At 44.9% G+C, this 57671-nt stretch carries 47 protein-coding genes (2 of these 47 cut by a window edge); 20 read left to right on the forward strand and 27 right to left on the reverse strand.

Annotated features, from left to right (window positions below; translation table 11 throughout):
• On the forward strand, positions 1–465 hold the 3' end of the coding sequence (gene thrC / locus AC6H3C_RS10335) for a threonine synthase (RefSeq protein ID WP_497520691.1). It extends 837 nt beyond the left edge of the window; 465 of the gene's 1302 nt are visible here — the last part of the coding sequence; its start codon lies beyond the left edge, outside the window; the stop codon is at positions 463–465.
• 12 nt (positions 466–477) lie between these two features.
• Here the strand turns inward: thrC and AC6H3C_RS10340 are convergent, their stop codons facing one another.
• The 3 genes from AC6H3C_RS10340 to AC6H3C_RS10350 all read right to left on the reverse strand — a co-directional run bounded on the left by AC6H3C_RS10340 (position 478) and on the right by AC6H3C_RS10350 (position 5096).
• Complete coding sequence (locus AC6H3C_RS10340) at positions 478–1377, reverse strand: SMP-30/gluconolactonase/LRE family protein (protein ID WP_497520692.1); 900 nt, start codon at positions 1375–1377, stop codon at positions 478–480.
• 66 nt (positions 1378–1443) lie between these two features.
• Positions 1444–3519 carry a TonB-dependent receptor gene (locus AC6H3C_RS10345; RefSeq protein WP_497520693.1) on the reverse strand — a complete coding sequence of 692 codons (2076 nt, stop codon included), beginning with the start codon at positions 3517–3519 and terminating at the stop codon, positions 1444–1446.
• 149 nt (positions 3520–3668) lie between these two features.
• Complete coding sequence (locus tag AC6H3C_RS10350; protein WP_497520694.1) at positions 3669–5096, reverse strand: RapZ C-terminal domain-containing protein; 1428 nt, start codon at positions 5094–5096, stop codon at positions 3669–3671.
• A gap of 620 nt (positions 5097–5716) precedes the next feature.
• Here AC6H3C_RS10350 and AC6H3C_RS10355 point away from each other — a divergent pair.
• A complete protein-coding gene (locus AC6H3C_RS10355) occupies positions 5717–6964 on the forward strand; it encodes an IS4 family transposase (protein ID WP_497517007.1) in 1248 nt (415 codons plus the stop codon).
• A gap of 65 nt (positions 6965–7029) precedes the next feature.
• Here the strand turns inward: AC6H3C_RS10355 and AC6H3C_RS10360 are convergent, their stop codons facing one another.
• On the reverse strand, positions 7030–8031 hold the full coding sequence (locus AC6H3C_RS10360) for a hypothetical protein (protein WP_497520695.1): 1002 nt from the start codon (positions 8029–8031) through the stop codon (positions 7030–7032).
• Positions 8015–8995 (reverse strand): hypothetical protein, encoded by a 981-nt coding sequence (locus tag AC6H3C_RS10365; protein WP_497520696.1) that lies wholly within the window; start codon positions 8993–8995, stop codon positions 8015–8017. The genes AC6H3C_RS10360 and AC6H3C_RS10365 overlap by 17 nt, the downstream gene beginning before the upstream one ends.
• Positions 8996–9320: 325 nt before the next feature.
• Here AC6H3C_RS10365 and AC6H3C_RS10370 point away from each other — a divergent pair, with 325 nt between their 5' ends.
• Positions 9321–10718, forward strand: coding sequence for an IS1380 family transposase (locus AC6H3C_RS10370; RefSeq protein ID WP_497515887.1), 1398 nt, complete (start codon positions 9321–9323; stop codon positions 10716–10718).
• A 678-nt stretch (positions 10719–11396) separates the two neighbouring features.
• Here AC6H3C_RS10370 and AC6H3C_RS10375 read toward each other — a convergent pair.
• The 7 genes from AC6H3C_RS10375 to AC6H3C_RS10405 form a co-directional block, all read right to left on the reverse strand.
• Positions 11397–11771, reverse strand: coding sequence for an HU family DNA-binding protein (locus AC6H3C_RS10375; protein WP_497520697.1), 375 nt, complete (start codon positions 11769–11771; stop codon positions 11397–11399).
• A gap of 538 nt (positions 11772–12309) precedes the next feature.
• Positions 12310–14787, reverse strand: coding sequence for a helix-turn-helix domain-containing protein (locus AC6H3C_RS10380; RefSeq protein ID WP_497520698.1), 2478 nt, complete (start codon positions 14785–14787; stop codon positions 12310–12312).
• A 35-nt stretch (positions 14788–14822) separates the two neighbouring features.
• A complete protein-coding gene (locus AC6H3C_RS10385; RefSeq protein ID WP_497520699.1) occupies positions 14823–15437 on the reverse strand; it encodes a copper homeostasis protein CutC in 615 nt (204 codons plus the stop codon).
• Between the two features lie 107 nt (positions 15438–15544).
• Positions 15545–16432, reverse strand: a complete 888-nt coding sequence (gene fabD / locus AC6H3C_RS10390) for an ACP S-malonyltransferase (protein WP_497520700.1) — start codon at positions 16430–16432, stop codon at positions 15545–15547.
• 122 nt (positions 16433–16554) lie between these two features.
• Positions 16555–17718: a glycosyltransferase family 4 protein gene (locus tag AC6H3C_RS10395; protein WP_497520701.1), complete on the reverse strand. Its 1164-nt coding sequence runs from the start codon at positions 17716–17718 to the stop codon at positions 16555–16557.
• A gap of 255 nt (positions 17719–17973) precedes the next feature.
• A complete protein-coding gene (locus AC6H3C_RS10400; protein WP_497520702.1) occupies positions 17974–19590 on the reverse strand; it encodes an ABC-F family ATP-binding cassette domain-containing protein in 1617 nt (538 codons plus the stop codon).
• 136 nt (positions 19591–19726) lie between these two features.
• Positions 19727–20362: a hypothetical protein gene (locus AC6H3C_RS10405; RefSeq protein WP_497520703.1), complete on the reverse strand. Its 636-nt coding sequence runs from the start codon at positions 20360–20362 to the stop codon at positions 19727–19729.
• 146 nt (positions 20363–20508) lie between these two features.
• Here AC6H3C_RS10405 and AC6H3C_RS10410 point away from each other — a divergent pair, with 146 nt between their 5' ends.
• From AC6H3C_RS10410 to AC6H3C_RS10425, 4 genes are all read left to right on the forward strand, one after another.
• On the forward strand, positions 20509–20907 hold the full coding sequence (locus AC6H3C_RS10410) for a DUF6769 family protein (protein WP_497520704.1): 399 nt from the start codon (positions 20509–20511) through the stop codon (positions 20905–20907).
• A 76-nt stretch (positions 20908–20983) separates the two neighbouring features.
• The gene (locus AC6H3C_RS10415) at positions 20984–22510 is read left to right on the forward strand and encodes an efflux RND transporter periplasmic adaptor subunit (RefSeq protein WP_497520705.1); all 1527 of its coding nucleotides are present in this window, start codon (positions 20984–20986) and stop codon (positions 22508–22510) included.
• Positions 22500–25637: an efflux RND transporter permease subunit gene (locus tag AC6H3C_RS10420; protein WP_497520706.1), complete on the forward strand. Its 3138-nt coding sequence runs from the start codon at positions 22500–22502 to the stop codon at positions 25635–25637. The genes AC6H3C_RS10415 and AC6H3C_RS10420 overlap by 11 nt, the downstream gene beginning before the upstream one ends.
• Positions 25621–26796 (forward strand): TolC family protein, encoded by a 1176-nt coding sequence (locus AC6H3C_RS10425; RefSeq protein WP_497520707.1) that lies wholly within the window; start codon positions 25621–25623, stop codon positions 26794–26796. The genes AC6H3C_RS10420 and AC6H3C_RS10425 overlap by 17 nt, the downstream gene beginning before the upstream one ends.
• A 77-nt stretch (positions 26797–26873) precedes the next feature.
• Here AC6H3C_RS10425 and AC6H3C_RS10430 read toward each other — a convergent pair whose 3' ends face one another.
• On the reverse strand, positions 26874–27539 hold the full coding sequence (locus tag AC6H3C_RS10430; RefSeq protein WP_497520708.1) for a hypothetical protein: 666 nt from the start codon (positions 27537–27539) through the stop codon (positions 26874–26876).
• 259 nt (positions 27540–27798) lie between these two features.
• Between AC6H3C_RS10430 and AC6H3C_RS10435 the strand changes: the two genes are divergently transcribed.
• Complete coding sequence (locus AC6H3C_RS10435; RefSeq protein WP_497520709.1) at positions 27799–29457, forward strand: ArnT family glycosyltransferase; 1659 nt, start codon at positions 27799–27801, stop codon at positions 29455–29457.
• A gap of 63 nt (positions 29458–29520) precedes the next feature.
• On the opposite strand, the gene AC6H3C_RS10440 is transcribed toward AC6H3C_RS10435, so the two are convergent.
• From AC6H3C_RS10440 to AC6H3C_RS10475, 8 genes are all read right to left on the reverse strand, one after another.
• Positions 29521–30453, reverse strand: a complete 933-nt coding sequence (locus AC6H3C_RS10440; protein WP_497520710.1) for a magnesium transporter CorA family protein — start codon at positions 30451–30453, stop codon at positions 29521–29523.
• A 312-nt stretch (positions 30454–30765) separates the two neighbouring features.
• Positions 30766–31794: a glycoside hydrolase family 43 protein gene (locus tag AC6H3C_RS10445; protein ID WP_497520711.1), complete on the reverse strand. Its 1029-nt coding sequence runs from the start codon at positions 31792–31794 to the stop codon at positions 30766–30768.
• 146 nt (positions 31795–31940) lie between these two features.
• Positions 31941–34415 carry an AsmA family protein gene (locus AC6H3C_RS10450; RefSeq protein WP_497520712.1) on the reverse strand — a complete coding sequence of 825 codons (2475 nt, stop codon included), beginning with the start codon at positions 34413–34415 and terminating at the stop codon, positions 31941–31943.
• On the reverse strand, positions 34412–35668 hold the full coding sequence (locus AC6H3C_RS10455) for a competence/damage-inducible protein A (protein WP_497520713.1): 1257 nt from the start codon (positions 35666–35668) through the stop codon (positions 34412–34414). The genes AC6H3C_RS10450 and AC6H3C_RS10455 overlap by 4 nt, the downstream gene beginning before the upstream one ends.
• Positions 35669–35950: 282 nt before the next feature.
• Entirely contained in the window at positions 35951–37267 is a 1317-nt protein-coding gene (locus tag AC6H3C_RS10460; protein ID WP_497520714.1) for an alpha-L-fucosidase, read from the reverse strand.
• Positions 37268–37407: 140 nt separating this feature from the next.
• Positions 37408–37941: an RsmD family RNA methyltransferase gene (locus AC6H3C_RS10465; protein WP_497520715.1), complete on the reverse strand. Its 534-nt coding sequence runs from the start codon at positions 37939–37941 to the stop codon at positions 37408–37410.
• Positions 37932–38759 (reverse strand): DUF3822 family protein, encoded by an 828-nt coding sequence (locus AC6H3C_RS10470; protein WP_497520716.1) that lies wholly within the window; start codon positions 38757–38759, stop codon positions 37932–37934. Before AC6H3C_RS10470 ends, AC6H3C_RS10465 begins: the two co-directional genes overlap by 10 nt.
• A gap of 8 nt (positions 38760–38767) precedes the next feature.
• A complete protein-coding gene (locus AC6H3C_RS10475; RefSeq protein ID WP_497520717.1) occupies positions 38768–39400 on the reverse strand; it encodes a hypothetical protein in 633 nt (210 codons plus the stop codon).
• A 90-nt stretch (positions 39401–39490) separates the two neighbouring features.
• Here AC6H3C_RS10475 and AC6H3C_RS10480 point away from each other — a divergent pair, with 90 nt between their 5' ends.
• Positions 39491–40915 carry an ATP-dependent DNA helicase gene (locus AC6H3C_RS10480; protein ID WP_497520718.1) on the forward strand — a complete coding sequence of 475 codons (1425 nt, stop codon included), beginning with the start codon at positions 39491–39493 and terminating at the stop codon, positions 40913–40915.
• 2 nt (positions 40916–40917) lie between these two features.
• Here the strand turns inward: AC6H3C_RS10480 and AC6H3C_RS10485 are convergent, their stop codons facing one another.
• The 3 genes from AC6H3C_RS10485 to rpsA are packed head-to-tail and all read right to left on the reverse strand — an operon-like array spanning position 40918 to position 44119.
• Entirely contained in the window at positions 40918–41841 is a 924-nt protein-coding gene (locus AC6H3C_RS10485; protein WP_497520719.1) for a ribonuclease Z, read from the reverse strand.
• 14 nt (positions 41842–41855) lie between these two features.
• Entirely contained in the window at positions 41856–42209 is a 354-nt protein-coding gene (locus tag AC6H3C_RS10490) for an STAS domain-containing protein (RefSeq protein WP_497520720.1), read from the reverse strand.
• A gap of 44 nt (positions 42210–42253) precedes the next feature.
• On the reverse strand, positions 42254–44119 hold the full coding sequence (gene rpsA, locus AC6H3C_RS10495) for a 30S ribosomal protein S1 (RefSeq protein WP_497520721.1): 1866 nt from the start codon (positions 44117–44119) through the stop codon (positions 42254–42256).
• Between the two features lie 172 nt (positions 44120–44291).
• On the opposite strand from rpsA, the gene AC6H3C_RS10500 reads away from it, so the two are divergent.
• From AC6H3C_RS10500 to AC6H3C_RS10525, 6 genes are all read left to right on the forward strand, one after another.
• Entirely contained in the window at positions 44292–45233 is a 942-nt protein-coding gene (locus AC6H3C_RS10500) for a UDP-glucuronic acid decarboxylase family protein (RefSeq protein WP_497520722.1), read from the forward strand.
• Positions 45234–45317: 84 nt separating this feature from the next.
• Complete coding sequence (rfbA, locus tag AC6H3C_RS10505; RefSeq protein ID WP_497520723.1) at positions 45318–46199, forward strand: glucose-1-phosphate thymidylyltransferase RfbA; 882 nt, start codon at positions 45318–45320, stop codon at positions 46197–46199.
• 14 nt (positions 46200–46213) lie between these two features.
• A complete protein-coding gene (gene rfbC, locus AC6H3C_RS10510) occupies positions 46214–46762 on the forward strand; it encodes a dTDP-4-dehydrorhamnose 3,5-epimerase (protein ID WP_497520724.1) in 549 nt (182 codons plus the stop codon).
• A 5-nt stretch (positions 46763–46767) separates the two neighbouring features.
• Positions 46768–47640, forward strand: coding sequence for a dTDP-4-dehydrorhamnose reductase (gene rfbD / locus AC6H3C_RS10515; RefSeq protein WP_497520725.1), 873 nt, complete (start codon positions 46768–46770; stop codon positions 47638–47640).
• Between the two features lie 42 nt (positions 47641–47682).
• Positions 47683–49437: a phospho-sugar mutase gene (locus AC6H3C_RS10520; RefSeq protein WP_497520726.1), complete on the forward strand. Its 1755-nt coding sequence runs from the start codon at positions 47683–47685 to the stop codon at positions 49435–49437.
• 31 nt (positions 49438–49468) lie between these two features.
• Entirely contained in the window at positions 49469–50221 is a 753-nt protein-coding gene (locus AC6H3C_RS10525) for a 3-keto-disaccharide hydrolase (RefSeq protein WP_497520727.1), read from the forward strand.
• Positions 50222–50369: 148 nt separating this feature from the next.
• Here AC6H3C_RS10525 and AC6H3C_RS10530 read toward each other — a convergent pair whose 3' ends face one another.
• Positions 50370–52244 carry a S9 family peptidase gene (locus AC6H3C_RS10530; RefSeq protein WP_497520728.1) on the reverse strand — a complete coding sequence of 625 codons (1875 nt, stop codon included), beginning with the start codon at positions 52242–52244 and terminating at the stop codon, positions 50370–50372.
• A gap of 249 nt (positions 52245–52493) precedes the next feature.
• Here AC6H3C_RS10530 and AC6H3C_RS10535 point away from each other — a divergent pair, with 249 nt between their 5' ends.
• The 4 genes from AC6H3C_RS10535 to floA are packed head-to-tail and all read left to right on the forward strand — an operon-like array spanning position 52494 to position 55564.
• On the forward strand, positions 52494–53825 hold the full coding sequence (locus AC6H3C_RS10535; protein WP_497520729.1) for a tetratricopeptide repeat protein: 1332 nt from the start codon (positions 52494–52496) through the stop codon (positions 53823–53825).
• Positions 53822–54103, forward strand: a complete 282-nt coding sequence (locus AC6H3C_RS10540) for an ATP-dependent Clp protease adaptor ClpS (protein ID WP_497520730.1) — start codon at positions 53822–53824, stop codon at positions 54101–54103. Before AC6H3C_RS10535 ends, AC6H3C_RS10540 begins: the two co-directional genes overlap by 4 nt.
• 10 nt (positions 54104–54113) lie before the next feature.
• Positions 54114–54587, forward strand: a complete 474-nt coding sequence (locus tag AC6H3C_RS10545) for an NfeD family protein (RefSeq protein WP_497520731.1) — start codon at positions 54114–54116, stop codon at positions 54585–54587.
• Positions 54587–55564, forward strand: coding sequence for a flotillin-like protein FloA (gene floA, locus AC6H3C_RS10550; protein WP_497520732.1), 978 nt, complete (start codon positions 54587–54589; stop codon positions 55562–55564). Before AC6H3C_RS10545 ends, floA begins: the two co-directional genes overlap by 1 nt.
• 294 nt (positions 55565–55858) lie before the next feature.
• Here floA and AC6H3C_RS10555 read toward each other — a convergent pair whose 3' ends face one another.
• A complete protein-coding gene (locus tag AC6H3C_RS10555; RefSeq protein WP_497520733.1) occupies positions 55859–56269 on the reverse strand; it encodes a hypothetical protein in 411 nt (136 codons plus the stop codon).
• A 238-nt stretch (positions 56270–56507) separates the two neighbouring features.
• Entirely contained in the window at positions 56508–57095 is a 588-nt protein-coding gene (locus tag AC6H3C_RS10560; RefSeq protein ID WP_497520734.1) for a DNA-3-methyladenine glycosylase I, read from the reverse strand.
• A gap of 126 nt (positions 57096–57221) precedes the next feature.
• On the opposite strand from AC6H3C_RS10560, the gene AC6H3C_RS10565 reads away from it, so the two are divergent.
• Positions 57222–57671, forward strand: the start of a protein-coding gene (locus AC6H3C_RS10565) for a tetratricopeptide repeat protein (RefSeq protein WP_497520735.1). 1479 nt of this gene lie beyond the right edge of the window; the window shows 450 of its 1929 coding nt (coding positions 1–450); its start codon is at positions 57222–57224; the stop codon falls past the right edge of the window.

Here is a 57671-nt window from a genome sequence, read left to right on the forward strand (position 1 = left end):
GATATTGTGTACCAGTACCTGCAAAGCGGGAAATACGAGCCGCGTGCATCGGTGGCAACAATCGCCAACGCGATGGACGTGGGCGACCCGAGTAACTTTGCCCGTATTCTTGATCTGTACGGACATTCGCACGAAGCAATCGGGGCAGAGATGAAAGGTTTCCGTTATTCAGACGCCCAAATCCGCGAAGTGGTAAAAAAAGTCTATGACAACTATGCGTACCTGACCGACCCGCACGGGGCTACCGGTTACAAAGCGCTCGAAGACGATTTGCAGGAAGGCGAAACAGGGGTATTCCTCGAAACAGCCCACCCGGCCAAATTTACCGAAACGGTGGAGCAGATTATTGGCAAAGGCAAGGTGCCGCTTCCCGAAAAACTGGCTGAATTTATGAAAGGTGAAAAGCTGTCGGTGCCGATGAGTAAAGAATTCAACGACTTTAAAGCTTTCTTGCTGAAGCAGTAAACCGGGCTTTTCCTATTTCCGGTTTTCAACCCCTTCTGCCTTCATCCTGATTTTATAGACGGAGGTCCGGGCGGTTATAAACAGTGTTTTCCGGTCTTTTCCACCGAAACACAAGTTGGCCGGCCTTTCCGGTATCCCGATTTCGCCGACCTTCTTTCCGTCAGGCGAGAAGATGGAAACGGCGTTGTTGGTCAGGTAAACATGGCCCTGGTTATCGATGGTCATGCCATCGGAGCCTTCGGGGGCAAAGAGCGTTTTGCCAGTCAGGCTGCCATCGGGTTCGATCCGGTATTTCCAGGTTTTTCCGTCGTTAATATCGGCTACATAAAGGGTTTCACCGTCGGGTGTGCCGATGATGCCGTTGGGCATGACAAAATCATCGATCAGCCGGATTATTTCTCCATTTGGTTTCACACAGTAAACAGCCCGGCAATCCTGTTCCTGCTGGCGCCCTTCGGGCCACCAGGGCCGGTGGTAATAGCTGTCGGTGATATAAATCATTCCGTTCGGGTGAATCCACAGATCGTTTGGCCCGTTCAGCAACTTCTGGTCATACTGATCGGCCAAAACTGTTTTTTCGCCGTTCAGTCCAATGCGAAGCAGACGGTTGCGGTAGTCGGCACAAGCAACCAGGTGGCCTTCGGCATCAAAGTAAAGCCCGTTTGCCCGTTCGCCGTCAACATCAAACAGGCGGATTCCGTCCTTCTCATTCCAGATAAAGATTTTGTTATTGGGCTGATCGGTAAAATAAATTTCACCATCGCGGGTCACGGCTGGACCTTCGGTAAAGGCAAATCCTGATTGGACGAGCGCCGGTTCGTTTCCTGTTTCCACCAGGTCGGAAAGCGTTTGGGCGACGGCCTGAATATTCAGGGATATAAAGATCAATAGGACGCAGGTTATGTTTTGCATGTGGTTTATTTCTTAACAGGTTCGATTTTCTGTGTATAAAATTCATCATTTTTTTCAGAAAAGAAATTAAAACGAATAACTTAAGCCGATACGGGCGCTGAAGTTCCGGGGCAGGCCGGGATAATAATAACGCGGCAACTGGCTTCCGAAAGCGGATGCGTTTATCAGCACCATCGAGGCATAACGGGTATCGGTCAGGTTGTAAATGGCCCCCGAAAGATCCAGTTCAAGCTGTTTCCATTGTTTTTTATAACTGCCGGTGAGGTGGAGTAGTTGGTAATCATCAGAATAAACACTGGCATCGTCGCGCAGAGGCATGGCGCCAACATAATTGTATTGCAGACTGATTTGCAGATTTTTTTTAAAGCTGCTTCCGGCAGTCAGGTTTAACTGGTGGCGCGGCGTACCGGTTAAATCGTTGCCCGAATAATCGGCATCATCATCAACAAAATCGACAAAATAGTGCGGTGTAAAGCTGCCGTTTATGCTGAGCTGATGACTGGTATGGCGGGTTTGCAGGAAACGGTAGCTCATGGCATATTCGAGTCCCGGGTGCACCGTTTTTCCGGCATTGATACCCATGAACGCATCTTCGGCGGTACGCCTTGCCAACAACAGGTTTCTCAACTGCATATAATATACCGAAATATCATAAAACAAACCGTTCAGGAATATGCCCCGGCTTCCCAGCTCGTAATTCCAGCCCGATTCGGGTTTAATGCCGGTATTGCGTTGCCCGTCGGGCATCAGGGTTTCTTCGAGGCCGGGAGGCGAAAATCCGTGGCTAAGGGTACCGTAAAGAGCCGATTGCGGACGGAGGGCATAGTTGAAAGCCAGGCGTGGTGACACGACCGGATCAAAGCGGTGACGGGCCGATTGGTCGCCGTCACTTAAAAACCGGTCTTCGTATCGGTACGAGGTGTGGTTGAGGTTTATTCCGGCCACCAGCTTCAATTTTGCAGAGAAGGCATATTCGGCCTGCGAAAACAGGTTGAAGTACCGGCGTTTTTCCCGGTTTCCGGAAAGCAGGTTTCCCCGTTCGCGGCCTTCATTGGCATAGGTCGACCAGTTGTAGCGCTCAAAAAAGCTTTCATTTCCGAAACTAAGTTTTAACTCCTGGTCCGAAAGACGCATTTTTTTTTCGACGACCCAACGGCCGCCAACATAGTTGTTGTTTTCACCGAGGGTATTGAAAGGCCTCAGCTCGTCGTTTTCGCGGGTATGGGCAAACAGGCTGAAACGGGTGGTCAGCTCATTGTTCCAGTCCGATTGTACCGAGAGCCCGGCCATGAGTTTGCGGTAATCTTCGTAGCCGCGTATGGCGGCCCAGTTGGCAGCAGCCTGTGTGGGCGAGTGCCTGAACACGTCCCGGTCGACCGAACTGGGAATATAGGCCATCAGGTCGGTATAAGCGGCGATCAGGCTGAAGGCATGTTGGCCGGCTGCGAGTTTACCGATGTAGCTGAAGTTGGTCCGGTCGGTTTGATTATTCTCGCGGTACCCGTCGCTGGCCAGCCGTTCGGCATATAGGGCCTGCTGAAAGTGTTTGTTAACCAGGCTGAGGTTGGCCCGGTAAAGTTGGGTGTTGAATGATGAAAAGGCGCTTTCGGCCAGCAGGGTATTCCGGTCGGCTTTGGGTGCGTGAAACAACAGCGTGCCACCGAGCCCCGAACCGTAGTAACCCGAAGCGGGCCCTTTGATAATCTCCAGGCCGGATATGAAATGCAGATCCAGATCTTCGATGGTGGTTTCGCCAACGCCGTTTGTCAGCGGGATATCTTCGAAATAGGCCCTCACTTTATTGGATGCGTAAGGCGAACGGCTGCCCATGCCGCGAATGCTGAGGCGGTTGGTGTTCAGGCTTCCGCTTTGCATGAATACCCCGGGCGCCAGGTTGATGACGGAGGCGATGCTTTGTCCGGGGTGCTGCCGGAGCTGACCGGCCGAGATAAACGAAACGGCTCCCGGCGTTTCCATCAACGGATGTTCGTAACGAAAGGCCTGCACGGTAATCTCGCCGAGCGGGATATGAAAAGGCGTTGGGATGCTGTCGGCTGCCGGCGTCTGGTTTTGTCCGGTACTTTGCACACCCGATGCCGCAATGAATAAACAGAGGAATATATAGCTGAATACTCGGTTCATCCGGTAACTTCCTGCTGATCCTTTACTTTTTTAGGCTTGCACACTTTATCTTCCTTATTTGCCTTTTGCCCGCACTTTTTGCAAAAATATCCCGGATTTTCAGGTTCTTTGTAGTCTTCTTTTTTACACGCTGTTTTACCCATTTCTTCTTAAAAGTCTTGTTCCCTGTGTGAAAGAACAACGTTTACCGGGAAATTGTTTTTCAGGTGCTCGCTCATTTTTTCTGCGGCATACACCGAGCGGTGCTGCCCGCCGGTACATCCGAAATTGATACTCAGGTGGGTGAATCCGCGCGACAGGTAGGTGCTAACCGACTGATCGGCCAGGGCAAAGGCATGCGTCAGAAAGTCGGCCATATCTGATTCTTTTTCAAGAAAGGCGATTACTTCCGGGTCTTTACCGGTAAGCTGCTTAAACTCGTCGTAACGCCCGGGATTATGAATGGCGCGACAGTCGAAAATAAAGCCGCCGCCATTTCCCGACGGATCGTCGGGCAGGCCTTTTTTATACGAAAAACTGCCGACGTGCACCGTCAACTTTGCTTTCTGCGCGCCAATCTTTCGCAAAAAGGCCGACTGGCTGACCGCTTCGAGCACCTTAAACAGTTCGGGCAAGCCGATCGGGATGTTGTTGTTGCGGAGCAGGTATCTCAGGTTTTCGAGGGCAAAGGGAATACTTTTCAGGAAATGTTCTTTTTTCTCGTAAAACCCGCGGAAACCATAAGCGCCCATCGCTTGCATGATGCGGATGAGCACATAACCGGTAAAATAGGCTTTAAACTCATCGCGGTCGAGGGTCTGGTATTTTTCGAGTTCGTCGAGATAAAAGCCGAGCAGCTCGTTGCGCACATCCTGCGGGATATCGGCTTTGGCGTCGTACAACAACGAAGCCAGATCGTATTGTAAAGCCCCTTTCCGGCCTCCTTGGTAATCGATAAAAGCCACTTTGTTGTCGCGCAGCATGATGTTTCGCGACTGGAAATCGCGGTACAGGAAGAAATCGCTTTCGGCCGCGAGCAAATAATCGCTGAAGTTTTGGAAATCGTCTTCCAGCGCCTGTTCGTCAAAAGAAATTTTGGCCAGCTTAAGAAAATAATACTTGAAATAGTTCAGGTCCCACATCATCGATTGCTTATCGAACGCGGCGCGGGGATAACAATAGTCATAATTGATGCTTTTCCCGGCAGTGATTTGTATTTTGGGGAGCTCGCGCAGTACCCGTTTGTACACGTGAATGATTTTTTCGGAAAAGCCTTCCAGCTCGCGGATGCGGCTCAGGTAATCGAACAAGGTGAGGTTGCCGAGATCTTCCTGGATGTAGCAGGTTTTTGCCTGGTTGACGGTGTAAATTTCGGGCACAGCAATTCCCCGGCTGAAAAAATGAGCTGAAAATTCAAGGAATGCCAGGTTCTCGCGCACATCTTCGTTATAGGCGCCAATGGCCTGGTGGTTTTGACTTTTAATCCGGCAGTATTCGCGGTACGAACCCGAGGGGGGCAACACTTCAAAAGCAGTCATTTCTTCCTGAAAATGACCTTCGTATAAGCGAATGAGTTCTTCTTTTATTGTTAAGTCCAAAGCTGTTTCTTTTAAGTTCGAAAACAAAGATAAAAGAATTGTTTGCAGTGGCCGATATGGCCGGCAGTTTTCGGCGGGAAATCACTTTTAACCTTATATGAGATGTTCCCGTTAATGACTGGCCGGAATGAACCACTTCACGAAAAGATGGTTACAGCAGTCCTGTAAAAAAGATCGTGCAGTCAATCGTTCAAACAAAAATTGTGAAACCTTATTTTTTCGAAAATCTTAGTAGCCAGGATATAACACAAAACCTTAACCTGATTTAGCTTATTCCGAACGTGAACAGGATCTATAAATAAGCACTGTTGTCCGACTAATTTATATTTTGTCCGGCAACTGCCGGACTGTCCCGTAGGCCGCTATACAATAGAGCAAATCATTTTTTGCGTTAGAAGAGCAAGGCATGGTTTGCAAAATCGTGTCAGTGGAGGTTTAGAATACGTGTATATTAGATACATACAATATTTTTCTACCTATTCCTCTTTCGTCGGTTACATCAAAAACAGAATAGATTTTTTTATAGTCGATCACTACTGAACGGGGAAAAAAATAAATAGGGGTTACTCCCCGAAGGTTTGGCCCCATGTTGTAAGTTTGTTTTGCGAAAAAACTTCAACATGAGCAAAAATACAGAAATAAATTTTGTCGGACAGCCGATTTTCAAACAAGTGATTAGTTTAATAGAGGGCATCAGTTTGACCAGTATAGTAAAGAAGCACAATGCTGATTATTACTATAAAGCTTTTAAGGCAAAGACACATTTGATCACGGTTCTCTTTGGCATCTTTAGCCGGTGCGACTCGATGACCGAGATATGTGAAGGGCTGCGGGCTTTGGGCGGAAAGCTGAACCATTTGGGGCTTGAAGAAGCGCCAGCCAAAAGTACCGCTTGCGATGGGATGCGCAACCGGGACAACAAGTTCTTTGAAGATGTTTATTTTAAATTGGTACACCATTATCAAAGTTTTTTGTCGGACAGCCGAACCTTTGGCCTCACCTTTAAAGAAGTCTTACTGATCGATTCGACCACGATCCGGTTATTCAGTGATATTCTGAAAGGAGTTGGACGCAATCCCAAGAACGATGGCAAAAAGAAAGGCGGGCTAAAGGTTCATATGCTCATTGATGCAGTACAATCGGTTGGACGGTTTATTAAAATAACCGAAGCCAAAGTACACGACAAAAACTTTTTGAAGGAACTGGAACTGATCTCGTACAGTATGGTTGTTTTCGACCGGGCCTATAACTATTACCATCAGTTTGCCTTGTGGACAAGTAAATCGGTCTTTTTTGTTACCCGGATCAAGAAAAATGCCCTTTATACGGTCATTGAAGTGTTGCAGGAACATCAAAAACAGAAAGGAAAAGCAATGGTACTTCGGGAGGAAATCATAGAAATTGAGTACTCTCCTGAAGATGAAAATGGCAAAAAACAAACAAAGCAGAAGAAAACCCTTCGCCTGAAAAAAGTATGCTATCAGGATGAAAAGAACCGGTATTATGAGTTTATCACCAATAGCATGGATAGTACGGCCGAAGAAATAGCGTTCTTATACAAAAAACGGTGGGGCATCGAGCTGCTGTTCAAAAAAATGAAACAGAACTTTCAGCTTCATTACTTTTACGGGGAAAACGAGAATGCCATTCGCACACAGGTTTGGTGCACCTTAATTGCACAATTGCTAATGACAGTGATTCAAAAGATGGCCCAAACAAAAAAAGCATTTTCAGTTGTGGCTTCGTTAGTTCGCATACATCTGATTAGTTTGCTTGATGTATTTGAATTGCTTCGAAGTACTAACCGAGAATACTTGAAACAAAGAGGGTCACCAATATCAAATATGCAAACCAGTCTTGCTTTTTAGCAGGGGGTGACTTTTGAAATAGAAATAATAACAATTGATTATCATGCAATTAAAGATCAAAAATCTCAAATCTGCATGTTAGTCGGATAATAGTGATAGTCGATATGCATTTTATAAGAATATAGGGGAATGTTATAATTAACTATTTCCCACTTATGATCGACTAATTTATAAAGCACTTGATTTTCCCGGAATTGTTGTTTCTCCCTTCCTTTTTTGTCAAGAGGTATTCTTTGACTTTTTAATAGATATAATTCTTTTGTGCCTTCGTCTGATAAAAGATTATATGAAACAAAACTATTTAAGGTGTCTTTGTAAAGCACATTATTTTGAATTACATCAACTGTATATTTATTTTCATCCGTGAATTTATAAAGTACATTTTCCAATATGTCATAAACATAGAGTTTTTTATTATTCTCGGTGAATGGGAAAAATGTATTAACGGTGCACTTTAAGGAAGGGGTTCTTTTTTTTACGATGTAATTTTCATTTACAGCAAATCCGATATTACTAATTCTGTTTAAACTGTCTTCATTTTTTCTTTTCTTCTGATTTCCATCTTGTTTTTCTTTTTCTATCAAAGTTAGTTTAAAGCTTTTTGTGGTTTGAAAAAGTTCTTTTCTCACGTAGGAATCAGTAATTGGAAAACATTCATTGAAAATCAAACGATCATTTTCTATAGAAAAAGATGCAACCCCCGGTTTATAATCTAAATTGCAAAGGTCAGATTTATAGAAAAAGATAGATTCGTAATAAAAGATTTCATTATTGTGCCAAAATTTAATATTAGCTGGTGCTGATTTAAAAAACAATGTATCAATTGCCAGGTTTTCATTATCTAATAAAACAAATAATGCACCATTACTTTTTGTTAAAAGCAGTACTTTATAGTTATTAAAAATCACAAAATCGTGAATGTCAAAATTTGCATTACCATAGATTAGAGTAAAGTTTTCTAATTGAAAGGGATTTTGAATTGTATCAAGTGCTGTGTGTTGGCTATTTGCTTTTACGTGAGTTATTAGCATAAAACAAAACACATAATATTTAAATTTGAATCTCATAAAAGTAAATTTTGTTGTCTTTGTGATGTAGTGTGTATAGATAGTTCCCAATTATTTTAATTTGAGTTGCCTTATTTGGTAAGAGAAAACTGCTTTTTAATTCCATATCTTCATTAAAAACATGGATTCTTTTTCTGAGTGTAGAAATGACAGATTCTTCATCAGGTGATTCAGGATCAACCGTTTCAAAATCCACTTCCCGCAAAATGAAAATCAAACTATCTTTATACACATCAGCGCTATATGCTTGATAAATTGCAGGATTGTTAATCATAGCCTTATTTATAAACTTTTTATCATCGCCCATCAATGGCAGAAAATCATTTTTCAGGATAAGTTCTTTGGTTTTATCCAATATGTAGTACTCACCAATCCAATCATAAATGAATATCAACCTGTTTTTTGTTTGAATTAAATGGTCGGTTAGTAAAAAATCTTCTATTTCCTTTTTGGGTTCAATCTCACATATCCTCGTTGGTAGTATCTGCTGTTCAAAATAATCTAAAACATTCATTGAAAAAAGGGGAGTATCTAATTCTAAATTAATTCCGGCAATGTAAATTTCCCCATTATTTAGAATTGGGTTACTAGTCATATCCATATTCTTAAAAACTATTTCATATTCTTTGCTATGCAGATTTATAATAATAAAATTCGGTATTCCATCTATAAATAATAAACTATCGTTGAAAACTTTTAAGTTCAAAATGTGACTTAATATATGTGAGAAATTATAAGTTTGAATTTGCCGATTAACAATATCCCTCATGACAATTTCTATCTTCTCTTTATTGAGAAAGAGTTGTCTGTTTTCAAAAATTTCAGGGAGCTTATCTATATGATAGTTATCAATTGTCAGACTATCAACTAAAACAATCATTTTATGTTCTGGCTGCTCTGTATTGTTGTTGCAACTATACAATAGATATATAACTAAGAATAACAACGCTTGAATTGTTCTCATAAATGTAAAATCATTAGTGAGGTGGCAGTTAAATCTGCCACTTCACTCGTAGATTAATTAAGACATATTTTAATTGTAAATCCCCCATGACATTCAGCCACTGCTTCTGCATCTTCTTGGGTATAAGCACCATCAGCCGCTAGTGCCCTTTTTAATGCAGAACATCCACAATTAATTGCTAAAGCGTCTGCTTTTTGAGGAACTGATGATATAAATACAAATAGTAACACTGAAATTATAGCCTGAATAATTCACAAAAACGAAGAAAAGCTCACGAAAATTAAAGATAAATTACTATCTTACAGCGTCTTACAACCGTATTTCCATGAGCTCTTCAGAAAATAAAATTACCGAAAAAACTCTGGACAAGCAAACAGACGTTGCAATTTGCCAGGGAAAACTCTTCGATTTACAACCAATTGACAATAAGCGTATTGAGGTAAGTTTTACTGCATCTGAGATTTCTTCAGATGGTGGTTTGCTGTTGGTCAAAGATATCGAGAGCCGGATTGGCATCATCAAGTCGCTGGTTACTTGTATTGAGGACACCCGGCATCAAAGCTATGTTGACCACTCTTTGGAAGAGATTGCTGCACAGCGGGTATATCAGATTGTTGCTGGATATGAAGATGCCAATGATTGCAATACCTTGCGCGATGACACGATCCTGAAAATGAGTGTTGGACGTTTGCCCATGACAGGGAATGCCTTGGCATCTCAATCAACTATGACCCGTTTTGAGAACACCCCAAGAGCCAGTGAACTGTACAACATCGCGTATGCCTTTGCCAATAAGTTTATTGAATCCTACCCTTCGGAACCTCCTGTGATTATTATCGATTGCGATGACACCAACATTGATACCCACGGGGGGCAGCAGTTAACCCTGTTCAATAACTATTACGGAGAGTATTGCTACATGCCCCTTCACATTTATGAAGGCTTGTCGGGAAAACTGATTACCACCATACTCAAACCAGGCAGGCGCAGCAAAAGTGCCAATGTTTTTGGGATACTCAAAAGGCTTGTTGCCCATTTGCGCAAATCGTGGAAAAATACGGTGATCATTGTTCGGGGCGACAGCCACTTTTGCAGCAAAGAGTTGATGGACTGGTGCGTTGGACAACCCAATATCCATTTTATAACTGGCTTGACCGGAAACAGCGTATTGAATTCGAGTGTTGAAACTCTTGTAAAGAGTTGCGAAAATGAATTTGCCAGATATGCCAAACCCATAAAGCGTTATCACTCATTTGGCTACAAAGCGGGTAGTTGGGAAAACCAGCAACGCGTGATTGTTAAAATCGAAGTGACAAGCAAAGGATCCAATATTCGTTTTATTGTAACCGACCTTTGGGAATACCGGACAAAGGCACTTTACGAACAAGGGTACTGCGGACGGGGCAGGATGGAACTCAATATCAAAGACCACAAAAACTACCTGCAATCAGGCCGGATGTCGTGCAATAGCTTTTATGCCAATCAGTTCAGGTTATTCTTGCATTCAGCCGCTTATGTGCTGATGCACTCGTTGCAGGAGAACATGCTAAAAACAAAGGGGTTGGCAGCTGTTACGATGAAGACATTACGTGAAAGGTTCATTAAAATTGCTGCCCAGGTTAGACAAATGAAGACAAAAATAAAAGTGGAATTTCCAGCTTCATGCCCGCAAGCCAAACTGCTTGAGAATTACTTCCTCGAAATCGGACAGTTGCGCCGTTAGCAACAACCCAACTATATTCAAAAATACATATTAATCAGGCACTTGCAAAGCACAAGATAAAATACCTATGTTCTGTGAAGAAAATACACACAATTTTTGGTCTAAAACTAAACAGGCCAACCTCTAAAATGACCAATCGAAAACAATCGCAGACAACAAATTTTCTTTTCAGCATATGGGTTATTAAATCCCACGGCTGAAAAAATCAAATATTCACCTTTTTAAAGTTTATGAATTATTCAGGATAGAAAGTAATTTTTTCATTTCATTTTATTTTAAAAAGTGATTATTATTGAAACTAAAATCTGTAAACTCTTTTTGTAGAGAGATATACTTATTTAATGTACCTTCACTCCCGAAAGGGGAGCTACCAGAACTGGAATTTTATTAGCACTAGATTTTCTTGTTTCATGGTAGTCTTTCCTATTTTTTTGCCCGTGATCGTTACAATAAACAAGTTTCGTCTTTCTCCGGTAAAGTTCCAGCACGTGTTACTGTATGTACCTGTTCTGGTTGCACAACAGGTGGTCGACTTGTAATTTGCGTTTGCAGTCCATTATGGTATCAGCAGCAGAATACGGATGACTATCCCCGCCTGTTTATTCGCTTTTTCGCTCCTTCGTCGCACAAATCGCTCACGTTCGGTAAAGCTCAAACAACGTTTGGATTTGCGCTCTCTTACTCGCTTTTTTCGAACTTAATGTGTTCAAGAGCTGCTTTGAATTCTATACTGGGGGTAAAGATGACTTTCACCCCCGAAATTTTGTTGGTATTAAACTGCTCGGGTGCCTCTACACCTTCGCTGGAGAAAGAGATTCGAAGCGTACCGAATTCGCCCAAATTGATGCTTTTACCCATGAGCAGGTACTTGGGCATGGTGTCGATGAGGTTTTCAATCGCATTCGAAACATCGCCCCTCGACAGCGAAGAGGCGCCTACGATGTCTTTGGCCAGGTCTGATTTGGTGATCTTACCTTCGTTTACAGGGCTGGCGTACCATTTTTTCTGGTCGCGGTTTAGCGGGTTTGCCCGCTCAATTAGTTTGTATTTCATTGGTTAATTTATTTGTGTTCCCGGGGCCTGTATAGATGGACCTGGAGAACGGATTAATGATTGTTTTTTCTGCATAAGTCTGCAGGAAAATCTACAGACGTCCGGAGTAAAATCTGCACACGTCTGCGGCCGAACCTGCGTAAGTGTGCAGTCAAATCCGCGTAAGTGTGCAAGCACTACTTCCACACGTGCGCAGGTTTACTTCCGCACTTATGAAAATTTACGCCGATACTTATGGAGATTTACTTCGGCACGTGTGAAAGTTTATGCCGATACGTATGTTGGCTTTCTTCATGTTTTTTTGGATTTTTAGTATAAATATAAGCCAATAGTCGCCATTAACCATGAAATTGAACTGGACATTAGCTGGACAAAATTATTTTTTCAAGTGATTCATTAATAGATAGATGATTGTTTTACTCAATAGCCAAAACTGGACAAAGGGTGGACAAGGGGTAGTCAGCACACCGGATGCAGGAGTCAGAAAATTGTTTTTCTCCCTTCGCGGGAGCAAATTCAAAAACGGGTCGAATTTTATTTATCTTTTTTTCGTTCTTTCGGATTCGAGCTGTTTGATCACATACCTGATTTCGGCATAGGTATATTGACTTCCAAGGGCAGCTTTCAGTTCGCCTGACGAAACGTTTGGTTTTTTGTCGGCCAGTTCGGCGATCACCTTTCTTTTTTGAGGATCTACCAGGCGATTGATGTCGAGCCCGCCAAGGCCGACAAAGTGGGCGAGGTGCCCTTCGATGGTCGACTGGGCCATTTGCCGTTTTTGGGCAATTTCGGTCACCGTTAGCCCTTGTTGAAACAGATGCAGGCTGGTTTCTTTGCTGTTGAAACCGGCGTTCAAAATCTCGTTATCTGCTTTCAGTGGCACATCCAATCCTTTCTGATGACGATAGGCCACGATCATTTCGAGGATTTCTTTTCCGAACTGCTGCATCTTTTTCCCGCCCATTCCTTTTATTGCTTTCAGACCGGCGATGGTCGTCGGAAGTTTCTCAACAATTTCGAGTAAGGTTTTTTGTCGCATCACACGGGCTATTTCCACCCGGATTTCTTTGGCTTTCTGATGGCGCCAGGTAAGCATCTGTTTAAAAAAGTCGGGATATTTTGATAAGGCTGCATGATCGGTTCCGTCGGCTGTCCGGTTTGTCTCGGTGTCGATGGCTGCTTTAGCGCGGCTGTCGAGGTAGCGTTTCAACTCAAACCCGTCAATACAGCTTTCGATGCCTGCTTGTTTCACCTTCAGTTCGCTTCTGAGCCGTTGCAGCCCTTCCTGAAGCGATTTCCGGATGGCCTGGTTGTCGGTTTCAAAGCTGGCCTGTTTCAGGGCTTGCAGAACCACCGCGTCCATTGTTTTTAAAAAATAAGGGCAGGCTTTTTTTACCCGCTCCTGCAAGGCTTCGTTTTGCTCTGCTTCAGCCTCCAATCCGGTCAGGCTGATCAGTTGTCTCTGAAATTTTACGCCAACTTCAATTAATTCTGTTTTTAACGTTGGGAGTATCGATTGAAGTTGCTGGTTAAGGTTACCCAGAAGCAGCGGGCCATGTTCGGTGCAAAGCTTGAGCACATATTGAATGTGACGTTGAACGGGGTTGAAATCGAACAGTTCGGTGAGTAATTGTTGCCGGTAACGTTGTTTGGCTTTAAGCAGGTCCTGGTCGTCGGGCTGATTTTGTTCTACTTCGCTGATAAAATGGCTGACCGTATGGTCGTTTTTAACGCTTTGCGGCATAATGGGTGTGCTGAGCGCCAGCCCTTCGAGCGATTTGCAGCGGCTGAGGGCTACGTAAACCTGCCCGTGAGCGAACGATTGGCGGGCATTGATGATGGCTTTTTCGAAGGTTAGCCCCTGACTTTTGTGAATGGTAATGGCCCAGGCCAGTTTTAGGGGGTATTGTTCAAAGGTGCCGGCCACCGTTTCTTCAATCTCCTGTGTTTCGGGGTTAAGGGCGTATTTGGCATTTTGCCATTCTTCCGGTTCTACCCAAATAAGTTCGGTTTCGTTGGGGCATTGCACTTTCAGGCCGTCGTCGGTGATCGAGTGCAAGGTGCCGATTTTCCCGTTGTAATACCGTTTGGATACCGAGCTGTCGTTTTTTACAAACATCACTTGTGCCCCGGCTTTCAGCACCAACTCCGGATCGGTGGGATACATGTATTCAGGAAACTCGCCCCGAATGGTCGACCTAAACGTATGGGCTTTGGTTTTCAGTTCCTTCAGTTTGGATTGATTAATTTCCTGTGCCTGGTAATTGTGGGTGGTGAGGGTGATGTACCCCTCCTGATCGGTTGGATGAAAACCGGGAAGGTATCGTTTGTTCAGTTCGGTCAGCGTTTCTTCATCCAGTTCATTTTCGCGTATTTTATTCAGCAAACGGATAAAGTTTTCATCGCTTTGCCGGTAAATGTGTTTCAGTTCGATGCTGACATAGCTGGACATACGGAGCGCCCGGCTGCTAAAGAAATAGCAGGTATCGTAATATTTCCGCAAAATTTCCCATTCATCCTCTTTAACCACAGGCGCCAGCTGCTGAAGGTCGCCGATCATCAGCAACTGAACGCCGCCAAAGGGTTTTCGCTTGTCGCGGAAGCGGCGCAGTACTTCGTCGATCCCGTCGAGTAAATCGGCGCGCACCATGCTGATCTCGTCAATCACCAGCAGGTCGAGGCTGCGGATGATATTGATCTTTTCTTTGCTGTATCGTTTGATGGCGGTGGGGGCATTCAGCCCGTCGGGATTGCTGATGGTGAGCGAGGGGTTGTCCTGTGGTACCTGGGGCCCGAATGACATCTGGAAGAACGAGTGGATGGTTACACCGCCTGCATTGATGGCTGCGACCCCGGTTGGGGCTACCACCACCATTCGCTTGGGAGACTCGCGTTTCAGGTTTTTGAGGAAAGTGGTTTTCCCGGTTCCGGCTTTACCTGTCAGGAAAATGTTTTGATTGGTATCGCGGACAAAATGAAAGGCCAGGTCGAGTAACGCGTTTTTGGAGGTGGTCATGGTTAAATCAGGTAATCGCTGTGAAATGGTTTCGGTTAAAAATTAACGATTCTTTTTCCGTGAAATTCGTTTGTGTGAATCGATTTGCTGAGTTCATCCAGGTTTTCGCTTGTCACTTTTCCGGCGGCAACAAGGGTCATTCGCCCGGCGGCTTTTTCAATGAGTAGATTGAGGATTTCAGTCCCTTCTTTAGCGGTGGCTTTGGTTCCGGAGGTCAGGATCCGGTCGGCTCCCAGACCGATGAGTGTTTCAAGGCCCGACAGCGGGTCGCGCAGCTCGTCGAAGGCCTTGTGAAAGGTTACCTGCATGGGCCGGGCCAGTTCAATCAGTTCACGGGTGTTTACTTCATCAATTCGGCCGTCTTCGGTCAGCAAACCAAATACAACAGCCGGCACACGAAGTTGTTTGCACAGCGTGATGTCTGCTTTCATGATTTCGAGCTCTTCCTGCGTATACACGAAGTTTCCGCCACGCGGCCTGATCATCACGAAAGCCGGGATGCCCAGTTTTTCGACACACATTTTGATGGTTCCGTAGGAGGGGGTGGTTCCGCCCACATTCAGGTTTTCGCACAGTTCAACCCGGTCGGCCCCGGCGTTCCGGGCGGCCAGCGCTTCCGTGAAATTTTCAATACAGGCTTCTTTAATCATGGTCTTTGTCAGTCGAAAGGTTACGCGACGAAAAAAATACAACCGTTCCAAAACAGACCGAAATACCCGGGCGATTCAGAACGGCTGGATCAGTTGAAAACAATGTTCTATGCGGTAAAACTGTCGATACCGGCAGTTTCAGCGTTTCGGTCTACTTTTTTGATCAAGCCTTGCAGCACTTTTCCCGGTCCGATTTCGGTAAAGAGGGTGGCGCCGTCTTTCAGCATATTCTCGACGGTTTGTGTCCATCGCACCGGGGCTGTCAGCTGGGCAATCAGGTTTTGCTTGATCACGGCCGGATCGCTGACCGGAGCGGCATTCACATTCTGGTAAACCGGGCAAACCGGCTGACTGAAGGTCGTTGCATCAATCGCTGCTGCCAGTTCTTCGCGGGCCGGTTCCATCAGCGGAGAGTGGAATGCGCCGCCAACAACCAGTTTCAATGCACGTTTGGCTCCTTTGGCCGTTAGCAGTTCGCAGGCTTTATCAATCCCTTCCATGCTTCCCGAAATGACCAACTGGCCGGGGCAGTTATAGTTTGCAGGGACCACCACGTCGTCGATCGCGGCACAGGTTTCTTCCACAACAGCATCTTCCAGTCCCACAATGGCCGCCATGGTGGAGGGTTGCCGTTCACAGGCTTTTTGCATCGCCATGGCCCGCTGGTAAACCAGCCGCAAGCCGTCTTCGAAGGTTAAAGCGCCATTGGCAACCAAGGCCGAAAATTCGCCGAGCGAATGTCCCGCAACCATTTCCGGCTGAAAGTTTTCCAGTGTTTTTGCCAGGATAACGGAATGCAAAAAAATAGCCGGTTGGGTTACTCTGGTTTGTTTCAGGTCGTCTACCGATCCTTCGAACATGATGTTGGTGATGTTGAAGCCTAAAATTTCATTGGCTTTATCAAATAGTTCTTTAGCCAGGGGCGAGTTTTCGTAAAGATCTTTTCCCATTCCCGGGAATTGAGCTCCCTGACCGGGAAATACATAAGCTTTCATATTGAAATGTTTAAGTTTTTTCAAGTGACAAAGATAAATTAAAATACAAAAGGTGTCACCTTTCAGTCACACCTTCTGTTCTTTGTTGGGAAATCAATTATTCTAAACTGTAATCAAAATAATTAGCGATAAAATGTTTTTCCTTTCCTGTATGCGACCACTTCTTCATGCGCTTTTTTCCAGTTGTGCATCTGGATTGTTTTTGAATCGGAGCCGGTTCGTTCTGATTCTTTGGTTGCCGCTATTTGCAGTGTGCGCTTGTAAATAAGGGCAACAGCAGTAAAACTGGCTGAGAGCATCAGCATGAATCCGATGGTAATATTCAGGTATTGTTGTAAGGTTAAAGCCGACAAGGTGAATACGACCGTGTAGGTAACCAGGAACCCGCTTGCCTGAATATGGGTCAGCCCCAGACGAATCAGCAAATGATGAATGTGGTTCATATCAGGCGAAAAGGGTGAACGTTTATTTTTAATCCGGATGGTAAATACCCGCAAGGTGTCGGTAACCGGAACAATCAGCAGTCCAAGGGCAATTAACGGCGCCTGGGTAATGTAAAATTCATTGAAGGTAAAATAGTTGACTTCCATGAATTTGATGGTGATGGTGGCCAGAAAGGTTCCCAGAATCAACGAGCCGGTGTCGCCCATGAAAACTTTGTTTTCTCCTCCCCATAAGTTGAAGCGCAAAAAAGCCAACAGGCTTCCGCTTAGGGCAAAACAGGCAATTCCGGCATTAAAATGTCCTGCCAGGAAGAACCAGGTGCCAAGTACGGATGAAATAAACAGGGCAATGCCCGCCGCAAGACCGTCGATTCCGTCGATCAGGTTCACCGCGTTGATCACGAATAGAATGAATAAAACGGATAAGGGGATGCTGACCCAATCGTTCAACTGGGTAAGCGATGCAAAACCATAAACATGAACAATGCGGAAATTGCCTAATAAGACCAGGATTAAGGCAGCTGCTATTTGTACGACCAGTTTTTTTCGTGCCGACATGATCAGGATGTCATCTTTAATCCCGATAAAAAGCATCATGAGAATGGCTACAAATAAATAACGAAATCCGAATGTGGAGTCGCCCTGCAAAAAAAGAAGCGTACTGAGCGTCATTCCAAGGAAGATAGCAACACCGCCTAAAGTAGGGACAACAACCTTATTTAATTTCCGGTGATCAGGGACATCGAATAAATGTTTTGCATTGGATATCCTGACAATGACAGGTATCGTGAGATATGTAAGAAAAAAGCTTGTCAGTAAATTTAGAAGTACGCTTATGTTCATGGCATTCTATTTTTATTATGCAAATATAATGTAAAACAGAATTAATGGTACTTATAGTATGTGATTAACACTTTTTATTTGATGAACGTATTGTTTTTTTAACCTGAAAGCCTGTTTTTGACCAACGAATGAGCTGTTTTATTTTTTATTTTGATGTTGTTAATAAAAACAACCGGAATCCGTTGAACCTTTCATTCAGGGACTTCCGGTTGTAAATGCTTGTTGGCTCGGCGAGAAATGCCGGACCAATGTTTTTTATTTGTTATATTTTGCCTGCCTGTTTGCTTTAATCTTTTCATCGGTCAGGTATTCTTCAAAATCCATATACTTGTCGATGACCCCGTCGGGCGTCAGGTCGATCACGCGGGTACAAACGGTACGGATAAACTCGTGGTCGTGTGAAGCCATCAGGATCTGGCCCGGGTAAACCTTCATGTTGTTGTTGAACGACTGGATCGATTCCATATCGAGGTGATTGGTCGGATGGTCGAGAATAACCACGTTTGGGTGTTCCAGCATCATGCGCGAAATCATGCAACGCATTTTTTCACCTCCTGAAAGAACCTGTACATTTTTCTGCAAATCGTCGCCCGAGAACAACATTTTTCCAAGATAACCGCGTAAAAAGGCCTCGCTGGTGTCGTGTGAATAGTTACCCAACCACTCGTACAGGCTTTTATTTTGGGTAAAGTATTCCGTGTTGTCCATAGGCAGGTAGGCTTTTTTGATGGTGACACCCCATTCGAAAATACCGGCTGTTGGTTCCAGTTCTCCGGTAATGATTTTGAAAAAGGTGGTCATGATGCGGTTATCCTTGCCCAGAAAAACAACCTTATCCTCTTTTTCAATGGTAAAGGTGGCATCTTTAAAGAAAACTTCTCCGTCCTGGATATAGGTCAGCCCTTCCACGCGAAGTACGCGGTCGCCGGTTTGGCGTTCCGGTTGAAAGATGATGCCCGGGTAACGCCGGGTGGAAGGTTCAATTTCTTCAATATTCAGTTTATCCAGCATCTTTTTACGGCTGGTGGTTTGTTTCGATTTGGCTACGTTGGCGCTAAACCGGCTGATGAATTCGAGCAATTCTTTTCGTTTTTCTTCGGCTTTTTTATTGGCCGCGGTTTGCTGGCGAAGGGCCAGCTGGCTGGATTCGTACCAGAAGGTATAGTTTCCGGAGAAGGCACGGATTTTACCAAAGTCAATGTCAACAACATCGGTACAAACATTGTCCAGAAAGTGACGGTCGTGCGATACCACGATGACCGTATTCTGGCAGTTGCTCAGGTAGTTTTCGAGCCAAAGAACCGTTTCCAGGTCGAGGTCGTTGGTAGGCTCATCCAGCAGCAGGTTATCGGGGTTTCCAAATAAAGCCTGGGCGAGCAGTACCCTTACTTTGACCTTACCATCGAGATCTTTCATTAGCTGATTATGCAAATCTTCTTTTATGCCGAGGCCGCTCAGCAACATGGCTGCATCGCTTTCGGCATTCCAGCCATCCATACCGGCAAATTCATCCTCCAGTTTGGCTGCAAGCAAGCCGTCTTCCTCTGTAAATTCAGGTTTGGCATACAGCGCGTCTTTTTCTTTCATCACCCGCCATAACTCTTTGTGTCCCATGAGGACGGTATCTAAAACCGGGAATTCATCAAATTCATAGTGGTTTTGCTTCAGCACCGAAAGGCGTTCGCCCGGTCCCATGCTGACAGATCCCCTGGTGGGTTCCAGTTCTCCGGAGACTAATCTCAGGAAAGTTGATTTTCCGGCGCCGTTGGCCCCAATTACCCCGTAACAGTTGCCCGGGGTGAATTTCATGTTTACATCAGAGAAAAGCGGTTTTTTCCCAAACTGGATAGCTAAATTTGAAACAGTAATCATTCCTTGAAACTTTCACATTATTTAAGGGGCGCAAAGGTAATATAATTCATCCCGTTACCGCTTCTTTTTAGTTAATAAATCCTTAAGATTCACGGTTAATAAGTGAAATGGCATGGTAGCGCTTATTTGGCGACGTTTAATACCGGGTCGAATGATAGAACCCGATAGTGAAATTGACTGACGGGCGGTTCAGGGGATACCATTGGTAGATATCTTCGTGGGTGACGACTGCTTCCGGGGTTTGCGCCCATAACCACTCATTTGTTTTAAACCCGCTGTAACCGATTTTGAAGATGAGGAAATTTTTTCGTTGCTGAAGCCTGCGCCGGTAGCCAACGCCAATTTCATACATAAGCCCTTTATTATCCCGGTCGCTGTCTAACCGGTATGAATAACCGCCTTCGGCATAAAGAAACGGTGTTTTCGCCGGTTTGTCGGCAAACCATTTAATATTGACCAGGACGGGGAAGGTATTCATAGCCGGATTCTGATAACGCGTGTACCCCAAACCAACTCCTGCCGAAACATGGTAACTGTAAAACCAGTTTGCTGTTGCCCGCAAGCCGGTACTGTAAGGCGAATAGGTCTCGTTCACATCCTCCCCCCAATAATCGGACGATGTATCCATTTTTAGCCCGTATCCGCCGGTTGCTTCCAGTGTATAATAAAACCCCTGGTTCCGGATAATCCGGTTTTGGCCGATCGACGGGATTACCACCAATAATAGCAGGCCCGCCAATACAATCGTTCTTATTTTTAATTCAGGTTTCATAAGGCTGAAATTCAGTTTTGTCATGACAAAGAAAAATATTAATGATAAATATACTCAATCCTTCTAACGTACGGACTGCTCAATAAATTTTATTTATTCCGGATTTTGGTATTTGACCTTTCCTGATAAAACGCTATTTTTGTTTCGTGCTGAAAATCCGAAACATATTGTCTTTCCTTTTGCTGTCAGTTTATTTTATTGTCCTGGCACATCATGTTATTCCGCACCATCACCATGCGAACTTGTTTTCGTTTTGTTCTGCCGGACATCAGTACGACGGCGTAGGGGAGAGATCTCCGGTTGCTGTTGATGGAATTTGCTCGTGCCATCACGGCGAAGAATCAGATTTAGCCTGTTATTTCAGTGTCGATCCGGTGCCGTCGAAAATATTATTGCTCACCTCGTTCTATTTGGCACAATCAGTCCTGAACGAAGTGTTTGTTCCGGTTATTACCGGTAAGGCCTATACCGCACCCGATTTTAGCTTACCTAAAATATTTGCCGATCATCTTTCGGGCTTAAGGGCGCCTCCTGTATTTTCATAATTCCGGTTTTTAAAATTTTTCGGAAATGACTTATTCGGTCGTTTCTGCATTTCTTCACGATTAATCAAAAAGAATTATGAAGCCCATATTGGTTATGGTATTGGCAGCAGGCCTTTTATTTTGGGACTGCTCGCATCAACACAACGAATCACATCAGCGCGAACAGGCCGGGGATGACGACGGCCATCATGATCACGATGAAATAAAGCAAAAACTGGTTGTTTACACCGACGATTTTGAGTTGTATGCCGAAGCCGACCCCTTTGTCGAAGGAGAAAAGGCAGGCATATTGGCGCATTTTACCCTGCTACCCGGTTTTAACCCGCTGAATCAGGCCAAGCTTACAGCCAGTCTTTTGGTTGGAGGACAGCTTGTTGGCCCGGTGGATGGGCAGGCTTTGCAAGCCGGTATCTATCAGTTTTTTCTGACTCCCGGAACCACAGGAGAGGGGATGCTGTCTTTTTCGATTGAGCAGGACGGTGAAAAAAAGACGGTAGAAGTCGCTGTTCCGGTTTTTAAGGATGATCATAAAGCTATTCATTATTATGAAGATCGGGAACTCAATCACGGGAATGCGATCGTTTTTACGAAAGAACAATCGTGGAAAATTGACTTTGCAACAGCTTTCCCGTCGCCGAAACCCTTTGGCCCGGTTCTGAAAGCTTCGGCGGTAGTACAGACAGCTCCTGAAAAAAGCCAGATAATGAGCGCTGCAACCAGCGGAATGATCCGGTTTATGCCGGGCGTGGTTGAAGGAATCCGCGTAAATGCCGGGCAGGAACTGTTTCGAATTTCGGGCTCGGGTATGGCCGATGATAATGTTTCTGTTGTTTTCGCCACAGCCCGGACGAATTATGAAAAGGAAAAAGCCGACCTTGAGCGCATGGAAAAACTGGCAGAAAAACAGCTTGTTTCCCAGCGTGAATTGCTCGAAGTTAAAAGCAGTTTTGAGAAGGCCGAAACGGTTTACAAAAACCTTCAGCAGAATTTTTCTTCTGCCGGTCAGTTGCTTGCTGCGCCGGTAACCGGAAATCTTGGACGGATTTTCGTTCAAAACGGGCAACACGTATCGGCAGGGCAGGCGGTTGCCGGGATGATACAACAGGGGAGAATCCAGTTAAAAGCCGAAATTCAGCAAAAATATGTCACCCGTCTAAAGCAAATACAAGCGGTAACCGTGCGGTCAGCCGGCCAGACCGACTGGCAGGAGCTTTCAGCATTAAATGGCAAATTGCTGTCGGTTGGAAGCCAGGTGAGCCAGGAGAATTTTTTATTGCCGGTTTATTTTGAACTGGATAACCAGGCTGAATTTCTCCCGGGAAGTTTTGTCGAATTGAATTTAAGAATGACCTCTGAAACCAACTGTCTGGTAGTTCCAAATACAGCCTTGGTTGAACAGCAGGGGCATTTTTTTGTGATGGTGCAGCTTGACCCGGAACACTTTGAAAAACGTCAGGTTATTACCGGAGATTCAGACGGATTGGAAACGATCATTCGCTCAGGCCTGAATGCCGATGAACGCGTGGTCACTAAAGGGGCCGTTCTGGTCAATCTGGCCGCTGTGTCTAATAGTCTTGATCCGCATGCCGGTCATGTTCATTAAGAAAGGAGCGACTATGTTAGACCGGATTATTAAATTTTCCCTCCATAATAAATTGCTGGTGCTGCTTGGAGCTGTTGTGCTGACGGTTTCCGGCTTGTACACGGCAAGTGAAATGGATGTTGATGTTTTTCCCGACTTGACGGCGCCTACCGTGGTGGTGATGACCGATGCGCACGGTATGGCAGCCGAAGAGGTGGAAAGACTGGTGACTTTTCCGATAGAAACCGCGGTGAACGGGGCAACCGATGTGCGTCGGGTGCGTTCAAGTTCGTCTCAGGGCTTTTCGTTTGTTTGGGTTGAGTTTGATTGGGGAACCGATATTTTTAAGGCGCGTCAGATTGTTAGTGAAAAGCTGGTGAGCCTTTCCGGACAAATGCCGCTTGGCATCGGGCAACCAACGCTGGCTCCCCAGTCAAGTGTTATGGGCGAAATCCTGTTCATTGGCTTACAGTCCGACTCAACCAGTTTGATGGATTTACGGACAATGGCCGAATGGAATATCAAACCGGTGTTGCTGGCAACCGGCGGCGTATCGCAGGTAACCATTATCGGAGGAGATTACAAACAGTACCAGGTGCTGGCTGATCCCCGGCTGATGGCCTATTACGGCGTGTCGATGGATGAATTGGCCGCGGTATGCGCCGGTATCAGCATGAACGCCTCGGGCGGTGTCATCCGCCAGTATGGAAACGAATACGTGGTGCGTGGCATGGCCCGTACCTCAAGCCTGTCCGAGTTGGGTAAATCGCTGGTCAGGCTGAAAAACGGGAAACCGGTGTTTGTTGACGATGTTGCCGAATTGAGAATCGGCGCTGCCGTAAAAATGGGATATGCTTCACAAAATGCTTCTCCTTCGGTTATTTTATCCGTTTCAAAACAACCCAATACAAATACGCTGAAGTTGACCGAATCCATCGAGAAGAACCTGGAGGAACTGCGCCAAACTTTGCCGCCTGATGTGGTGGTGGATAGTCATATTTTTCGTCAGGCCGATTTTATCGAAACGGCGGTAAATAATGTCAGGACAGCCTTACTCGAAGGCGGCCTTTTTGTGGTGATCATCCTTTTCCTGTTTCTGGGAAGTTTTCGTACAACAATCATCTCGTTGCTGGCAATTCCGCTGTCGTTGCTGGGGGCGGTACTTACATTGAATCTTTTGGGCCTGAATATCAATACCATGAGTTTGGGAGGCATGGCTATTGCGATCGGATCGCTGGTAGATGACGCCATTATCGATGTGGAGAACGTGTTTAAGCGACTCCGGCAAAACCATCAGAAAACGGAAGAGACACGTGAATCCGTCTGGAGAATAGTTTTTGATGCTTCAAAGGAAATCAGGGCTTCTATTCTGAATGCAACACTGATCATCATCGTTGCTTTTATTCCGCTGTTTTTTCTCTCGGGGATGGAAGGACGCATGCTGAAACCATTGGGTATCGCTTACATTGTTTCCTTGTTTGTTTCTCTGATTGTCGCAATGACCCTGACTCCTCTGTTGTGCCACTTGTTGCTGACCAACGAAAAGTACCTCGACCGGAAAGCGAAGGACAACTGGCTGAATCGTAATTTGAACCGCTATTATGAGTCTTCTCTTCAGTTCGTGTTCCGATGGAAAAAGTCCATGTTAGGTACTGCGCTTGTTTTGTTGGCGATGGCTGTTTGGATGCTCTCGTCGATGGGGAGGAGCTTCTTGCCCGAGTTTAACGAAGGGGCGTTGACCATTTCGATGATCAGCCAGCCGGGTATTTCGCTTGAAGAAAGCCATCGGCTGGGAAACCTGGCAGAAACGGAATTACTGGCGATCCCCGAGGTGAAGAACACCGCACGACGCACGGGGAGGGGAGAGTTGGACGAGCACTCGCAAACAACAAACAGCGCTGAGATTGATGTGAACTTTGAACTGAAAGAGCGTCCGCGTGAAGAATTTATGGCCGAGGTACGCAGCCGCCTGCAAGGTATCCCGGGCATTGCTTCAACGGTAGGTCAGCCCCTGGGTCACCGGATTGATCATATGCTTTCGGGAACGAGGGCAAACATTGCCGTCAAATTGTTTGGGCCGGATCTTAACCAGCTGTTTTTGCTGGGAAATCAAATTAAGTCGGCAATTACCGATGTCAGCGGTTTGGTTGACGTAAATGTGGAACAGCAGGTGGAAATTCCGCAGATTCATGTTAAAGTCAAACGCGAAATGCTCGCCCGTTACGGCATCACCATCGATGAATTTACCCGTTTTATCGATTTGGCTTTTGGTGGTGAAGCGCTGGCTGACATTTATGAAGGGCAACGCCGGTTCGATCTTGTTCTGCGATTGAATAACGATTATACCGAAACCATCGACGGATTGAGAAATGCCCTGATTGATACAAAAGCAGGCGGAAAAGTTCCATTGGAACAGGTAGCGGATATTCAATCGCTGTCGGGCCCGGGCTCGGTTAGCCGCGAAAATGTGCAGCGTAAGATTGTGGTTTCGGCCAACGTGGCAGGGCGCGATTTGCACAGCGCTGTCGGCGAAATCCGGGATCAGATAGAGCGGCAGGTTGTTCTTCCCGAAGGATATCGGGTTGAGTACGGCGGTCAGTTTGAGAGTGAAATGCGGGCATCGCGAACATTGGCTCTTACATCGCTGCTGGCGGTCGTTATCATCTTTTTATTATTATACCACGAGTTTAAAAATATTAAACTGGCCGGAATTATTTTGCTTAACCTGCCCATGTCCCTCATTGGCGGCGTCTTTGCGATCTGGTTGACTTCAGGAATGGTCAGTATTCCCGCAATCATTGGCTTCATCACCTTATTTGGCATTGCCACCCGGAACGGAATTTTGCTGGTTTCGCGTTTTCAGCAGATGGAAGAACAGGCGCTGCCGCTGAGCGAAATCCTGATTCGCGGGTCCATCGACCGGCTTAGCCCGATTTTGATGACTGCGCTGACAGCTGCTCTGGCCCTGATCCCGCTGGCAATTCAGGGAGATGCGCCCGGAAACGAAATTCAAAGCCCCATGTCCAAAGTGATTCTGGGAGGTTTATTGTCGTCGACCCTGTTGAATATTTACCTGGTGCCCGTTATTTACCAGTTGTTGCACCGTTTTGGATTACTCAAAAGAAATGATTATGAGAAAAATGCTTAATATCATCCTGTTGTTTTGCGGATTTTCAGCATCTGCACAAACCGGCTTCGATGGATTTTTGCAGGAGGTGGTGCGTAATAATAATCGTTTGAAGGCCTACCAGGCTGTGACCGATGCGCAAAAGCTTGAAAACCGTGTTGGACTGGCTCCAGCTGATCCAACGGTTGAGGGGGCTTACCTGTGGGGCAATCCTTCGGCAATTGGTAATCGGAAAGATTTTTCGGTGACCCAGGAAATTGAATTTCCAACGGTTTATACGCATCAGCGAAAACTTGCATCCATCCGCAATGAGCAGGCTGAGTTGGAATATCGGCAGCTTCGCTTTGAATTGTTGCATCAGGCTGCGAATTTATGGGTTGAATTGGTTAACCTGAACCGGAAAGGGGAGGAGTTGCAGACCCGGTTGAACGATGCAACACAGTTGGCCCGGGCATACGAAGAAAAGTTTTCTGCAGGCGACGTGAACCTGATTGACCGGAATAAAGCTGTTTTGTATCAGCTTCAGACCGAAAAACAGGCAGAACAGCTTCGGCAGGACCGGAAGCAGGTTCTGTTGCAAATAACTGCACTGAATGGTAACCGGGACTTATCTTTTGACGAAACAAGCTGGTTGCCTGTCCGGTTGCCCGAAGATGCTGAGGTGTGGATTGAACAGGTTACATCAGCCAACCCTCAGGTGCAATGGTGGAAACTGACGCAACAAGCCGGAAAAGAAAGTGAAAAATTGAGCAGGGCCAAACGTATGCCCGGTCTGACCGGCGGTTACATGATGGAGCAAACTGCTGCTGAAAAATTTCGGGGGATTACGCTTGGCGTATCAGTCCCCCTGTGGGAGAAAAAGAACACGGTGAGGGCCGCGCGTGCGCAACAGGAAGCGACGGCTTTACAGGAACAGGACTACCGGCTGCAATGGCGTAACTATTTATTGCAGGTTTACAGCAAGGTGGACGATGCTTTTAAACTGGTCCGTTCGTACCGGGAACAGCTTAGCCGGATTCAGCAGAAAGAATTGCTGGATGAAGCGCTGAAGGCCGGACAGATTTCACTGATTGATTATTTGCTCGAATTACAATTTAACTACGAAGCGATTGACCTGCTGCTGGAGGCCGAAAAGCACCTGCAACTGGCTTATGTGTCGATGATCATTTTTGAGATGTAGAAGTTAAGCTTCGGCAAAACAAAAAGTCACCAGGCAGTCAGGCTGTGGTGACTTTTTATTTTATATCCGGTGATCACTTATTCACGATCGGTTTTTGCCGGGTTCAGAAAGATCAGGAAAAAGACAAAGGCGAATGATAATTCGTGCAACTCACTTTCTTTGACCAGTCCAATGCTCAGGATCATGAGGGTAACAATCAGCATGACAACAATATGCTGAGTTTTTGGCAGCGGTATTCTAAACTTGTTGACCAGGTTTCGGGTGACTGGGATTTTCCAGATAATCAGGCGCGAAAAAACAAAGTAAATGATCAGGATGATAAACATCAACTGAGAAAAAATCAGCTTGTTCAGATTTTTTCCTCCGACAACCAGGTTGTGCAGATTGGTTTCGGCCTGTTTGTTGTTTTCCAGAAAAAAGTCGCTGCTTTCAATGTTAAAAATCCGTTGTCCCCAACTGATTTCTTCGCCTGCGGCAAAAAAGAACAAAAATGCGAGAAAAGCCGCGCTAAATACCCATAAAGGCGTTTTCATTTTCCGGTATTCAAATACCCGGAACAGGCTAACCATACTGGCTCCAAACAGGAAGAGCGCTGTTAAATTTTCTACCTGTCCGTCTTCCTGCACAAAGGGGTCAAAGGCTTCTTGTCCATGTCTCCCCAGGTACATGCCATATCCGGTGAAGGCGAACAGGCCGGCGCATAAAATAATTTCAGTTGCTGTAATTAGTTTTTTTACATTCATAATGTGTTGTTTCTGTGTTTAAATTCTGCTATTGTTTTGTATACACGTTTCAAATATGCTGCATTTTTATTACAGCGCGTAAAAATAATATTAAAAAATGTATCCCGGCAATTCTGTCGGGTATTTGCAGTATAATCAGGCTGTTTTGTTCAGGTGATAAAATATGCGGATTTTTGATGCAATCTTTTCGTGATTAAGAGCGTTTTATTTTGCCGGAAGATGTAGATTTGCAACGATTTTATCAAATAGAATTCAGAGAATGAAAAAGTTAGTTTGGTTAGTTGTGGCTGTTGGTTTATACCTATTGGTCAATGTGTCCGGCTTATTTGTGCCGATGATTGTAAATGCCGCGAAGTATGCCCAGGTGGGACGTGAAATCCTGGATAGTCACGATTGGATAAACCTGACTGTTGGCGGCGAGGCCTACGATCAGAAACCTCCGCTTTTGTTCTGGATTGCCGCCGTTACATTTAAACTTTTTGGCATTTCGGGGATAGCTTACAAGCTGGTCATTCTCCTGTTTTCGCTGATCGGTGTTTACGCGACCTTTAAACTGGGCGAATTGTTGTACGATAAACGCACCGGTACCCTTGCTGCCTTCTTTTGGGCCACTTGTTTGGGATATGTTCATTTTCATAATGATATTCATACCGATACGCTTTTGGTCGTGCCGGTTATGCTGTCGATCTGGCAATACGCGGCTTATTTCAAAAAGAAAAAAGAATACCACTTCTACCTGGGAACGGTTTTCGTGGGTTTGGCGATGCTGGATAAAGGTCCTGTTGGAATGGTGATTCCGGGTGCGGCAGTGGGTTTGCACCTGTTGTTAACCCGAAATTTTAAAGCGATTTTCAATTATCGCTGGTTGGTGGCTGTTCCGATTGTGGCCTTGTTAATTTTGCCTGCAATCTGGGGCTTGTACAAACAATTTGGGGCTGAGGGGATCAAATTTTACTTCTGGACCAATAACATGGGGCGCATTACCGGAAGTTATCACGGAAGCCACAACGATCCGTTCTTTTACCTTCATACCACTTTGTATATGATTGCTCCCTGGGCCGTTTTTGGTTTTGTGGGCTTGTTTATGCAAATTCGCGAAAAGGTAAAACGAAGGCTGAATTTTACCGGGGAGGATGAATTCTTTACGCTGGGAGGAATCCTGGTGTATTTACTTATTGCTTCGGTAGCCAAACAGCAGAATCCGCATTACGAAATGGCTGTATTGCCGTTGATCTTGATTTTGGGAGCACGGTGGGCCTTTCTGATCTTTGAACAACCGGCCTTTGAGCCATTGAAAAAGGTGGTCGGGTATGTTCATCTGGTGATTGCATTTCTGTTATTCCTGATGATTGTTCCGTTTATAACGTATTTTTTTCAGGAAAGCAAAATATGGATATGGGCAGTTTTGTTTATCCTGGCAGGAGCTTTTATTTACACCTTAAGCTGGAAAAACAGCCTGAACAAGCAACTGGCTTATTTGCTTGTTTCCGGTTCGGCTCTGCTTTTCATTTTAAACACAAGTATTCTTCCGAACATGGGAAAGTACCATTCTCCTTTTGCGGCTGTCCGTGCATTTAACGAAGAAACCAGTGGTAAAGAGGAGCTTCACATTTACACCGAAGAGGGCCGGTACTGGGAAATTTTCTTTTATTCCAAAAATTACGGGCGGTACCTGGTTACGCCCAAAGATTATATGGAAGATCCGCCGGCGGTTAACGATTGGTTGTACACCGGCCCGGAAGGACTTGAAGAGTTGGAGGAAATGAATGTGAAGGTAGATACCGTGAAGGTCTTATATCACCGAAGCCTGTCGCGCATGTCGCTGAAATTTTTAAACCCCAAAACCCGGAAACTGAAACTTGAAACCCGTTACCTGTTGCGGGTAAAAGGAGGTGAAAATCAGATTAACCCGCTGTAAAAAAGCAGAATGGCAAACCTACGGGAAGCCATTCTGCTTTTTTACAGATATCAGCGTTGTTTTTCAGAACAGATCTTTCTTACGGAAAATAAAAATACCCAGAATTGACATTGCGAACGAGATAACCAGGATCAGGGGAAAAGCCCAATAGGAATTTTCCATGTGATTGGGTACGTTCATCCCGTATAAACTGGCGATCAGGGTCGGGATCATCAGGATAATGGAAATGGAAGTCAGCTGTTTCATCACCACGTTCATGTTATTGGAGATGACCGATGCAAAAGCGTCCATCATGCCACTTTGGATGTCGGAATAAATCTGCGAAATTTCCAGCGCCTGTTTATTTTCGATGATGGCATCCTCCAGCAAATCCTCATTTACTTCCGTCAGGTTTCGCTTAAATGAATTACGGAGCTTAGCCAATACAATTTCGTTGGCCTTCAACGAGGTAATAAAATACACCAGGCATTTCTCCATTTTCAGCAACTTGTTCAGTTCTTTGTTCCGGATGGATTTCTCCAGCTCGTTTTCAATCTGGTTAGTTTGCTGGTTAATTTGTTTCAGATACTGGGAAAAGGTACTTCCCGAGCGCAAAAACAGCTTGATGATGAAGTTCAGCTCATCATGGATCAGGTGGTTTTGTCCGCGGTACAGCGCCGGTTGTTCTGCCGGCAACACCTCATTCGGGGTCGAACACAGGGTGATCGTCACCTGGTTGAGCATGATGACTCCCAGGGGCAGGGTTGAATAAGGCACGCCGTTGTTGAGACTTTCAACCGGAATCCGCAGGATGATCAGCGACCAGTCGTCGTCGACTTCATACCGGGGACGTTCATCCACGTCCATGATGTCCTGAATTAAATCCAGAGGAACCCGGAATTCGTCGTGTAACCGGTTGATCTCGTCCTGAGAAGGTTGAACTACATTGATCCAACATCCTTTTTCTGCCTGCGGAATTTCTACATATCCGCCAAAGCTTTTAAAGATTTTTAGCATGATTTTGCCTCCTTGTATTTTACCTGCAGGAGGCAGAGGGGTAGGCCGCCTACAGTGAGGTTAATAATTTCGTTTTCTTATGATAAGGGCCTTCGTCCATTTGATATTTTTTGCAATTAGCGGGACAAAAATAGTTAAATCCGGTTTAAAAGAAGCAGGTTTTTCGATTGTTTTTTGTTATTAATTGTCAACAGAGCCTTACCTGTAGCTTATATTGCTGCTTCTCACGAAGTTCAATTTTTAGCTACCGGCAAGATTCAGTTGCTACCGATCGGATTTCTAAAACCGGAGATTGCGCGGTTTTCCTTTCGGTCAATCAGTTAGTTTTCGGGCCTGAACGCCTTCGAAGGTCATTTTTACCGGCTTGATGGTACCATCTTCATCAAAGAACATCCGGTCGATGCAAACCACACGGTGATCGCGATCGAGGTTCGGGATGGGACGGCGATGGTAAACCATATACCATTCGTCGGTGCCGGGAATATGGAGTACGGAATGATGACCGGCGCCGGTGGCAATATCCGGATCCTGCTCCAGAATGGTTGCCAGGCGTTCAAACGGGCCAAAGGGACTATCGGCGATGGCATAGGCAACTTTGTAGCTGGCATTGCCCCAGCCTCCTTCCGACCACATAAAATAGTAGCGGCCGTTTCGGATAAAAAAGGTTGGTCCTTCCACGTAACCTTTCGGCGTAATTTCTTTGACCGGTTTACCGTCCTCAAAAGGAATAATGGTTTTAAAATCGTCGCTGATCCGGGCAATGTTACAATGCCCCCAGCCGCCGTAAACAATATAGTAGTTACCGTCAAGCGCTTTGAAAACATACTGGTCGATGGGTTGGGCGCCATGGTAGAATGCACTGATCAGCGGCTCACCCAATAGATCGGTATAAGGGCCTTCGGGCCGCTCGGCCACGCAAACACCGATGCCACCTTGTTTGTTCTTTTCACCCAACTCGGCATTGTACAGCGGACCTGTTTCGTTTTGAATGTCGTTCCCGGCAAAGAACAGGTAATATTTGCCGTCTTTTTCAATTACCGAAGGCGCCCACATGGCTTTGTTGACCCATTTTACAACTGTGGTGTCAATCACTTTTTCGTGTTTTGTCCAGTTGACCAAATCTTCGGAGGAAAAGGCGTCCAGAAACACCTGATCTTCGTATTTGGCCGAGAAGGTTGGGAAAATCCAATAACGCCCGTCAAGAACGGCCACTTCAGGATCGGCATACCAGCCTTCGAAAAGCGGGTTACCTGAGAATTTGGGTTCTTTACTTTTTTTTGAGGATTGAGCACACGTACACATGGCTGCCGCGAGAAGCAGTAGGGTAAATATTTTCGTCATGAATAATGATTTAAATAAGGCTGTCTAAAAAATCTTGAGGTTTTCTCTATTCGTTACCCATAGTTTACTTTAGGATATTGAGATCCCGAAACAAGTTCGGGATGACCTGATCCAAGATTTTTTAGACGCCTCATTGCGATTAATAGTTAATTGAATAGTTTTTTCAGTTCGTCGCCCACTTTTTTAACCGACTTGTTCAGTTGTTCTTTGGTCGATTTTTTCACTTCGTCGGTAATTTGCTGACGGGCTTTGCTCAGGTCCAGCGAAACTTCGGGTTTCGTCAGTTCTCCTTTGACCAGGACGGAAACGTCCAGTATTTTGATGTTTTCGGAGCCGGGAAGGAAACCAAGCGCTTTTTCAATGTCGCCGCTCAAATCATCTTTATTCACTTTAAAATCCATATTCAGGCTCAAGATGCGGTTCACCGATACGTTCCCGTGGATGGAAACATCCTGGTCGGCAATTCGTGTTTGGAACGGGTTCATCGACACATTCCCGTTTTCGAGCTGGAAATGAGCCGTGAAGTCATCGATCTTCACGTTTTTCAACTTTTCTTTTTTAATGAAGTTCCGGATCTGATCAAAGGTAGGCGAATCCAAAATTTGCAGGTTCTGGGTATTCAGAAACCCGTTTCCGTTTAAGGAAGAGGCGATGATATTCAGCTTCTCATCAAATTGACCTTTAAATTTGATTTTCGACGAGATATCGCCCTGGCTGCGTGAAGCAATGGGCATGTAGCGTTGCATCATGCTGAACGACTGGTAGGCAGCCGGAATCTGGAAGGAATTGATCGCCAGGTTAAAGTCGAACTCTGGTTTATTTTCAGGATTGCTTTTATACGAGCCGTCCACCGTTAGTTGGCCCTGAAGCATTTCCATGTTCAGTTTTTGAAGTTCCAGCACCTGGTTCTTCACCCGGATCAAACCGTCGATATTCTTAATTTCCATCCGGTCGAAGCTGGCCCGGTTAATTTGGGAGCGGAATACCAGATCAAGGTTACCCGGAACCTGGAAAGCCACCATGCTGTCGGCAACCGCGGTTGGTTCTCCCGAGTCGGCCATTAAGCCGGCCAGTTCGTCAAAGTTCATGTAATTTGACTTCAGGTTGAAGTCGCCCTGCAAGGTTTTATTCAATAAGAAATACGGCAGGTAGTTACTTAACTTCCCGGTGAGCTGAAAATCACTTTGCCCGGTTTTAGCGGCCAGCGAGGTTAAGTTGATTTCTGCGTTGTTGATCCGAACGGAGCCGGAACTGATTTCAACCGGACGGGTGATTTGCGGGGTATTGATCAGAAAATCGCGGAAATTGAATACACCGCTCGATGAAATTTGAGTATAGTCCTGTTTCTCAATGGCCGACATTTTTCCTTTTACGGCCAGTTGTCCGTCCATAAAACCTTTTAATTCAATGCTGTCCATCGGGATGACGTCGGCCAGTCGGGTAAAATCGATTTTTCCGTTGAAGGAAGCGTCGAATTCCGGGTCGGTCATGGGGTGTGTGAGGATAAGCTTCATGTTTACCGGATTTTCCCTGATTTTAGCCTGCGCTTCTGAAACATGAATGCTTAGCAGGTCGAGATCGCCCTGGGGTTTGCTGATGCTGCTTTCCAGGTTGATCTGTTCAATTTTTTCGGGTGCGCCGGCATATTGCAGCGATGCGTTTTTGATGTACATCCGGGTATTGATTTCAGGATAATCTTCTTCGTAAAACCAGCCTTTAATTTCGCCTTCAAAACCGGCTTCACCCGAAGTCTTGATCTGTTCGAGGTAGCTTTGATAACTTTTAGGAACCATTGCCAGCAGGGTTTCAAAATCGCTTTTCGGTTGTTTAAACTGAATGTCGAAATACATGCTGTCCGACGGCATTTCGAATCGGCCGCTTACATCAAGGGGGAGTTCATTCAGGTAGAGGGTCGATTGTCCGAAGGTGAAAATCATTTTGTCGTAATCAGCCGTCAGTTCGCTTTTTGCTTTCAGTACGGTGTTGGCAATGTACTGCACGGAATCGTATTCCAGGATAAATTCGCCGATTTTGCCATCCAGCGTAAACCGGGTAACGGTACCTTCTACTTCTCCTCCGGCATCAATGTCGGCATTCAGCAGGCGAACCAGAGTCGTTGACGATTCGTCTTTATAATTCAGGCTTAGGTCGCGGACAATGATTTCCTGTAAGGAAATAACCAGGTCGCTTTCCTCTTCATCTGTTTCGTCCGGGGCTGTTTCATCGGCGACGGCGATGTCCCAGTTTACGGCGCCGTCGGTGGTCGACAGCAGGTTAACGATGGCTTTGTTCACGCTCAGGCTGGAGATTTTTAAACCTTCGTTTTTAAACAAATCGGCTAACGACAGTTTGGTAGCAATCGATCCGATATAAACCAGCGTATCGTTTGAGAACTGCCCGTTGCCAATAACCGTCAGTCCCTTGATCTCGGCCTGAACTTTTGGGAAATTTTTGATTAAACTCAGGTTGAAATCAGAAAAATCAACCTGGGCATTGACATTTTTATTTATGGTTTGTTTCACTTTTTCCATCAACGGTCCTTTAAAAAAGACGGGGATGGCAATGGCTGCTGCGAAAAGTGTCAGCAGGATAGCTGCGATGATGATTCCAATTTTCTTCATATTGTTTCCGTATTTTCAGTAAGAATGTGTTGTCTTAGCATATTAATAGCCGTTTGCGACGAACGTAAAATATTTCGTTCACGATTGTGTGCAAAAGTATAACGCTCAACCAGGGTGTTATATTTTCCAGAAACGGCGATCCAAACGGTGCCCACCGGTTTTTCATCCGTTCCGCCGTCAGGACCTGCAATGCCGGTGGTTGCAATAGCATAATCGGTCTGAAGGGCTTTTTTTACCCCTTCGGCCATCTCCAGCGCCACTTCTTTGCTGACAGCCCCGTATGCGACCAAGGTCTCATTTTTTACCCCCAGGATGGCTGTTTTTGTCTCATTGGCATAAGCGACCACGGCGCCTTTAAAATAGGCCGAACTGCCCGGGTTTTGAGTGAACAGATGTGCGATGTTTCCACCTGTACAACTCTCGGCTACAGCCACTGTTGCCCTGTTGCGAACCAGCAGTTTGCCGGTAACCCCGGCCATTGTATCGCCATTGTAGCCGAAAATATGTTCCGGGATGATTTTCTCCAAGGCTGTGATCTGACGTTCCACGTCTTCTTTTAATAATACAGGATCAGCGCCGTATGCACTCAGCCGCAACCGGATCATTAACTGGTTGGGCAGATAGGCCAGTTTGATGTGGGCCGGAAGCGCCAGTTCCCATTGTTCAATTTTTTCGGCCAGCATGGATTCCGGGATTCCGTAAACGAGGACATTTTGATGCCAGATGGATTTTGCTTTCCCGTTTTCGCGTAGCCGGGGCAATACTTCATCCCGCATTAGTCCTTCCATTTCAAAAGGTACGCCCGGCATGGAAACAAAAATAGTCTCATTTTTTTCAAACCACATCCCCGGCGCTGTTCCCAATGCGTTGTGAAGTACGGTGCATTTCTCCGGGACCAGGGCCTGGTCTTTGTTTAACCGGTTGACCGCGATGTTCCGGCTTGAGAGCATATTGGTGACATGTTGCAGTACCTGCTCATTCACAATCAGGTCGCAATCAAAATAATCGCAAAGAACTTTTTTTGTGATGTCGTCCTTTGTTGGTCCCAATCCGCCGGTGATCAGTACCAGGTCGACCCTGTCCCCGGCATCGGCGAGGGCTTGCAAGATATGTTTATGGTCGTCGTGAACCGAGGTGATCTGATACACTTCAATGCCGTGCAGGTTGAGCTGCTCGCTCATCCAGGCCGAGTTTGTATCAATAATTTGGCCAATCAGGATTTCGTCTCCTATGGTAATGATTTCCGCCTTCATGTTGGTCTGAACTTTTTGTTTAAGGGGCGAGAAAAAGGAGGACAGAAAATTCAATCCCTGCTGAACGGATTGTTTCAGGATTTTGTGTCGTCAGGTTTTTGAAAGTTATTGTCCGACAGGGTGTTGTGTTGCATGTACCCCTTTCTCGTTTCCTTCCACAAGATAGTTATCCGTATTCAAACCGCAAACATTTAAACGGAGTATTTTCTCCTGCAATACTTGATTTTAAAGGTATTGCAGGAGAATTTTCTGCCGAAACCGGCAGACTGGCGCTTTGGATAATTAAATTTCTACTTTGATGATGGTGTCAACTTTCTGGCGTTTCTGACGGGGTATTTGCAGTAAGGTACCGAATTTGGTTGTTTCAAAAGTCACTTTGGAGCCATCGTCAAAAAAGGTTGCCGATTTAATCTTTTTTTCCAGGTTTGGTATCAGCAGGTTTTCTTCTTCCAGGTTAAGGATATGAATGTAGATGGTATTTCCCTTTTGCGTTGTCGCTCCCCACCGGCTTGGTTTAACCGGGCCTTTCCGGGTTCCGTAGATTGTTTCGCCGTATTTGGCAAGCCAGTTGCCCATCACCATCAGGGTGTCGACATTTTCGGGCTGGATTTTTCCGTTGGCCATCGGGCCGGTGTTTAACAGGAAATTGGCTCCGTGTCCGGCTGCTTTCACCATGGTTTGGATTAATTGTTTGGTCGATTTATAGTCCTGGTCTTTGATATTAAAGCCCCAACTGCCATTCATGGTCTCGCACATTTCGATTGGCAGGTTGGAGATGGTTCCGGTTTGGTTGAATCCCATCGTGTTTTCTCCGGGAAGGTCGCGTTCGAACATTTGAAAATCTTCGCCGGCGAAAGGCGCTTTATGGTGATTACTGCCAATTAATGCTCCGGGCTGGAGTTTATGAATCAGGGCATACGTTTCATCCAGGCGCCAGTTGGCGTCCCATTGGTCCCACATACCATCAAACCAGATTCCGCCAACTTCGCCGTAATTTGTCAGCAGTTCGGCGAGTTGGCCATTCATGTAGTCGATGTATTTGTTCCAGTCGCCGCTTTCGGGCCTTCCGGTGAAATTTTTACCGGTGTTTCCGCGCGGATAATAATCGGGGTGATGCCAGTCGAGCTGTGAATAATAGAAGAACAATTTAATTCCCTGTTTATCACATTCGTCTTTCAGCATTTTAATGATGTCTTTCCGGTATGGGGTCCGTTCAACAATATCGTAATTGCTTATTTTTGAATCGTACATGGCAAAACCATCGTGATGTTTACTGGTGATGGTGATGTATTTCATGCCGGCTTTCTTTACCATCGATACCCACTCTGCCGGATCGAAATCAACCGGGTTAAAGAATGAGGGCAACTTTTCATATTGGCGGATGGGAATTTGTTTCTGGTTCATGATCCACTCGGCAATGCCATAATCGCCGCCCCCGGCCATGACCGAATAAACGCCCCAGTGAATAAACAGGCCAAACTTGGCATCCTGAAACCACTCCCGGTTTTCCAGGTTTTTAACTGTTGGTTGATAATCCCTCTGGGCAAATGTTGCGCCCGAAAAAATGGATAAAATGATCAAAAAAAGTAGTTTTCTCATGATTTAAGATTTATTGGTTTGCTGTGCTGTATTGTGCTGATAAATTTACAGAAATTTGCATAAGTTAAAACCTGTTGTTTGGCATTTCCGGCCTTTCCCGATTGCAGACAATCGGGCATTTCGGTATGCGATCAGGATACTTATTTTTGAAAGAAGGAGAAGTGGACACTCCCGTAATGGCGGAGTTCTTTGAATTCGGGGTAATTCGAAAAGTTATAGTCTTTTGAGTGTTCCAGGATGAACAATCCGCCGGGCTTCAGCAGATTTTTTGCAAGTATCAAAGCGGGGATTTCCCTGAATTGTTGATGATCGTAAGGGGGGTCGGCAAAAATAAGATCGTAGGTTCGGTTGCTTGTTTCAATAAAGCGGAATACATTGGCTTTTAGTGCCTGAATATGTGTTTCACCCAGTTTTTCGATAACAGACAGGATGAACCGGTGATGTTGAAAATTCATTTCAACGGCGGTAATGTCCAAGCACCCCCGCGATGCAAATTCAAAGGAAATACTGCCGGTTCCTGAGAAAAGGTCCAACACGTTAATTTGATCAAAGTCGATTTGATTCTGTAAAATATTGAACAGACTTTCCTTGGCCATATCGGTGGTTGGCCTGGCTTTAAACTGTTTACCCGGGCTAAATTGTCGCCCTTTATATTGTCCACCTACTATTCGCATGAAAAACTATTGAACAGGTTTACAAAGCGGGCGTCAGGTAGGCGTTCAATCAGATGACTGTACCGGATGTTTTTGTTTGGCCCTGCAATCTGCACCTCGGCAAAATACTGCCGCAGGCGGTGATAAATCTCAGAATGCTTATTCACCATGCCATCCAGGATTACGGTCGACGGCTCTTCGTCCATGCTTTTAACGGCAGCAAGGATATAGAACAGCATATCATTCTCGTTTTCGTGATAATAACAGTTATAGAAATGCAAACCGGTATGAACCGAAAGGATCATCAGGTGTTTTCGGAGAATGCTCACGTTTAATGTCTGTTTTTCATTTTTAGAAAAACATGCGGATAATTTGAGGGCATTTTGTATTTCAATTCCCGGGTGTTTCTCCTGCAAAATGGCCAGTACGGATTTCGGTATCCCGAACACGGCAAAGGCATTTAAACAGGGTAAATACCTGCTTTGCACCTCTGTTTGCTTGTCAAGGCCAAATGTGAGTCCGTACAATTCGGTTGCGGTATCTGTTTTAAAGAGTTTTACCGGAACCAGAGTGGTTTTTTCGGGGACAGAAAAATAGAGTCTGGTTTTTTTATATGGTAATTCCAATAAGTCTAACTCATTGTAAATCGATTTTAGTTTCTTATACTGAAAATCCGGTTCGGTGGCAAGAATATCCTGATGATAGAGATAAACCACCTTGTTTTGGTCCGTATTCAGGATAGAAAAAGAAAATCCATCCAGGCTAACCTGGATGGACAGAATATATTCTGAAGTAAAATTTAAATCAAATGTTTCGTCAATGAGCGAAATTTTCTGCATAAAACATACTATTCCCAGTTACCGGCATTGTTGTTTGCTTCAGTAAGAGAACCGACTTTTAAACCCGGATATTTTCCGTTTGTACGTGCTTTGTCATTCAGGTTAATGACCAATTGTTTATCCAGATTTTTCAGAATGGTATTGTTATGTGCTTTTGCTTCAAATATTGGAACTTTAACGCCTGAACCGGTTGTGATAACAGTTGCTCCCAGGTGAAATTCGACAATGGTATCCTGTACAGGAACATATTTTAACTGATCGATCGGGAACGAACGGCCGAATAAGGTATCGAGAACGCTGACACGAATTGTGTCGCGGATAATCCGACCCTTTTTAATGGCGGTTTCTTCTGTCCATCCGGCTTCAATCATACTGTCAGTAAGCATACCAATCTTGCGGACCAAAGGAAGAGATTCGTGTTTGACAAAGGAAATCAGCGTATCCCAATCTCCGGTAAATTTTCCATTTACGTCTTTGTAGGCCATTTGCGCCTTGCGAACTTCTTTTAAGCGTTGAACCGTCGCGTCATATCTTTCTTTTTTTGCTTTCTCGAATTCAATTGGTCGTTGAACACTGTTAAATATCAGGTATCCGAGTAGAATTGCAATGGCAATTAAGGCGATCTGAATTGCTGTCTTCATCTTTGATTATTTAAGATTAGTTTTTGTTTGCTTGCAAATTTATAAAAAAAATTAAATTACAATCGGTGGATTCCTTTTAAATTAGTATCCATGTTAAAAAAACACATACAAGATCAACTGCTCGGAAATTTTGGATTTTCGGCTACTTCCGGACAGGTTTTGCTAACCGAAAAATTAGCTGCCTTTATCTGCGAAAATTCAACAGATTCTGTCTTTTTATTAAAGGGTTATGCCGGTACCGGGAAAACAAGTATGCTCAATGCCCTGGTGAAAACACTGGCTGAATTCAAGTTTCAGGCCGTTTTGCTGGCCCCGACCGGTCGTGCGGCGAAAGTGCTTTCATCGTATACCGGAAAGAACGCCTATACCATTCATAAAAAAATATACCGGCAACAAACTTCGGCCGATGGATTGGGCCGTTTTGTGATCGACCGGAACTTGATGAAGAATTGTTTCTTTATTGTCGACGAAGCCTCTATGATTTCCAACAGTTCACCGGAAGGTTCGGTATTCGGATCGGGTCGGTTGCTGGACGACTTATACGAGTACGTGTACACAGGACAAAATTGCAAGCTGGTTCTTGTTGGCGATACGGCCCAGCTTCCCCCGGTAGGCATGGATATCAGCCCGGCGCTTGATGACCGAGAACTCGAACGTTACGGGCTGGACGTTATTGAACACGAGTTGACCGAGGTGGTCAGGCAGGTTCACGACTCGGGCATTTTGTACAATGCGACCGGTTTAAGGGAAATGATCTCCGAAAATTTTTCGGACTCAGGTTATTTCCCGATCGAGACGAAAGGATTTACCGATATTGTCCGGATTGGCGGCGCCGATTTGATTGAGCAAATTTCGGAATGTTACGATAAATTCGGAGAGCAGCAAACCATGGTGATTACACGGTCGAACAAGCGGGCAAATAAATTTAATGCGGGGATTCGTTCATCGATATTATACAAGGATAGCGAGATTACAGTTGGCGATTTACTGATGGTGGTTAAAAATAACTACTACTGGCTTGGCGAAGAAGAGAAGCTCGATTTTATTGCCAACGGCGATATCGTTGAGATTAAAGCCATTCGCGGACAGGAAGAATTGTACGGATTTCGCTTTGCCAATGTCAGTCTGAAGTTTATTGATTACGATGACCTGGAAGTGGACTGCAAAATATTTTTGGATACGCTGAGTCTGGAATCTGCCAGTATGACGCAGGCCGAGAATCAACGCTTGTTTCAGGCCGTGGCCGAAGATTATCAGGATGTTCGCAGTAAAAAGAAACGTTGGGAGAAGATTCGGGAAAATGCCTGGTTTAATGCGCTGCAGGTTAAGTTTGCCTATGCTGTTACCTGCCATAAAGCGCAGGGGGGGCAGTGGGATGCGGTGTTTGTCGATCAAGGCTACCTGGTAGAGGATATGCTGAACAAAGAATACTTACGCTGGCTGTATACGGCATTTACACGGCCTGTAAAAAAGTTATACCTGGTTAACTTTAATAAAGAATTTTTCGAAGGATAGTTTTATTCCCGAGCGATAACATGCTGTTGGTTTTCTTCGGCAACGTAAGTTTCAGGAAAGATGGAGCGGGCTTCGTCCAAAATGATTTCCGGTCTTCTGTAACGGGCGGAGAAATGCCCGATAAGCAATTTTCGGGCGTGGGCCATTTGGGCGATCCGGGCTGCCTGTGATCCGGTTGAGTGAAAGGTCTCTTTGGCCAGTTTGTTATCGTCTTCGGCAAATGTGGCTTCGTGATACAGCAGGTCGACGCCTTCGACGGATTCAACGATCTTTTCGTGATAAGCGGTATCGGAACAGTAAGCATACGATCGCGCCTTGTGCGCGGTGATGATTAGTTGGCTGTTTGGGATCAGGGAACCGTCTTCGCATATAAAATCTTCACCGGCCTTAATCCGTTTGATGTCGCGAACCGGAATCCTGTAAAATTTGATCTGGTCTTTCCGGATATTTGGAGCAGCGGGCTTTTCGTCGAATCGAAAACCGCAGCAGGCAATCCGGTGTTTTAGCGGGAAGGAGCTGATGCTCATTTTTTCATCTTCATAAATAACCTGGGCCCGTTTGAAATTAAGCGGGTGAAAAATCAATCGGAAACCAGGATCGGTTATACCTAAAAAGTTGAGCTGAAACTGGGTATACTCCTGTAGTTCAGAATGGGCATAAATGTGCAGGTCGTTTTTTCTTCCCAGTAAAATCCAGGTAGAAATCAACCCGATGAGCCCGAAAAAATGGTCGCCGTGCAGGTGTGAAATCAGGATGTGGTTGAGTTTTCCGAAGCTAATTTTGTTTTTTCGTATCTGGTGTTGCGTTCCTTCCCCGCAGTCGATTAAAAAAAACCGCCCAAGCACATTGAGCACTTGAGCGGTCGGGTATCTTGAGGAAGTAGGCATTGCTGAGCTACTTCCCAAAATTGTTAATTGAAATGGCATTTGCATGCAAAAGGTTATAAATTACCTTTATGCTTCAACAATTCTTCCGCTTTTTCAATCGATTCTGTGATTAACAAAACCGTATGAAGCATCGAGAGGCGAATCAAATGCTCAACATCAGGCTGAAGACCTGACAGGATAAAAGTACCGATAGCATCTTCACACAAACGGTTGGCAACCAAAATGGCGCTCAATCCGGAAGAGTCAACATAACTGCATTGACTGACATCCAGAATGAAATTTCTTTCATTTTTGTTACCCAATGCCACCAATTCTGATTTCAGGTCGGGGGCATTATTCGTATCCAGCTTGCTGCTCAATACTTTAATAACAGTGTGTTCTTCTTTTTTTATAATTTCGAAATCCATAGATGAAAATTACAAAATTCTGATGGAACAATGAATAAGCAAGCTTATTTTTCTTTGTTTTCCTCAGCTTCCATCTGAGATTTCAATGCAGCCAATTCGCTGATATCGCCCAGGGTTGTTTTCTCCATGGTGTCTTTAACAGCTTTTACCGCCTTTTTGGTTTGTTTAACCTGGGCTTTTTTGGTTGCAGTTTCTTCTGCTTTTTTCTCATCTTCAAACACCCGCGAGTGAGAAAGGATGATTCGTTTGGCAGATTTTGAGAACTCGATGACTTTGAAATCCAGTTTTTCTTCCAGGCTGGCTTGCGAACCGTCTTCTTTTACGAGGTGACGAGGTGTTGCAAATCCTTCAACTCCGTATGGAAGAGCGATTGTAGCTCCTTTGTCGAACAATTCAACAACTGTTCCTTCGTGAACAGAATCAACCGAGAAAATTGTTTCAAACACATCCCATGGGTTTTCTTCCAGTTGTTTGTGCCCAAGGCTCAACCGGCGGTTTTCTTTGTCGATATCCAGAACAACGACTTCAATTTCAGAACCAATTGAGGTGAATTCTGAGGGGTGTTTGATTTTTTTCGTCCAGCTCAGGTCCGAGATGTGGATCAAGCCGTCAACTCCTTCTTCAATTTCGACAAAAACACCAAAATTGGTGAAGTTGCGAACAGAGGCTGTATGTTGCGTTCCAAGGCCGAACCGGGCTTCGATATCTTGCCATGGATCTTGTCTCAGTTGTTTAATACCCAGAGACATTTTGCGTTCGTCGCGGTCGAGGGTCAGGATTTGAGCTTCAATTTCGTCGCCAACTTTCAGGAAGTCCTGAGCGCTGCGCAGGTGTTGTGACCAACTCATTTCAGAAACGTGGATCAGACCTTCAACTCCCGGGGCAATTTCTACAAATGCACCGTAGTCAGCCATGACAACCACTTTCCCTTTCACGCTGTCGCCAACTTTCAACTCGGCATCCAGGTTATCCCATGGGTGAGGAGTCAGTTGTTTCAGACCAAGAGCGATCCGTTTTTTGTCGTCATCGAAGTCGAGGATAACTACGTTCAGTTTTTGATCCAGTTCAACGATTTCGTTCGGATGAGAAATACGGCCCCAGCTTAAATCGGTGATGTGGATCAATCCGTCAACACCGCCAAGGTCGATAAATACGCCGTAGGACGTAATGTTTTTAACAGTACCTTCGAGTACTTGTCCTTTTTCAAGTTTGGAGATAATCTCTTTTTTCTGTTGTTCCAGTTCAGCTTCAATAAGAGCTTTATGCGATACAACCACGTTGCGGAACTCCTGGTTGATTTTAACCACTTTGAATTCCATTGTTTTGCCAACGTATACATCGTAATCGCGGATCGGTTTCACGTCGATTTGAGAACCTGGCAAGAATGCTTCGATGCCAAATACGTCAACGATCATACCGCCTTTCGTACGACATTTAATGTATCCTTTAATGATTTCATCGTTTTCAAGAGCAGCGTTAACACGATCCCATGAACGCATGGCACGCGCTTTTTTGTGTGATAAAATCATTTGGCCTTTTTTGTCTTCAAGGCTTTCAATGTAAACCTCTACCGGGTCGCCAACTTTTAATTCCGGATTGTAACGGAACTCATTCAAACTAACGATACCGTCAGATTTGTAACCAATATCAACAACCACTTCTCTTTTATTCATCGAGATCACCGTACCTTCCAGTACTTCTTTTTCCTGAACGGTGTTCAGTGTGTTGTCGTACAACTGTTCAAACGTGTTTTCTTTTTTACCGGCAAATCCGTTGTCTTCCGTTTCCAGGGTATCCCAGTCAAAATCCTCGTTTGCAGCAGCTACCACTTGTTTGGGTTCTGCTATAACTTCTTCTTGTTGTGTGAGTTCCTCTTGTACTTCAAGGTTCTCTTGTTTGTTTTCTACCATCTAATTTTCAATTAATTAATAAGTTAGACATTATATTTTCCAATGCGCGGCAAAATTAGAATTAATTCGTGTTAATTCAAAGATTTCCAAGTGCTATTTTTAATTTTTGCTAAACTAACCCGCTAACAGATTTATTTTATACTTTTGATTAATTAAGATTTTTCCTGAAATAATGAAACGAATTTTGGTGACAGGCGGTGCGGGCTTTATCGGGTCCCATCTTTGCGAACATCTTTTAAACGAAGGGAACGAAGTAATTTGCCTGGATAATTTTCTTACCGGATCAAAATCAAAGGTCATTCATCTGTTGGATCACCGGTACTTCGAGTTGGTTCGCCATGATGTCACCATGCCTTTTTATATTGAGGTGGATGAAGTGTATAACCTGGCTTGCCCGGCTTCGCCGGTCCATTATCAGTATAATGCTATCAAAACCATCAAAACTTCGGTCATGGGGGCAATCAATATGCTGGGACTGGCTAAACGGGTGAAAGCCAAAATTCTTCAGGCATCTACCAGCGAAGTATACGGTGACCCTGAATTGCACCCGCAACCGGAAAGCTACTGGGGAAATGTGAATCCCATCGGGGTCCGTTCGTGTTATGATGAGGGAAAACGTTGCGCTGAATCGTTATTCGTGAATTATCACAACCAAAATCAAGTCAGGATAAAAATTGTGCGCATTTTTAATACGTACGGACCCCGCATGGAGCCTGACGACGGGCGGGTAGTTTCCAATTTCATTGTGCAGGCGCTGAGAGGACAGGATATTACTGTTTTTGGCGACGGCAAACAAACCCGGAGTTTCCAGTTTGTTGATGATTTGGTTGAAGGTTTGGTACGCACGATGCAAACCGACGATTCATTTACCGGGCCGGTAAACATTGGAAACCCAAATGAATTTACCATCCTGGAGCTGGCTCAAAAGGTCGTTGAACTAACCGGATCTTCCTCCCGGATTGTTTACCGTTCGTTGCCGGCTGATGATCCGATTCAGCGTCAGCCCGACATCAGCCTTGCCTGGGAGAAACTTGGCGGCTGGACACCCCGGGTTGAGTTGGAGGAGGGGTTAAAAAAGACCATTGCATATTTTGATAAATTATTGAGTTGTTAGAAACCGCCGGACATCGGAATAAACATGATTGCGCGGTGTTTGCCGGTTGAGTCATGATTGTTATGCCTGGCAAAAAAAATAAAAATGAAAGGTATTATTTTGGCCGGTGGGTCCGGCACCCGTTTGTATCCGATTACAAAATCAATCTCTAAACAAATTATCCCGGTTTACGATAAACCGATGATTTATTACCCGCTTTCGGTCCTGATGCTGGCCGGGATTCGCGAAATTCTGATCATTTCCACGCCTCAGGATATCCCGTTGTATCAGCATTTGCTGGAAGATGGTTCCCAGCTGGGAATTCAGATCCGGTATGCCGTTCAGCCATCGCCCGACGGTTTGGCTCAAGCATTTATTATTGGCGAAGAATTTATTGGCGGCGATCATGTTTGTATGATTTTGGGCGACAATATTTTCTACGGATATAATTTCCGTTCAATCCTGGAGGAAGCGGCGCTGCTGGACGATGGCGCTATGGTTTTTGGCTATTATGTAAATGATCCGGAACGTTACGGTGTGGCCGAATTTGATGCCGAAGGCCGGGTGATTTCGCTGGAGGAAAAACCGGTAAGCCCAAAATCAAATTATGCCGTCACCGGTTTATATTTTTATTCGAACGACGTAGTGCAGAAAGCCAAATCCTTAAAGCCTTCGGCCCGCGGCGAACTGGAAATTACCGATTTAAACCGCTTGTACCTGGAAGAAGGACGTCTGAGCGTGAAATTGCTTGGACGTGGTTTTTCCTGGCTCGATACCGGTACACACGACAGTTTATTGCAGGCCTCCAACTTTATTGCAACAGTTGAGCAGCGTCAGGGATTAATGGTTTCGTGCATCGAAGAAATTGCTTTTAAAAAAGGCTACATTAGCCGGGAGCAATTGCTCGAACTGGCAAAGCCCCTCTTGAAAAATGAATACGGAGAATATCTTTTTAGATTGGCAAACAATAAAATATCATCTTTTTAATTATCACCTGATTAATGAAAATACAGAAAACACCTTTTGAAGGGTTGATTGTGCTGGAGCCAAGGGTTTTTAAGGACGAGCGGGGGTATTTTTTTGAAAGCTTCCGGCTCGACCGGTATAACGAAATGGGAATCAAAGAAAATTTTATTCAGGATAATGAATCAAAATCGGTACGCGGGGTAATCCGCGGGTTGCACTACCAGCTAAATCCTTTTGCCCAGGCAAAATTAGTCCGGGTTATTGAAGGAAGCGTTTTTGATGTGGCGCTCGATTTACGCCGCAATTTTCCTACCTTTGGGCAGTGGTTTGGCATTGAATTGACCGGAGAGAATAAAAAACAATTGCTTATCCCCCGGGGGTTTGCGCATGGTTTTTCGGTATTGAGCGAAACGGTGATCTTTAGTTATAAGTGTGATAATTATTATGATCCCGGATCGGAGCGCGGTATTATTTATAACGATTCTGAACTGAATATCGACTGGAAAATACCGGAATCAGAAGCGATTGTTTCGGAAAAAGACCGAAAAAATTCTTTATTTCGTGATGCAGACTTCAATTTTTAGATGTTATGAAAGTTTTAGTAACAGGGGCCAATGGCCAGTTGGGATCTTCGATTAGAGACAGGGCCGTTGATTTTCCGAACCTTCGTTTTACGTTTACCGATATTACCGAGCTTGATATCACCGACTGCGAGACTGTTGAGGCATTTTGCGAGAGGCTAAAACCCGACTTTTTGATAAATTGTGCCGCCTATACAGCGGTGGATATTGCCGAATCGGATGATGAACTCGCTGAACTACTGAATACCAAGGTGCCTGCATACCTGGGGAAAGTTGCCCGGTCGATAAACTGCCGGCTCATTCATATTTCTACCGATTATGTATTCGACGGGACAAACTGCATTCCGTATTCGGAGGAAGATTTGGTCGGACCCGATTCGGTTTACGGAAAAACAAAGCTGAACGGCGAAATCGCACTGCTGAAAGAAGAATCGTCGGCAATGATCATCCGGACGTCGTGGTTGTATTCGGCCTATGGCAACAATTTTGTGAAAACCATGATCAGGCTGGGAAAAGAACGTGATGAACTAAATGTGGTTTACGATCAGGTAGGTACACCAACTTTTGCCGGCGACCTGGCCCAGGCAATTTTAACAATTATTTCAAAAACCGCCACCGACGCGAATCAGTGGAAAGGCGGAATCTACCATTACTCAAATGAAGGCGTTTGCAGTTGGTACGATTTTGCAAAGGCGGTGCACGAATTTTACGGAATCGAATGTTTTGTGCATCCGATTGCATCGGATGAATATCCGACTCCGGCCAGGCGTCCGGCCTACAGTGTTCTGAATAAATCTAAAATTAAGCGTATTTTTGGGATCGGGATTCCATACTGGCGTGATAGTCTGAAAAAGTGTATCCTCGAACTCGGAAAGGATTGAGAATATCCTTTCTGAAATCATGAAATAAATTTTAAAATCAGAATGAATATGGTTACTGCAAACAAGGTGACTGATGAAGTGATTAGCAAAGCAAAAGCATGGTTAAGTGATGTTTATGACGAACAAACACGCGCCGACGTGAAACAGATGCTTGAACAGGATGATAAAACGGAATTGATTGATTCGTTTTACCGCGACCTGGAGTTTGGCACCGGCGGCTTGCGTGGAATTATGGGAGCAGGTTCAAACCGAATGAATATTTACACAGTTGGCGCTGCTACGCAGGGCTTAAGCAATTACCTGAAGAAGGAGTTTGCCGGATTGGACCAGATTAAAGTGGCGATTGGGCATGATTGCCGGAACAACAGCCGCTTGTTTGCTGAAAAAAGCGCCGAAATTTTTGCTGCCAACGGCATCAGGGTGTATTTGTTTGACGACCTGCGCCCGACCCCGGAACTTTCATTTGTCATCCGGGAATTGGGCTGCCAAAGCGGAATTATTTTAACCGCCTCGCACAACCCGAAAGAATATAATGGCTATAAGGCCTATTGGGAAGATGGTTCTCAGATTGTCGGGCCGCACGATGTGAATATTATTGCTGAAGTGCAGAAAGTAAAAGCCGAAGACATCCGGTTTGAAGGTAACGACGAATTGATTGAAATCATCGGGGACGAAATTGACCAAAAATTTCTGGACAAGGTAAAAACAGTTTCTCTGGCTCCGGAGATTGTGAAAAAGCATAAAAACCTGAAAATTGTTTACACGCCGATTCATGGCACAGGTGTGAAACTGATCCCGGCTGCCCTGCGGGCTTTTGGTTTTGAGAATATCATCAATGTACCCGAACAAGATGTGGTGAGCGGCGATTTCCCAACCGTGGTTTCTCCCAATCCCGAAGAGCCTGCGGCCATGGAAATGGCTATGAAAAAAGGCTACGAGGTGGACGCCGATGTCGTCATGGCCTCCGATCCGGATGCAGACCGGATTGGTGTGGCTGTAAAAAATGATCGAGGTGATTTTGTGATTGTTAACGGAAATCAAACGGCCTTGCTTTTCATTTATTACATCATTACCCGGATGAGGGAAAGCAAGGTATTGAAAGGCAATGAATTCATCGTGAAAACCATTGTGACCACCGAAAAAATAGCTGAAATCGCTCAAAAGAACGGGATTGAATATTTTGATGTGTTTACCGGTTTTAAATACATTGCCGAAATTATCCGCGATCTGGAAGGTCAGAAAAAATACATTGGCGGCGGCGAAGAAAGTTTCGGTTTTATGCCGGCTGACTTTGTTCGGGATAAAGATGCCGTTTCATCCTGTGCCTTGATGGCTGAAATAGCTGCCTGGGCCAAAGACCAGGGAAAAACCTTGTTTGAATTATTGCAGGATATTTACCTGGAATACGGTTATTCGAAAGAAAAGATGAAATACATCGTGCGGATGGGTAAAACAGGAGCTGAAGAAATTGAGCAAATGATGGTGAATTTCCGTACCAGTCCGCCGAAAATGCTGGGAGGAAGTTTGCTTAAAACGGTTAAAGATTATGCCGATCTGACGGAACGCAATTTATTGACAGGACTGAGTACAAAGATTAACCAAAAGATTACCTCAAACGTACTGCAGTTTTTTACCGAAGACGGAACAAAAATATCTGTCAGACCATCCGGCACCGAACCCAAAATTAAATTCTACTTCGAAGTCGCCGGGAAATTAACCGCCAGAAATGAGTTTGAAGAGGTTGAGCGTTTGGCGGAACAAAAAATAGACTCCATCATGCAGGAACTTGACCTATAACCAATACATATTAAACTAATATTATTAAACGATGAGAAAACTTGTTTTCGCACTGCTCATATTCATGAGTGTTACTGTTTTTGCTCAGCATGAAATGCCGAAAATGGTTCCGGAGATGACCGAGATCTGGGATCCCGAAGTGGCCGTTGTTACACCCGGCGAAACCCCGATGAATGCTCCTTCGGATGCGATCATCCTGATTGGAGCGGGGATTGATTTGGGTTACGAATGGACCAATGACACCGGGGAAAACCCGGGATGGAATTATGAAAACGGCATTGCTACCGTGAAAAGAGGTACAGGAGGTATCAAAACAAAACGTCAGTTTAAAGATTTTCAGCTGCATGTTGAATGGCGGACGCCTGCCGAAGTCGTTGGTGAAAGCCAGGGGCGCGGTAACAGCGGAATTTTTCTGCAGGGCATCTACGAGGTCCAGGTGTTGGATAATTACAACAACCGCACCTACCGGAACGGACAGGCAGGCAGTGTTTACAAACAACATGCCCCGCTGGTAAACGCCTGTAAAGAGCCCGGAGTCTGGCAAACCTATGACATTATTTATACTGCTCCGAGGTTTAACGACGACGGCAGCTATTTCACTCATCCACGTATTACGGTGATTCAAAACGGTGTTTTGGTGCAAAATAATGTCGTGGTGCGCGGGCCTACCGAATATATTGGCATCCCTGAATATTCGGTGAAACCTCATGGCAATGGCCCGATTAGTTTGCAGGATCACGGCAACCCGGTTAGTTTCCGGAATATCTGGATCCGCGAGCTGTAAAAGGATAAATAACCGGTTGCCAACGAACGAAAATCAGCAGCCGTATTTACCGTATATGAAAATTGTCCGAAAGATGTGATCGGGAGATCAAGCTTTCGGACAATTTCATTTTTATTGTGGCTGTTCATTCAGAAATCAGCCCGCCTGATTACGGCTCAGGAACCTCTTTGAGGTATTTATCCAGAAATTTCAGAATGTCGCCGTAACCTTTAATCTCGTTTTCTTTTTTGATAAAACCGTGGCCTTCGTCGGGGAAGACGATGTATTCGACCGGAACATTGTTCTGTTTTATGGCATCCACAATTTCATCCGACTCAACCTGTAATACGCGCGGATCGTTGGCGCCCTGCAACACCATCACCGGGTGTTTTACCTGGTGGGCATGAAACAGGGGAGAAATCGCGTACAGGCGCACGGAATCTTCGGTGTTCGGATCGCCCAATTCATCATATAATGCTTTACGGAATGATTCCCAGTAAGGGGGAATGGACTTCAGGGTACGCAACCAGTTGGTTACCCCAAAAATATTTACGCCGACTTTAAATTCGTCGGGGGTGAAGGTCATGGCCGCCATAGTCATATAACCGCCGTAACTTCCGATTTTATCAGGGTCGATGTAATTCTGTTCCTGCAGCCAGCTTTTACCCCAGATGCAGTCTTTCAGGTCCTTGTCGCCGTGGTTGCGGTCGTCCATTTTGTAGAAGGTTTTACCGTATCCGCTGCTGCCCCGGTTGTTTACGCCCAAAACCGCGTAACCCTGGTTTACCAGGTATTGTAACAGGGCAAAGTAACCGACGCGTGTTTGTCCGCCGGGTCCGCCGTGTACCCACACCAGGGCTGGTACTTTGTTTTTGGGTGAAGCTGTAAGCGGTTTATAATAGATGGCTGGTATTTCGAGCCCGTCAAAGGATTTAAATCGGACTACTTCGGCCGAAACCAAATCTGCCGGATTGATTTCTGGGTTCAGACTTTCGGTAAGCTTTTTCATTTCGCCCGATTCAAAACGGTACACATACAGGTTATTGGGCGCTATCGATGTTCCGATCGTCAGCCGGATCAGCTTTTCGCTATCCGAAATATTAACAGCAACAATGTCGCCGTCCGGTATTTCCGGAAAATTAATTTCCTGGCCGGTTTCATTGTCGGTTAAAATGAGTTTGTTTTTTCCGTCTTCGTTAATGGCGATTACCCGGTAAGTTTCGTTTTCGCTTAAATAACTGTACATCACGTCCCAGTTGGTTTCAAAAAGTACTGTTTTGTTTGCTGTTTGCAAATCGTAACGAACGAGATAAGCAAATTCTTTCCCGGCGTCGGTGATGTAATAAAAACTGTTGTTATCCTTGCCGAACCCGGAGCTTTGATAATTACCCGGGCCATCGGTAATTTCGGTCATGGTTTTTGCCGAAAGATTGTACAGGAATAACTGATTCTCGCTGGTAGTTTTGGATTTGGTCAGGGCCAGGATTTTTTCGTCATGCGACATTCCCGAAACCTCCAGTCCTTCATCATTTTGGAAGATCATTTCGGCGACCCAATTGGAAACAGGCATTTTGTACAGGTCGAAAAATTTGGGGTCGCGCTTGTTCGAAAGGTAGAACATGCTGGTTTTATCATCACTCCAGCCTCCAAAACTGGCTTTTTCATTTTCATCCGGTGTTAAATCCAGTGACGTCCCATCGGGGTAAAGTAAATAGATATGGCTGATTTCGTTTCCGCCCATGTCAGCAGAGTACAGCAATTGGTCGGTGCCGGGCACGTAATCGATGGCAAAAAACGATTCATTATCCGAAAAGGTGATTTGCTTCTTCGTTCCATCGGCGATATGGATTTCGTACAGGTTGAAAATTCCCGATTCGTCACTGCTCACCAACAGCCTGCTTTCATCGTCCGAAAATGCGCCTCCTGAATACCGGGTGTTCTGGTAAAACTGTTCAATGGAATACTGGGCCGGCGCTTTCTGTTTCGCAGGATTGCAGGCAAGCAGGATACTAAAAATAACTGTAGATAGGAATAATTTTCTCATAACATGTTAAATTGAATATTTAAGTAGAAAGTTGTTTTCATATACAAGTTAAAGAATTTGAGTTGATTAATTGGTCGTTTGTGTGCAGATTCTTAAACCGCGTGATATTTTTTAATGTAATCTGTGGAAACTGGAGGCGGCAAGTTGAAAAACAACGGGGAGAATGAGAATAAATCATTAACCGGGAGATGCAGAGGAAGAAGCTTTCAACAATTTTTGTAATTTTATGTCGAAACTCAATGATTTTGCATGATTCTACAAAAAAGATACAACCTTTTAAGCAGATCAATTTTGCTCGCGCTTTACTTGTTGCTATTTGGGTGGGGAACAGGCCTTAGGGCGCAAACCGATCCGGAACAGCTGGCCCGAAAGCAATTTGATGAAGGCCGGTATGAACAGGCTTTTTTGGTATTTTCTGATTTGGTACGCCTGTACCCTGATGATAAGTCGCTAAACTATTATTTCGGCGCCAGCGCCGTTGAATCAGGACAGTATACCGCAGAAGCCCGGCAGTCTCTTTTGCTGGCGCAGGATGAACAGCCCAACGCTTATTATTATTTGGGGCAGTATTACCAGGCGCAGGGCGACTGGTCAAACGCGCTGAAAAATTACAGCACATTTAAAAATTTGGCGAAAAAAAAGGAAATTAACGCGTCACGCGTTGATGAACTGATGTCGATGAGCCGGAACCGGATTAACCCTTTCCAAAAAGCGGTATCTGAAGAACCGGTTAAAATGGAATTGCCTCAGGAGATCGGGTTGGACGCCGACGCGGTTGATCCTGCCGGTATTGCAGAAAATACGCCGCCGGAGGTTCCCGATGCGTTAAAAGACAGGCTGATTCATTTTCAGGTAAATGCCCGGATCAACTACATGAAACTCGATCATTTCAAGCATGAATCGTCTAAACTTGCTTTTATAAACGGTTGGTTGCTTGAACGGGAATTGCAGTCAAAATTGGAAGAGATGAAAGATTTGCGCGGACAATACGCGTCCGCTCCGGTATCGATGCGGGAAGAACTTGCCGACCGGATATTGACGCTTGAACAGGAGACCTACCGGATGGATCAGCAGGTGCGCAATGCCTACCTGGAGGCCAATGAAAAGGAATTTGTTTACTGGAATCAGGCCGCCGAACCTGAAATCAGCGAATTTATTGATGAAGTCGGTCAATTGAAGGACAGTATTCGGGCCGAAGCAGAGACCAGGAGGCAGGAAGAAATGATACCCCAAAGCCCCGTTGATGTCCCCGATACGATGATGGTAGTTATAGAGGACAAACTTCCCGCTGAGCCGGCCGACCAGATTGTTTATAAAATACAGATCGGCGCTTACCGGGGTACGCCACCCGAGTGGGTACAGCGGATGTTTAAAAAATTATCCGTTATTCGGCGTATTGATCAGTATACCGATGAAAAGGGAGTAACGGTTTATACGGTAGGGGAGATGAGAACATACCGGGATGCGCAGCAGATGCAAAGCCAGGTAAAAATGGAAGGTGTGAATGATGCTGTTATTGCAGCCTATCGGAATAATGAACGTATACATGTAAATGACGCCAGAAAATTGACCGATCAATGAGTGCAAAAGAAAATTTAAAAAACAAGCCCGTTCACGAGGAGGATACTGAAACAAAAAATGACCGGTTTCTCATTCTTCATAATGATGATTATCATTCGTTTGATTACGTCATTGAAGCCTTGATGAAAATTTGTGACCACGAGCACGAACAGGCGATTCAATGTACTTTACTTACTCATTATAAAGGGAAATGTGATGTAAAGAAAGGAAGTTTTAATTACCTTAGTCCAATGAAAAAGGCATTGATTGCCAAAGACCTTACAGCAACCATTGATTAACCAATAGCATATGACCATTCTAATCATCCTGTTTCTCATCTTCCTGGGCATTTTATTGCTCCTGCTCGAATTTGCCGTTATCCCGGGCGTAACGATTGCCGGGATTGGCGGAGTTCTGTTATTGGGAGCCAGCGTTTACCTGGCTTTTGATACCTATGGCGTAATTGCCGGAATTGTAACCCTGGCTTTCGTATTAATTGCCTCACCGATTCTGGTTTATCGGTTTTTTAAAGGCCGGGTGGGAGGTAAAATGGTGCTTAACTCAGAAATCACCGCCACGGTTGGCGAAGTAGATGTCCAACTGATACACCCGGGCGACGAAGGTGTCACGACCGGTCGGTTGGCCCCGGTGGGAAAGGTGAAAATCAACAACCAGTTAATTGAAGCCAAGGCGATTACCGGTTTTATTGATCAGGAAGTTGCCGTCAAGGTGGTTGAAGTACTGCGGACTCAAATTATTGTCGAACCTATAAATAAAGAATAATGGATTATTTTGGACCTTTTGGATTGATTGCCGGGATATTTATCCTGCTGATTATCATTTTGTATTTTATACCGATCGGGCTTTGGTTTTCAGCCCTTGTATCGGGAGTAAGAATCTCTTTGCTGCAGCTGTTTCTGATGCGGTTTCGTAAAGTGCCTCCCTCGGTTATTGTCCGGGCATTGATTGAAGGAACAAAAGCCGGATTGAAGCTCGATCGCGACAAACTGGAAGCTCACTACCTGGCCGGGGGTAAGGTAGATATGGTTGTACATGCCCTGGTTTCGGCCGAAAAGGCCAATATCGACCTGACCTTTAATATGGCCACGGCGATAGACCTGGCCGGTCGCGATGTGTTTCAGGCAGTACGCATGTCAGTAAACCCGAAAGTGATCGATACCCCACCGGTAGCTGCAGTGGCTAAAGACGGAATTCAGCTGATTGCCAAAGCCAGGGTTACGGTACGTGCCAACATTAAACAACTGGTTGGGGGCGCCGGAGAAGAAACGGTACTGGCCCGAGTAGGCGAAGGGATCGTTTCGTCAATCGGTTCGTCGCATACCCATAAAACGGTGCTCGAAAACCCGGATTCGATTTCAAAAGTTGTTTTGGAGAAAGGCTTGGATGCCGGTACTGCTTTTGAAATCCTGTCGATTGATATTGCAGATATCGATATCGGTAAGAACATTGGCGCCGGCTTACAGATGGACCAGGCTGAGGCGGATAAAAACATCGCCCAGGCCAAAGCTGAAGAGCGGCGCGCGATGGCCGTAGCCCTTGAGCAGGAAATGAAAGCAAAAGCACAGGAAGCACGGGCTAAGGTGATTGAAGCAGAAGCTCAAATCCCGCTGGCTATATCAGAAGCCTTCCGTTTGGGAAACCTTGGAATCATGGATTATATGAAGTATAAGAACATCATGGCCGATACCCAAATGCGTGAATCCATTTCGGGTGATGAGCAACAGAAAGGTGTTGAGTAACGAATTTGTACCGGAAAAATAAAAAGGAGCCCTGCTGAAAAATCAGCAGGGCTTTTATTTACGAAAAATTGCCGGTATAAAAAATGTTGCGCAGCATAAATTTTAACATTGACTTAACACGTCGTTGTGTTTTTCGGCATATCTTTGTCGAAGATTTTATTTCATAAGTTTAGGTTTGATTAGTTTTATTGGTTTAGTTAGGTTTGAAAAGGGTAGATAGGGATCTACTCTTTTTTTATTTTCAGAATAACATTGTTTTTAAATGACTTGTGACGATACTTCCTGTCCGTTAGATTAAAACGTAATATTTAAAGTTAGCATTGGCTGAGTTTTTATTCTCTGAAAATGATCACTTTCGGGTAAAACAGGTTGATTGCTTAGGGTGATAAAAGAGGCAATCTTTTTATTTTTCGACGAACTGATGAAAAAAGGAATGCTGACTAGATCGGCTACAATTCCGGTTAGCATGACAAAACCCCAGATGTCTGTTTCGGTAGCGGTACCGGAATCCCATGAGCTGTCAAAATTAGCAGCGCCAATGACGACCATAAATGTTTCACCTCCAAGCAAACTCCAGGCAACGGTTTTTTGAGTTTTACTTTTGTGCAAGTACAACTCTTTTGTATTTTTCTGAATCGGAACATTCTGCCCGAATGTAGCTGTTGCCATAAAGAAAATTGCCAGGGAAAAAATAACTTTTTTCATTTGTCTGATTTTTATAAGTTATTAATCATGAACTCTGTATCAGCAATGTCATTTTCTTTTTTTTATGAATGAGGTGAAATTCAACCGAAAAATTTGAGCACACATTTTTTTGTTAGGTGCAGGTATGTTCGTTTTTTTACGAAATTAATTATAGATTGGTGACAGCCCTAGTCACTAGTTTTCAAGTTTACTTAAATGAACCAGATGCAAGCAGGGATGAGAATGGCCGCAAATTAATTCATTTCCGAAGATGTTTGTCTGGATGCGCCAGTTGCCTGTGGCGAAAACAGGACACCAGGTGATCATTCACCATCCCGGTGGCCTGCATATGAGCGTATATGACCGTTGAACCGACGAATTTAAACCCGCGCTTTTTCATGTCTTTACTCAGCCGGTCTGAAACCGGCGATGTTGCCGGAACCTCGCTTAGTTTCTCAAAATAATTGACAATCGGGTTAAAATCAACAAACGACCAGATGTACCTGTCGAAGCTTCCAAATTCTTTTTGGACTTCCAGGAAATGGCGGGCATTATTCACACTGGCGGCAATTTTTAAACGGTTGCGGATGATTCCATCATTTTGGAGTAGCCGGTTCATCTTCTCATCGTCGTATGTTGCCACAATTTCCGGATCGAAGCCATCATATGCCAGGCGGTAATTCTCGCGTTTTCGCAGTACCATATGCCAGCTTAATCCGGCCTGTACGCCTTCAAGCAGTAAAAATTCAAATAAAAGGCGGTCGTCGTGAACCGGGACTCCCCACTCGTTATCGTGGTAATCCATGTACAAATCATCTTTTAAGCACCATGCGCATCGTTGTTCCATAGGCGTATATTTATGTTCTTTTCGTTGGCGTGAAATTTGTTAACAATCAAAAATCTGATCAAAAATATTAAAAACAATCAGGATCATTCTAAAATATTATTTTTGCTCTTCGTAAATTGTGCCCCCATGAAACTAAGACTTTTTATATTGCTGTTTTTTGCGGTTAACCTGGCTTCGGCCCAGTTGAATATAAACCATTATATCCAGGTGGGACAGACCCGGGTTTCAATCGGTAATTACGTGGGGGCCATCGAGAATTTCAATATTGTCATCAAATTTAAACCGCAGCTTCCTGAACCCTATTTTTTAAGAGGCGTTGCCAAGCACCAGCTGGAAGATTTTCGGGGGGCCATTGAAGATTATAATAAAGCGATCAGCATAAAACCGTATTATCCGGATGCCTATATCAACAGGGGCCTGGCGTACCTGGAACTGAACAACTATGAACAAGCCATAGCCGATTACAACCGGGCACTGGAATTATCGCCCCGCAACGCCGCTATTTATAACAACCGTGGAATCGCAAAAATGTCGATGAAAGATATTGACGGGGCCATTGAAGATTACAATGAAGCG

This window comes from Gaoshiqia sp. US2 (assembly GCF_059705485.1).

Excerpts from the sequence above, each read along its gene's own strand:
- AC6H3C_RS10395 (WP_497520701.1), bottom strand. The coding sequence starts at position 17,718 with ATGAACATAAGCGTACTTCTAAATTTACTGACAAGCTTTTTTCTTACA.
- AC6H3C_RS10530 (WP_497520728.1), bottom strand. The coding sequence starts at position 52,244 with ATGAGAAAATTATTCCTATCTACAGTTATTTTTAGTATCCTGCTTGCC.
- AC6H3C_RS10465 (WP_497520715.1), bottom strand. The coding sequence starts at position 37,941 with ATGCGAATAGTAGGTGGACAATATAAAGGGCGACAATTTAGCCCGGGT.
- AC6H3C_RS10415 (WP_497520705.1), top strand. The coding sequence starts at position 20,984 with ATGAAGCCCATATTGGTTATGGTATTGGCAGCAGGCCTTTTATTTTGG.
- fabD (WP_497520700.1), bottom strand. The coding sequence starts at position 16,432 with ATGAAAGCTTATGTATTTCCCGGTCAGGGAGCTCAATTCCCGGGAATG.
- AC6H3C_RS10560 (WP_497520734.1), bottom strand. The coding sequence starts at position 57,095 with ATGGAACAACGATGCGCATGGTGCTTAAAAGATGATTTGTACATGGAT.
- AC6H3C_RS10535 (WP_497520729.1), top strand. The coding sequence starts at position 52,494 with ATGATTCTACAAAAAAGATACAACCTTTTAAGCAGATCAATTTTGCTC.
- AC6H3C_RS10525 (WP_497520727.1), top strand. The coding sequence starts at position 49,469 with ATGAGAAAACTTGTTTTCGCACTGCTCATATTCATGAGTGTTACTGTT.
- AC6H3C_RS10385 (WP_497520699.1), bottom strand. The coding sequence starts at position 15,437 with ATGATTAAAGAAGCCTGTATTGAAAATTTCACGGAAGCGCTGGCCGCC.
- AC6H3C_RS10540 (WP_497520730.1), top strand. The coding sequence starts at position 53,822 with ATGAGTGCAAAAGAAAATTTAAAAAACAAGCCCGTTCACGAGGAGGAT.
- AC6H3C_RS10380 (WP_497520698.1), bottom strand. The coding sequence starts at position 14,787 with ATGACCACCTCCAAAAACGCGTTACTCGACCTGGCCTTTCATTTTGTC.
- rfbC (WP_497520724.1), top strand. The coding sequence starts at position 46,214 with ATGAAAATACAGAAAACACCTTTTGAAGGGTTGATTGTGCTGGAGCCA.
- AC6H3C_RS10340 (WP_497520692.1), bottom strand. The coding sequence starts at position 1,377 with ATGCAAAACATAACCTGCGTCCTATTGATCTTTATATCCCTGAATATT.
- AC6H3C_RS10355 (WP_497517007.1), top strand. The coding sequence starts at position 5,717 with ATGAGCAAAAATACAGAAATAAATTTTGTCGGACAGCCGATTTTCAAA.
- rfbD (WP_497520725.1), top strand. The coding sequence starts at position 46,768 with ATGAAAGTTTTAGTAACAGGGGCCAATGGCCAGTTGGGATCTTCGATT.
- AC6H3C_RS10490 (WP_497520720.1), bottom strand. The coding sequence starts at position 42,209 with ATGGATTTCGAAATTATAAAAAAAGAAGAACACACTGTTATTAAAGTA.
- AC6H3C_RS10435 (WP_497520709.1), top strand. The coding sequence starts at position 27,799 with ATGAAAAAGTTAGTTTGGTTAGTTGTGGCTGTTGGTTTATACCTATTG.
- AC6H3C_RS10555 (WP_497520733.1), bottom strand. The coding sequence starts at position 56,269 with ATGAAAAAAGTTATTTTTTCCCTGGCAATTTTCTTTATGGCAACAGCT.
- AC6H3C_RS10460 (WP_497520714.1), bottom strand. The coding sequence starts at position 37,267 with ATGAGAAAACTACTTTTTTTGATCATTTTATCCATTTTTTCGGGCGCA.
- AC6H3C_RS10430 (WP_497520708.1), bottom strand. The coding sequence starts at position 27,539 with ATGAATGTAAAAAAACTAATTACAGCAACTGAAATTATTTTATGCGCC.
- AC6H3C_RS10375 (WP_497520697.1), bottom strand. The coding sequence starts at position 11,771 with ATGAAATACAAACTAATTGAGCGGGCAAACCCGCTAAACCGCGACCAG.
- AC6H3C_RS10440 (WP_497520710.1), bottom strand. The coding sequence starts at position 30,453 with ATGCTAAAAATCTTTAAAAGCTTTGGCGGATATGTAGAAATTCCGCAG.
- AC6H3C_RS10425 (WP_497520707.1), top strand. The coding sequence starts at position 25,621 with ATGAGAAAAATGCTTAATATCATCCTGTTGTTTTGCGGATTTTCAGCA.
- AC6H3C_RS10545 (WP_497520731.1), top strand. The coding sequence starts at position 54,114 with ATGACCATTCTAATCATCCTGTTTCTCATCTTCCTGGGCATTTTATTG.
- AC6H3C_RS10365 (WP_497520696.1), bottom strand. The coding sequence starts at position 8,995 with ATGAGAACAATTCAAGCGTTGTTATTCTTAGTTATATATCTATTGTAT.
- AC6H3C_RS10470 (WP_497520716.1), bottom strand. The coding sequence starts at position 38,759 with ATGCAGAAAATTTCGCTCATTGACGAAACATTTGATTTAAATTTTACT.
- AC6H3C_RS10500 (WP_497520722.1), top strand. The coding sequence starts at position 44,292 with ATGAAACGAATTTTGGTGACAGGCGGTGCGGGCTTTATCGGGTCCCAT.
- AC6H3C_RS10455 (WP_497520713.1), bottom strand. The coding sequence starts at position 35,668 with ATGAAGGCGGAAATCATTACCATAGGAGACGAAATCCTGATTGGCCAA.
- floA (WP_497520732.1), top strand. The coding sequence starts at position 54,587 with ATGGATTATTTTGGACCTTTTGGATTGATTGCCGGGATATTTATCCTG.
- rpsA (WP_497520721.1), bottom strand. The coding sequence starts at position 44,119 with ATGGTAGAAAACAAACAAGAGAACCTTGAAGTACAAGAGGAACTCACA.
- AC6H3C_RS10445 (WP_497520711.1), bottom strand. The coding sequence starts at position 31,794 with ATGACGAAAATATTTACCCTACTGCTTCTCGCGGCAGCCATGTGTACG.
- AC6H3C_RS10345 (WP_497520693.1), bottom strand. The coding sequence starts at position 3,519 with ATGAACCGAGTATTCAGCTATATATTCCTCTGTTTATTCATTGCGGCA.
- AC6H3C_RS10420 (WP_497520706.1), top strand. The coding sequence starts at position 22,500 with ATGTTCATTAAGAAAGGAGCGACTATGTTAGACCGGATTATTAAATTT.
- AC6H3C_RS10520 (WP_497520726.1), top strand. The coding sequence starts at position 47,683 with ATGAATATGGTTACTGCAAACAAGGTGACTGATGAAGTGATTAGCAAA.
- AC6H3C_RS10480 (WP_497520718.1), top strand. The coding sequence starts at position 39,491 with ATGTTAAAAAAACACATACAAGATCAACTGCTCGGAAATTTTGGATTT.
- AC6H3C_RS10400 (WP_497520702.1), bottom strand. The coding sequence starts at position 19,590 with ATGATTACTGTTTCAAATTTAGCTATCCAGTTTGGGAAAAAACCGCTT.
- AC6H3C_RS10360 (WP_497520695.1), bottom strand. The coding sequence starts at position 8,031 with ATGAGATTCAAATTTAAATATTATGTGTTTTGTTTTATGCTAATAACT.
- AC6H3C_RS10450 (WP_497520712.1), bottom strand. The coding sequence starts at position 34,415 with ATGAAGAAAATTGGAATCATCATCGCAGCTATCCTGCTGACACTTTTC.
- AC6H3C_RS10405 (WP_497520703.1), bottom strand. The coding sequence starts at position 20,362 with ATGAAACCTGAATTAAAAATAAGAACGATTGTATTGGCGGGCCTGCTA.
- AC6H3C_RS10475 (WP_497520717.1), bottom strand. The coding sequence starts at position 39,400 with ATGAAGACAGCAATTCAGATCGCCTTAATTGCCATTGCAATTCTACTC.
- AC6H3C_RS10485 (WP_497520719.1), bottom strand. The coding sequence starts at position 41,841 with ATGCCATTTCAATTAACAATTTTGGGAAGTAGCTCAGCAATGCCTACT.
- AC6H3C_RS10370 (WP_497515887.1), top strand. The coding sequence starts at position 9,321 with ATGAGCTCTTCAGAAAATAAAATTACCGAAAAAACTCTGGACAAGCAA.
- rfbA (WP_497520723.1), top strand. The coding sequence starts at position 45,318 with ATGAAAGGTATTATTTTGGCCGGTGGGTCCGGCACCCGTTTGTATCCG.